The 57,040-nt window shown below is 67.5% G+C and carries 50 protein-coding genes and 1 other RNA gene (2 of these 51 cut by a window edge); 38 read left to right on the forward strand and 13 right to left on the reverse strand.

Going from position 1 to position 57,040, the window contains the following annotated elements:
• From BLT45_RS09555 to BLT45_RS09605, 11 genes are all read left to right on the forward strand, one after another.
• Positions 1-321 carry the 3' portion of a hypothetical protein gene (locus BLT45_RS09555; protein ID WP_093297943.1) on the forward strand. It extends 207 nt beyond the left edge of the window, so the window shows 321 of its 528 coding nt (coding positions 208-528); its start codon lies off the left edge, out of view; its stop codon occupies positions 319-321.
• Complete coding sequence (locus BLT45_RS09560; protein WP_093297946.1) at positions 318-623, forward strand: hypothetical protein; 306 nt, start codon at positions 318-320, stop codon at positions 621-623. The genes BLT45_RS09555 and BLT45_RS09560 overlap by 4 nt, the downstream gene beginning before the upstream one ends.
• 60 nt (positions 624-683) lie before the next feature.
• A complete protein-coding gene (locus BLT45_RS09565) occupies positions 684-1,325 on the forward strand; it encodes a hypothetical protein (protein ID WP_093297948.1) in 642 nt (213 codons plus the stop codon).
• 543 nt (positions 1,326-1,868) lie between these two features.
• A complete protein-coding gene (locus BLT45_RS09570) occupies positions 1,869-2,528 on the forward strand; it encodes a hypothetical protein (protein ID WP_093297950.1) in 660 nt (219 codons plus the stop codon).
• Positions 2,509-3,621: an XRE family transcriptional regulator gene (locus BLT45_RS09575; protein ID WP_254771852.1), complete on the forward strand. Its 1,113-nt coding sequence runs from the start codon at positions 2,509-2,511 to the stop codon at positions 3,619-3,621. Before BLT45_RS09570 ends, BLT45_RS09575 begins: the two co-directional genes overlap by 20 nt.
• A gap of 7 nt (positions 3,622-3,628) precedes the next feature.
• A complete protein-coding gene (locus BLT45_RS18120; RefSeq protein ID WP_139187976.1) occupies positions 3,629-4,123 on the forward strand; it encodes a hypothetical protein in 495 nt (164 codons plus the stop codon).
• A gap of 63 nt (positions 4,124-4,186) precedes the next feature.
• Positions 4,187-5,080, forward strand: coding sequence for a hypothetical protein (locus tag BLT45_RS18125; protein ID WP_139187977.1), 894 nt, complete (start codon positions 4,187-4,189; stop codon positions 5,078-5,080).
• 785 nt (positions 5,081-5,865) lie between these two features.
• Positions 5,866-6,294, forward strand: a complete 429-nt coding sequence (gene rpsF, locus BLT45_RS09590) for a 30S ribosomal protein S6 (protein ID WP_093297957.1) — start codon at positions 5,866-5,868, stop codon at positions 6,292-6,294.
• A gap of 11 nt (positions 6,295-6,305) precedes the next feature.
• Complete coding sequence (gene rpsR, locus BLT45_RS09595) at positions 6,306-6,536, forward strand: 30S ribosomal protein S18 (protein WP_093297965.1); 231 nt, start codon at positions 6,306-6,308, stop codon at positions 6,534-6,536.
• Positions 6,537-6,633: 97 nt separating this feature from the next.
• Positions 6,634-7,083: a 50S ribosomal protein L9 gene (rplI, locus tag BLT45_RS09600; RefSeq protein WP_093297968.1), complete on the forward strand. Its 450-nt coding sequence runs from the start codon at positions 6,634-6,636 to the stop codon at positions 7,081-7,083.
• A gap of 205 nt (positions 7,084-7,288) precedes the next feature.
• Positions 7,289-8,689 (forward strand): replicative DNA helicase, encoded by a 1,401-nt coding sequence (locus tag BLT45_RS09605; protein WP_093297971.1) that lies wholly within the window; start codon positions 7,289-7,291, stop codon positions 8,687-8,689.
• A 3-nt stretch (positions 8,690-8,692) separates the two neighbouring features.
• Here BLT45_RS09605 and BLT45_RS09610 read toward each other — a convergent pair whose 3' ends face one another.
• Positions 8,693-9,388, reverse strand: coding sequence for a hypothetical protein (locus tag BLT45_RS09610; RefSeq protein ID WP_139187978.1), 696 nt, complete (start codon positions 9,386-9,388; stop codon positions 8,693-8,695).
• A gap of 93 nt (positions 9,389-9,481) precedes the next feature.
• Between BLT45_RS09610 and alr the strand changes: the two genes are divergently transcribed.
• The 4 genes from alr (at position 9,482) to BLT45_RS09630 (ending at position 14,428) form a co-directional block, all read left to right on the forward strand.
• Positions 9,482-10,675, forward strand: coding sequence for an alanine racemase (gene alr, locus BLT45_RS09615; RefSeq protein ID WP_175455781.1), 1,194 nt, complete (start codon positions 9,482-9,484; stop codon positions 10,673-10,675).
• A gap of 29 nt (positions 10,676-10,704) precedes the next feature.
• Positions 10,705-12,123, forward strand: coding sequence for a cryptochrome/photolyase family protein (locus tag BLT45_RS09620; protein WP_093297981.1), 1,419 nt, complete (start codon positions 10,705-10,707; stop codon positions 12,121-12,123).
• A 59-nt stretch (positions 12,124-12,182) separates the two neighbouring features.
• Positions 12,183-13,643, forward strand: a complete 1,461-nt coding sequence (locus BLT45_RS09625) for a WS/DGAT/MGAT family O-acyltransferase (protein ID WP_093297984.1) — start codon at positions 12,183-12,185, stop codon at positions 13,641-13,643.
• A gap of 110 nt (positions 13,644-13,753) precedes the next feature.
• Positions 13,754-14,428, forward strand: coding sequence for a YiaD family glycine zipper/OmpA-like lipoprotein (locus BLT45_RS09630; RefSeq protein WP_175455782.1), 675 nt, complete (start codon positions 13,754-13,756; stop codon positions 14,426-14,428).
• 54 nt (positions 14,429-14,482) lie between these two features.
• Here the strand turns inward: BLT45_RS09630 and pip are convergent, their stop codons facing one another.
• Positions 14,483-15,427 (reverse strand): prolyl aminopeptidase, encoded by a 945-nt coding sequence (pip, locus tag BLT45_RS09635; protein WP_093297987.1) that lies wholly within the window; start codon positions 15,425-15,427, stop codon positions 14,483-14,485.
• 153 nt (positions 15,428-15,580) lie between these two features.
• Between pip and BLT45_RS09640 the strand changes: the two genes are divergently transcribed.
• On the forward strand, positions 15,581-17,944 hold the full coding sequence (locus BLT45_RS09640; protein ID WP_093297990.1) for a Tex family protein: 2,364 nt from the start codon (positions 15,581-15,583) through the stop codon (positions 17,942-17,944).
• 45 nt (positions 17,945-17,989) lie between these two features.
• Here the strand turns inward: BLT45_RS09640 and BLT45_RS09645 are convergent, their stop codons facing one another.
• A complete protein-coding gene (locus tag BLT45_RS09645) occupies positions 17,990-20,080 on the reverse strand; it encodes a hypothetical protein (protein WP_093297994.1) in 2,091 nt (696 codons plus the stop codon).
• Positions 20,081-20,195: 115 nt separating this feature from the next.
• On the opposite strand from BLT45_RS09645, the gene BLT45_RS09650 reads away from it, so the two are divergent.
• Complete coding sequence (locus tag BLT45_RS09650; protein WP_093297997.1) at positions 20,196-21,476, forward strand: exo-beta-N-acetylmuramidase NamZ family protein; 1,281 nt, start codon at positions 20,196-20,198, stop codon at positions 21,474-21,476.
• Between the two features lie 599 nt (positions 21,477-22,075).
• Here BLT45_RS09650 and BLT45_RS09655 read toward each other — a convergent pair.
• The 6 genes from BLT45_RS09655 to smpB form a co-directional block, all read right to left on the reverse strand.
• Positions 22,076-22,699, reverse strand: a complete 624-nt coding sequence (locus tag BLT45_RS09655) for a DUF2894 domain-containing protein (protein WP_093298000.1) — start codon at positions 22,697-22,699, stop codon at positions 22,076-22,078.
• Entirely contained in the window at positions 22,689-23,339 is a 651-nt protein-coding gene (locus tag BLT45_RS09660) for an OmpA family protein (RefSeq protein ID WP_093298003.1), read from the reverse strand. The genes BLT45_RS09655 and BLT45_RS09660 overlap by 11 nt, the downstream gene beginning before the upstream one ends.
• Positions 23,336-25,411, reverse strand: coding sequence for a DUF802 domain-containing protein (locus BLT45_RS09665; RefSeq protein ID WP_093298006.1), 2,076 nt, complete (start codon positions 25,409-25,411; stop codon positions 23,336-23,338). Before BLT45_RS09665 ends, BLT45_RS09660 begins: the two co-directional genes overlap by 4 nt.
• 16 nt (positions 25,412-25,427) lie before the next feature.
• Positions 25,428-26,090 (reverse strand): DUF3348 family protein, encoded by a 663-nt coding sequence (locus BLT45_RS09670; protein WP_093298009.1) that lies wholly within the window; start codon positions 26,088-26,090, stop codon positions 25,428-25,430.
• A gap of 98 nt (positions 26,091-26,188) precedes the next feature.
• Positions 26,189-26,542: a transfer-messenger RNA gene (gene ssrA, locus BLT45_RS09675) on the reverse strand.
• Between the two features lie 222 nt (positions 26,543-26,764).
• Positions 26,765-27,253: an SsrA-binding protein SmpB gene (smpB, locus tag BLT45_RS09680; RefSeq protein WP_093298012.1), complete on the reverse strand. Its 489-nt coding sequence runs from the start codon at positions 27,251-27,253 to the stop codon at positions 26,765-26,767.
• Positions 27,254-27,294: 41 nt separating this feature from the next.
• On the opposite strand from smpB, the gene BLT45_RS09685 reads away from it, so the two are divergent.
• Positions 27,295-27,723: a type II toxin-antitoxin system RatA family toxin gene (locus BLT45_RS09685; RefSeq protein ID WP_093298015.1), complete on the forward strand. Its 429-nt coding sequence runs from the start codon at positions 27,295-27,297 to the stop codon at positions 27,721-27,723.
• Position 27,724: 1 nt separating this feature from the next.
• A complete protein-coding gene (locus BLT45_RS09690; protein ID WP_093298018.1) occupies positions 27,725-27,976 on the forward strand; it encodes an RnfH family protein in 252 nt (83 codons plus the stop codon).
• A gap of 4 nt (positions 27,977-27,980) precedes the next feature.
• Here BLT45_RS09690 and bamE read toward each other — a convergent pair whose 3' ends face one another.
• Entirely contained in the window at positions 27,981-28,373 is a 393-nt protein-coding gene (gene bamE / locus BLT45_RS09695) for an outer membrane protein assembly factor BamE (protein ID WP_093298020.1), read from the reverse strand.
• Between the two features lie 102 nt (positions 28,374-28,475).
• Between bamE and fur the strand changes: the two genes are divergently transcribed.
• Positions 28,476-28,880, forward strand: coding sequence for a ferric iron uptake transcriptional regulator (gene fur, locus BLT45_RS09700; protein WP_093298022.1), 405 nt, complete (start codon positions 28,476-28,478; stop codon positions 28,878-28,880).
• Positions 28,881-28,905: 25 nt separating this feature from the next.
• On the opposite strand, the gene recN is transcribed toward fur, so the two are convergent.
• Positions 28,906-30,573 (reverse strand): DNA repair protein RecN, encoded by a 1,668-nt coding sequence (gene recN, locus BLT45_RS09705; RefSeq protein ID WP_093298024.1) that lies wholly within the window; start codon positions 30,571-30,573, stop codon positions 28,906-28,908.
• Between the two features lie 126 nt (positions 30,574-30,699).
• On the opposite strand from recN, the gene hrcA reads away from it, so the two are divergent.
• The 15 genes from hrcA (at position 30,700) to recJ (ending at position 51,353) form a co-directional block, all read left to right on the forward strand.
• A complete protein-coding gene (gene hrcA, locus BLT45_RS09710) occupies positions 30,700-31,749 on the forward strand; it encodes a heat-inducible transcriptional repressor HrcA (protein ID WP_093298026.1) in 1,050 nt (349 codons plus the stop codon).
• Between the two features lie 80 nt (positions 31,750-31,829).
• The gene (grpE, locus tag BLT45_RS09715) at positions 31,830-32,312 is read left to right on the forward strand and encodes a nucleotide exchange factor GrpE (RefSeq protein WP_175455812.1); all 483 of its coding nucleotides are present in this window, start codon (positions 31,830-31,832) and stop codon (positions 32,310-32,312) included.
• 110 nt (positions 32,313-32,422) lie between these two features.
• The gene (dnaK, locus tag BLT45_RS09720) at positions 32,423-34,342 is read left to right on the forward strand and encodes a molecular chaperone DnaK (RefSeq protein WP_093298031.1); all 1,920 of its coding nucleotides are present in this window, start codon (positions 32,423-32,425) and stop codon (positions 34,340-34,342) included.
• A 94-nt stretch (positions 34,343-34,436) separates the two neighbouring features.
• Positions 34,437-35,558 (forward strand): molecular chaperone DnaJ, encoded by a 1,122-nt coding sequence (gene dnaJ / locus BLT45_RS09725; protein ID WP_093298034.1) that lies wholly within the window; start codon positions 34,437-34,439, stop codon positions 35,556-35,558.
• Positions 35,559-35,667: 109 nt separating this feature from the next.
• On the forward strand, positions 35,668-37,557 hold the full coding sequence (locus BLT45_RS09730; protein ID WP_139187979.1) for a DUF3857 domain-containing transglutaminase family protein: 1,890 nt from the start codon (positions 35,668-35,670) through the stop codon (positions 37,555-37,557).
• 10 nt (positions 37,558-37,567) lie between these two features.
• Positions 37,568-38,692, forward strand: a complete 1,125-nt coding sequence (locus BLT45_RS09735) for a prephenate dehydrogenase (RefSeq protein ID WP_093298040.1) — start codon at positions 37,568-37,570, stop codon at positions 38,690-38,692.
• Positions 38,689-39,390, forward strand: a complete 702-nt coding sequence (locus BLT45_RS09740; RefSeq protein ID WP_093298043.1) for an MOSC domain-containing protein — start codon at positions 38,689-38,691, stop codon at positions 39,388-39,390. The genes BLT45_RS09735 and BLT45_RS09740 overlap by 4 nt, the downstream gene beginning before the upstream one ends.
• 128 nt (positions 39,391-39,518) lie before the next feature.
• Positions 39,519-40,841: a sensor domain-containing phosphodiesterase gene (locus tag BLT45_RS09745; protein WP_093298045.1), complete on the forward strand. Its 1,323-nt coding sequence runs from the start codon at positions 39,519-39,521 to the stop codon at positions 40,839-40,841.
• 44 nt (positions 40,842-40,885) lie between these two features.
• A complete protein-coding gene (gene dapB, locus BLT45_RS09750) occupies positions 40,886-41,605 on the forward strand; it encodes a 4-hydroxy-tetrahydrodipicolinate reductase (RefSeq protein WP_093298051.1) in 720 nt (239 codons plus the stop codon).
• Between the two features lie 224 nt (positions 41,606-41,829).
• Positions 41,830-42,963, forward strand: a complete 1,134-nt coding sequence (gene carA / locus BLT45_RS09755; protein WP_093298055.1) for a glutamine-hydrolyzing carbamoyl-phosphate synthase small subunit — start codon at positions 41,830-41,832, stop codon at positions 42,961-42,963.
• Between the two features lie 73 nt (positions 42,964-43,036).
• Positions 43,037-44,935, forward strand: a complete 1,899-nt coding sequence (locus BLT45_RS09760; protein ID WP_093298058.1) for a S9 family peptidase — start codon at positions 43,037-43,039, stop codon at positions 44,933-44,935.
• An 18-nt stretch (positions 44,936-44,953) separates the two neighbouring features.
• Positions 44,954-48,199 carry a carbamoyl-phosphate synthase large subunit gene (gene carB / locus BLT45_RS09765; RefSeq protein ID WP_093298063.1) on the forward strand — a complete coding sequence of 1,082 codons (3,246 nt, stop codon included), beginning with the start codon at positions 44,954-44,956 and terminating at the stop codon, positions 48,197-48,199.
• Positions 48,200-48,207: 8 nt separating this feature from the next.
• Positions 48,208-48,675, forward strand: coding sequence for a transcription elongation factor GreA (gene greA, locus BLT45_RS09770; RefSeq protein WP_175455814.1), 468 nt, complete (start codon positions 48,208-48,210; stop codon positions 48,673-48,675).
• Positions 48,676-48,681: 6 nt separating this feature from the next.
• Entirely contained in the window at positions 48,682-49,635 is a 954-nt protein-coding gene (locus tag BLT45_RS09775) for a phosphoglycerate mutase (RefSeq protein WP_093298069.1), read from the forward strand.
• Positions 49,632-51,353: a single-stranded-DNA-specific exonuclease RecJ gene (recJ, locus tag BLT45_RS09780; RefSeq protein WP_093298072.1), complete on the forward strand. Its 1,722-nt coding sequence runs from the start codon at positions 49,632-49,634 to the stop codon at positions 51,351-51,353. The genes BLT45_RS09775 and recJ overlap by 4 nt, the downstream gene beginning before the upstream one ends.
• Positions 51,354-51,357: 4 nt before the next feature.
• Here recJ and BLT45_RS09785 read toward each other — a convergent pair whose 3' ends face one another.
• Complete coding sequence (locus BLT45_RS09785) at positions 51,358-52,572, reverse strand: acyltransferase family protein (RefSeq protein ID WP_093298075.1); 1,215 nt, start codon at positions 52,570-52,572, stop codon at positions 51,358-51,360.
• Between the two features lie 153 nt (positions 52,573-52,725).
• Between BLT45_RS09785 and BLT45_RS09790 the strand changes: the two genes are divergently transcribed.
• Positions 52,726-53,610 carry a LytTR family DNA-binding domain-containing protein gene (locus BLT45_RS09790; protein WP_093298077.1) on the forward strand — a complete coding sequence of 295 codons (885 nt, stop codon included), beginning with the start codon at positions 52,726-52,728 and terminating at the stop codon, positions 53,608-53,610.
• A gap of 4 nt (positions 53,611-53,614) precedes the next feature.
• Here BLT45_RS09790 and BLT45_RS09795 read toward each other — a convergent pair whose 3' ends face one another.
• The gene (locus tag BLT45_RS09795; protein WP_093298080.1) at positions 53,615-55,522 is read right to left on the reverse strand and encodes a tetratricopeptide repeat-containing diguanylate cyclase; all 1,908 of its coding nucleotides are present in this window, start codon (positions 55,520-55,522) and stop codon (positions 53,615-53,617) included.
• Between the two features lie 128 nt (positions 55,523-55,650).
• Here BLT45_RS09795 and prfB point away from each other — a divergent pair.
• Positions 55,651-56,776 (forward strand): peptide chain release factor 2 gene (gene prfB / locus BLT45_RS09800; protein ID WP_139187980.1). Its coding sequence is split into 2 segments (ribosomal slippage): positions 55,651-55,725 and positions 55,727-56,776, totalling 1,125 coding nucleotides; the frame shifts between segments, so codons are not numbered across the junction.
• Positions 56,777-56,877: 101 nt separating this feature from the next.
• On the forward strand, positions 56,878-57,040 hold the start of the coding sequence (gene lysS / locus BLT45_RS09805) for a lysine--tRNA ligase (RefSeq protein ID WP_093298084.1). Its footprint extends 1,349 nt past the window's final position; only the first 163 of its 1,512 coding nucleotides appear in the window; it begins with the start codon at positions 56,878-56,880; its stop codon lies beyond the right edge, outside the window.

A 57,040-nucleotide genomic window follows, 5' to 3' on the forward strand; every position in this document is an offset into this window, starting at 1 on the left:
GGCCCCGATCCTCAGGTAGCCGCCGCTGCACTGGACGGCAGGCAGCAGCGCGCACGCCTGGCGAAGTTGCAGGCCGATCGCGTCGAGCTGGAGATCCAGCGTGAGCGCGGGCGGTTGGTGGACGCCGAGGCGATCAAGGTCGCCTACGTCACCCTCGTGACGCAGGCGCGCAACCGGTTGCTGGCAGTGCCCGGCGCCGCGAAGGGCCACATGCCGCACCTCACGGTCGATGAGGTCGAAATGCTAGAGGGGTTGATCGCCGCCGCGCTCGAGGAGGTCGCTGACGGTGACGACGAGGATGACGCGGAGGGCGAGCCATGATCGAGGGAGCCCCGGGAACGCTGCAGCACACGCGCCACGCCTTCCGAGATGCGCGCCGAGCCATGGCCGCTGCGGTGCTGGCCGGCGACCGCCGCGCCACAGTGGCTGCCGCCTGGGCAGTCCTGCGTGCCGCGGATCGACTGCGCGCGGTCAACGCCTGCCCGAGCGCCCGCGATCGCCGCACGCGAGTCCGCTGGCGCCGCTGGGCGTTGGCCGCGCTGCGGCGCGATCCGCCCGATTTCGGGCTGCTGCGGCGAGCCATGCAGTTAAGCGCTACCGGAATACCCGAGAACATTGAGTAGCGATTCAGTGACGTGGCGGCTCAATCCAATGACACGCGCCGCTGGCGCCGAGGAGATCTAATGAACATGACCGACACCGCGGGCCGGGATCGGCTCTATTTCCAGCGGCAGCGCGCGCTGCTGGCCACCGTCCACAATGCTTGGGCAGATGCGACGGCTGCATCCGACGAGCTGCGCAGCCGCCTAGAGGATCTCGACGAACTGGCGGAAGCTATCGCCTTTGAGGTGACAGACTCCGGCGTCCAGCATCGCTACAGCGGCCAGCCCGTGCCGTGGATGCAGCAGCGGATCGGAGACCATGTGAAAGCGGTGCGCATCGCAGCCGAGCGCTTACGTCTCGCTGCCGACGACTTGCACGACTCGGCCAATGACGCCGGCGGTATGCCAAGGCTCGCCCATGTTGCGATCGGCCATCGGGCGCTCGTTGCTGAGGCGGTGCGCGTGGTCGCCTCGCATCGCCCGGATCGGGAGCTCGAGCAGGTGGACTGGAAGCGCGTTGACGCCGTGGTCGCGGGCATCGAGCGCCTGGAGGAGCGCGACGCGGCCGAGCTGCGCGAGGAATTGGAAGCCGATCTGCGAGACCACGACCAGCGGCTCGCGGATCTGCGCGCGAGTGGTCTCGACAAGCTAGCGGAGCGAATCGACAGAGATCCGCGCCTGCAGCGCGCTCTCGCGACGATGCGTGAATTTGTGGGCGCCTGACTCTCTCACCAGGCGCTAGCTATCGCCACCACCGGAGCAGCGAGCGCTAGGACGAGCTTCATCGCCTGAGTGACCTCACCGCACCCCAGCGTTCTTTTACGCGCGCATTCGGTATGCGGCCGCGTAACGCGTGGCCGCTGGGGGTCACGGGCCGGGCGACTTGGAAGCGATCGAGGACGACCTACGCACCGCGTTGGCAGCCACCGTGCGCGACACTAGGCTAACGGCACGCGGAGTCCTAAGACTCCACGAGGTCACCGCCGCCAACCTGCGCGAATCAGGACAAGCGACCACCGCTGGGCGCATCGAGCACGAAGGGCGGCACCTGTTGGCGGAGCTGCAACGCCTCGTCGAGGCGGTGCAGTCGCCAAGCCATGGGTCGTCTGGTGGAGCGCGTCCAATTTGAAGGCAGGGAACAGCTAGCGTTGAGCCGGGCGGCCGCTCAGGCTGGATGCGCATCCGAGCCTAGCGGCCCCATTAGTTGACAAAGACCGAATCTAGCTCTAAAAGGGACTTTACAAATCACCTTCAGAGCACAGTCAGATGTCAGATTTGGCAACTCCCGAAGAATTCTCCCCGGAGCTCAGCTCCTATCGGCTCAGCATTGTGGGCGAGTTGATGCTCGACGTGCTTGCCAAAGCGATCCTCGCGACGAGCACCCAGTATGACTGCGCCTACTCTCGTGGGGCGCTCTCTTGGGCATGGATCAAGAATGCTCTCCTGGCGCTGGCTGGCTCCCGTGCTCACGATTGGTTGACGATCCGGCACGCAGGCAATGACTTGGTTATAGGTGTTGGTAGCTACCCGGTCCGGTTCTTCATCGACGATCACGCCAAACCGCGCAAACCTCGCGTGTTGAACCCTACGGACGGCGAAAGCTGTCAGTTGCGTTTTAATTTTGCCATCCAGCCGGATACGACGCCCGTGCTCTGGCGCTTCATCGTCGAGCGTGCGATGACCGAAGAAGATGAGAATCGGGTCTTCTTCGTTGGGTACAACGCCATCGGCGAGGTCGTGGCTAAGTGGCAGTTCACCGAGTCTGTCCGTGCGTTCCGGGCAACTGACGATGAGATCCCGGCTGCTGCCGAGTTGCCGCCGATCACTCTGGCGCCTATTTACGACGACGCTGTCGATAGTGAAGAATCGCCGACCGAATCGCCTGGACAGGAAGAAGGTTTTGACGATGGGCGTCGCGCTGGCTAACACATTCAACGGCGGTCAACTTCGGCTCGCGCGACACTACTGGGGGGCGACTCTGCAAGAGGTGGCAGATGCCATCGGTAAGACGCGTCAGTTCGCTTCCCAACTAGAGACAGGCAAAGCGAAGCCCAGTATTGACGACCCCGTCGTGTATGCGCTGGCAGAAATGCTCAAGGTCGCGCCGCAGTTCTTTTTCAAGCCAACTGGGCGCCAGATCGCCGAGGAACAGGCCCACTTCAGGAAACTCTCGACCACAAAGGCCAGCACTAAACATACGGTGCTGGCTCGGGGTTCTGTTTTCGATGAGGTCGTGGAATATATCGACAAGCGTGTTCGACTGCCGGCGGTAGACTTTCCAGACTATTCAGGCGCTGAGACGGCTGAGGAGATTGAACGCGCAGCCGAGCGCGTTCGAGCTCATTGGGGACTGGGCTTAGGGCCGATCGCTCACATGGTGCGAGTCGTGGAGCGTGCAGGTGCCGTGGTTGCGTTCTTTCGCGAGGCTTCCACTGAAGTGGATGCGCTTTCGATTACGTCGCGTCGCCCTGTTATCGTGCGAAATGACGCGAAGCGTAGTCCTTTCCGTCAGCGTTTCGATATAGCACATGAGCTCGGTCACTTGGTTCTTCACGAGGGCCATGTGACCGGAGATCGAAAGACTGAAGGTGAAGCGAATCGTTTTGCGTCCGCCTTCCTATTGCCGCGCTCGACTTTTTTGAAGGTGTTCCCGAAGCGGGGTGGGCGTCTCGATTGGGCGGGTATTCGCGATCTGAAATTGACCTTCATGGTTAGCAAGGCAGCGATCCTTTATCGAGCCAAATCTCTCGGGCTGCTCGATGATGCGCAGTACAAAAGCGCGGTCATCACTCTGAAGAATCGAGGTGAGGCAATTGAGGAGGCTGAGGATGCGCTAGTGCAGAAAGAGGAGGGCGAGATCATTGTCCAAGCCCTAGCTGTCCTCATCAATGGTCATGGCATCGGGCTGCCGAAGCTCGCCAGTGACCTGGGCGTAACACCGGAGTTTCTAGCAAAGATAATCACGATTCCTGCTCAGCATCCTAGTCCTCCTCGCCCCGGACTGCGGGTAGTGAAGTAGAAACCCTATGAACATCAGCGGCTGGGATTGGGTTGCAGCGTATGCAGCACTTGTGTCGACAGGTGCTCTAGCACTCGAAGTGCGCCGCTGGTTTGAATCAGGCGTCAGACTTCGGCTTTCACAGATGTCTCCTGCGCTGGTTGTGGGCGATCCTTTGGTGCCAAAGGACGCAAGATACCTTGCGGTGTTCGTTTCAAACTATGGCGACAGAGCAACAACGATAGAGAATCTGGGCCTACTTGAGTTCAAGGGAGCCTTCTGGTGGTGGAAGCGGCTTCGTAACAAGCCCACTAAGTCAGGAATCACTCCGAATCCCGCTCTGCCGGGGCGTCAGCCAGTCTTGCCAGCTTTGCTGGAGCCCGGTCAGCGTTGGCAAGGTCACATAGACTGGATCGCGGTAAAGCAGTGGCTGGATGAATGTGACGGGAAATTGTGGGTGGCTGTTTGGTACAGCAGCCGAACGCGCCCAGTCATGATGCGAGTAAGAAGCTCGAAAGATTAGTGGTTCGGAGGGAATGCTGAACTAGGTGTTTTCTTAGAGCGTTTGTTCTCAAGGAGCGTAAGTGTGAGCCAACAAACCGAGGCGGACGGTGACGCTCCGCAGCCGAGAAAGCTCGTTGACTTTCTTACCAGTGCAGGCGTGGGCATCTCGGAGCGCGTCATTGATGCCACTGGATTTAAGCCTATAGATCCAAGCATTGTGCGAATGCCTGGTGTTGTGCCGCGCGAGTTGGAGTTTCGCTGGCCCCGCCTGCTTATGTACTGCCCCAACTGCGACGGTGAACGCTACTTCGGAGCGATGCCCGGTCAGTGGAAGATTGTTAAGAACCAGGATCTGTTCGTTCTATATCTGTGCAAGAACTGCACTTTGACCATCAAAACATACGCGCTACGTGTCGGGTTGGACGATGTTTCGGCTCCGAACACTGCGAATTTCATCAAGATTGGTGAATTCCCTTCTTTAGACGAGAAGGTACCCAATCGGCTGTTGGTGCTTGTAGGGAAAGACCGTCAAATGTTTCTGCAGGGACGCAGAGCAGAGCGGGCCGGATTAGGGATCGGCGCGTTTGGCTACTACAGGCGAGTAGTCGAGAATCAGAAATCCGAGATTTTGGCTGCCGTCGCAGAAGCCGCAAAGGCATTAGGACACGATGATTTCGCAGCCGAAGTGATGGCAGCGAATCAAGAACGGCAGTTCGCTGCAGCGATCGACAAGATTAAGCGCGTTCTGCCGGAAAGTCTCCGTGTGGGAGGGCATGACCCGCTTCGTGTTCTGCATAGCGCTCTCAGTGAGGGGCTTCACAACAAAGATGACCAGCATTGCCTGGAGTATGCGGGGACCATTCGCGAGGTTCTGGGTGGCTTGGCGGAGCGTATTGCCCACGCCAAGCAAGATGAAGCGAAGCTACGAAGTAGCATCGGCAAGCTGCTCAAGCAAGCGGATGGCCAGGCTGAGTGACCAACGGGGCAGTGTGTGTCCCGTCGAGCTAAGGCGCATATGCGCGAGGGCATAGAAGAGACGGCCGGTATAACCCTTGGGGATTGCGGCCCGCTGACGCCCCGTGAAGCCGAGGCTGTTTTATGGGTCGCTCTCGGTAAGACGTCTTGGGAGGCTGGCCGCATCCTCGGCGTCACCGAGGGCACGATGAACGTGCACGTCGCCAGTGCCTCGTCGAAGCTTGGGGCGTCCAATCGAGCCCACTTGGTCGCGTGCGCTTTCGTTAGCGGCATACTCGTCGGAAGTTCCGCACGGGATATTCCCCAAAAACTCCCCAAAAACACTTAAGGCCGCCTCTCGGCAGCCCTAAGTGCTTGATAAAGTTGGCGTCCCCACGGGGATTCGAACCCCGGTCGCTACCGTGAAAGAGGATCTTTTTCACCGTCAATGCTGCTGAGAGGGCGCGACGAGAGCGCTTTTGGGCGCCAAGCCTGCTCAGCGTCGCATTAATGGGGGCAGGAGTGGGGGCAAAGGGCGCTTGATCTTTGGCGTTTTGCATTTATTATCAATAACTTAGTCTTCAAGTGCGGCTGCGGCGAGAGCTTCACCACCTCGGCCGACGCCGCCTGAGCCATCTCCCGGGGGCAGGACTTGCCCCTAAGTGACTGACCTGCCATACTTTCCTGCTCCCGGCCGCCAGCCTGGCAACCGGGTCCTTGCCCCACCGCGTCCGTTCCGGATGTCCGGGGGGCTGTTCCGCCCTGCAGGTGTTTCCCGCGGGGCCCACATCCGAAAGGTATAAAACGATGCGTCACTATGAAGTCGTGTTCCTGGTCCACCCGGACCAGAGCGAGCAGGTGCCGGCCATGATCGAGCGTTACAAGGCGCTGATCGAAGGCGGCAACGGTACGATCCACCGTCTGGAAGACTGGGGCCGCCGTCAGCTGGCCTACCCGATCCAGAACCTGGTGAAGGCCCACTACGTGCTGCTCAACATCGAGGCCGATCAGGCCGTGCTGAACGAGCTGGTCGAGAGCTTCCGCTTCAACGATGCCGTGCTGCGCAACCTGGTCATCAAGCGCGATGGCCCGGACACCGAGCAGTCGCTGATCATGAAGAACAAGGACGAGAAGGGCGACAAGCCCGAGCGTGGCGAGCGCCGTCGCCGTGACGATGAGGAAGGCGAGGGCGGCAATGCCGCTTCGACCGATTCCGACACCGCCGAAGCCGCCTAAGGAGCCCACCCATGTCCAAGTTCTTCCGCCGCCGCAAGTTCTGCAAGTTCACCGCCGAAGGCGTGAAAGAGATCGACTACAAGGATCTCAACACCCTGCGCCAGTACCTGACCGAGAACGGCAAGATCGTGCCGAGCCGCGTCACCGGCACCAAGTCGCGCTACCAGCGCCAGCTGTCCGCCGCGATCAAGCGCGCCCGTTTCCTGGCGCTGATCCCGTACACGGACAACCACGACGTGTAATCCAGGGCCTCCCCGCACGGGGAGGTTCTTTCTTTCACTGTCATTCGGACAGCCAACCGCTGCAGGCATGGCCTGCTAACGAATACGGAGCATTACGATGGAACTGATTCTTCTGCAGAAAGTCACCAACCTCGGCGTCCTGGGCGACAAGGTCAACGTGAAGCCGGGCTACGGCCGCAACTACCTCGTGCCGCAGGGCAAGGCCGTGCCGGCCACGGCCGCCAACGTGGCCGAGTTCGAAGCCAAGCGCGCCGAGTACGAAGCCAAGGCCAAGGGCGTCCACGACGAGGCCGAAGGCCGCGCCGCCAAGCTCGAAGGCGCCAGCGTCACGATCACCGCCAATGCCGCGACCGAAGGCAAGCTGTTCGGCTCGGTCGGCCCGCGCGACATCGCCGACGCCTTCACCGCCGCCGGCCTGCCGCTCGAGAAGAGCGAGGTCATCATGGGCGAAGGCGCGCTGCGCAACATCGGCGAGTACGAGATCGTCGTGAAGCTGCACGCCGACGTGCAGACGACCGTCAAGGTCGTGGTGCAGGCCGAAGCCTGATCCACCCGCGCATCATTCCGTGATGCCGACAGACGGGCGCCGCAAGGCGCCCGTCCTGTTTCCGGGGCCGGTCGCCTGTCGCAGGCGCTGAGATGCCCACCGGTTATCCACACACTTATCTGCAACACCCCTGGGCATGGACTGCCTACCATGTCCGGCCGTGCGGGCTTTCGCCCCGCATGCGCCGCAGGAGCTTGCACCGCACATGTCCGCACGCACCGGTTTCCGCCAGGACCCCCACGATTCGCGCATCGAGCAGCTCCGCGTGCCGCCGCACTCCATCGAGGCGGAACAGGCCGTGCTGGGCGGGCTCATGCTCGCGCCGGAAGCCTACGACCGCATCAACGACAAGCTCACGGCCAACGACTTCTACCGTCGCGACCACCAGCTGATCTACCGTGCGATCGCGGAGCTGGCCGAGCGCAACCGCCCGTTCGACGCGGTCACGCTGGGCGAGTGGTTCGAGTCCCAGGGCCAGATGGACCTGGTGGCCGGCGGTGCGTATCTGGTCGAACTGGCCAGCACCACGCCGTCCGCCGCGAACATCACCGCGTACGCCGAGATCGTCCGCGACAAGGCGGTGATGCGCCAGCTGATCGAAGTGGGCACCGAGATCGTTAACGACGCGTTCCAGCCCGAGGGCAAGGAAAGCGACGAGATGCTGGCGATCGCCGAGCAGAAGGTGTTCGCCATCGCCGAACAGGGCGCGCGCGGCCGCACCGATTTCGTGGCGATGAACGATGCGCTGAAGGACGCCTTCGAGGTGCTGCGCATCCGCTCCGAGAGCGGCGGCACCGTCACCGGCCTGCCGACGGGCTATACCGAATTCGACATGATGACGGCCGGCCTGCAGCCGACCGACCTGGTGATCCTGGCCGCCCGTCCCGCGATGGGCAAGACCACGCTGGCGCTGAACATGGCGGAATACGCCGCCATCAAGTCGAAGAAGGCGGTGGCGATCTTCTCGATGGAAATGTCGGCCGGCCAGCTGGCCATGCGCCTGATCTCCTCGGTGGGCCGCATCAACGCCACCCGCCTGCGTACCGGCCAGCTGGAGGACGAGGACTGGAGCCGCGTGACCAGCGCGATCCGCATCCTGAAGGACCAGGCCAAGGTCTTCATCGACGATACGCCGGGCCTCTCGCCGGACGTGCTGCGTTCCAAGGCGCGCCGGCTCAAGCGCGAACACGACCTGGGCCTGATCGTCATCGACTACCTGCAGCTGATGTCGGTGCCCGGCAACAGCGAGAACCGCGCCACCGAGATCTCAGAGATCTCGCGCTCGCTGAAGGGCCTGGCGAAGGAGCTCAACGTGCCCGTGATCGCGCTGTCGCAGCTCAACCGCTCGCTGGAAACCCGTACCGACAAACGCCCGGTGATGGCCGACCTGCGCGAATCGGGCGCCATCGAGCAGGATGCGGACATGATCGTCTTCATCTACCGCGACGATTACTACAACAAAGAAACCTCGCCGGACAAAGGCCTGGCCGAGATCATCATCGGCAAACAGCGTTCGGGCCCGACCGGCTCCTGCAAGCTGCGGTTCTTCGGCGAGTACACCCGCTTCGACAACCTGGCCCACGACTCGGTGGGCAGCTTCGAGTGACCGCTACTTGCGGATGAAGTAGCTCACGTAGACATCGCCCGTCGCATCGCCGGCCACGGTCGTGTTGGCATCGAAGAACGATTCGCGGAACCAGGGTTCCGGCATCATGTAGGTGTAGATGAGGCGCTGGAAGTCGGCCTGGGGCAGCTGCTGCGGATTCCGCGTGGTCGCCACCGCGGTCAGCATGCACAGGCTCTTGCTGCAGCGCGGTCGCCCGATCTCCAGTCGTTCGAACTCGTGCGCATGGCGCTCGATCGTCTGCTGGATCAGGGCTTCCAGTCGCGGCGACCAGTCGGGGTCTGCCGGTTCCGAACGTCCCAATGTTTCGTAGTCCTGCGCATCCGAGCTGCTGTTCCGCAGTCCGGTCATGAATTTGTCCAGCCGGCGCTCTCCCTCCGCCGACAACGGCCGCGCGCCCGCACGCACACCGATGGCCGGCGCAGGCAGCTGCGCGCCGCCTGGCGTTTCGGGCAAGGGCTTCCCGGAGGTGACGGGCGCGCCGGGTGAGAGGGCGGGCGTATCGGCGGCGTCCGACCCGGCGGACAGCGGCGATGAGCCGGGTGCCAGGACAGCGGACCGGCCATCGTGGGTCGATGCGGTGTCCATGTGCACGGTGCGCGTCCATCGCCATGCCCCGATCGCGGCGAGGACGATCACGCCAGCGACGATCATCGCGGTGGATCTCGAGCGTAGCGCCATCGGAGCCTATCCCTGGAACCCGTCGCCAGCCTAACGGCTCTTTTCCGCTACGGCATGAACGGGGAACGAAGGGCTGGACGCTACAATCAGCGCATGGATACTCCGGTGGATACCGCCCTGTCAGTCCCGCACACGCGTCCGGAAGCGAACGACCGCCCCACGCGCATCCGCGTGGGCCTGGATGCGCTGGCGCACAACCTGCGCGCGATCCAGGCCCATGTCGGGGTGCCGGTCATGGGCATCGTCAAGGCCAACGCCTACGGTCACGGGCTGGTGCCGGTGGCGCGTCATCTCGAGGCGCAGGGTGTCGAGCAACTGGGCGTTGCATTCGTGGAAGAGGGCATCGCGCTGCGCCGGGCCGGCATCACGGTGCCGATCCTCGTGCTGGGCGGCATCCATGCGCCGCAGGTGACGCAGTTCCTCGCCCACGACCTGGAAGTGACGGTGTCGTCGATCGCCAAGCTGCGTCAGGTCGAGGCCGCCGCCGAGGCGACCGGGCGCAAGGCCGTTGTGCACCTCAAGGTGGACACCGGCATGGAGCGCATCGGCGTGCACAGCGAGAACGCGGCGTCCTTCATCGAAGCCGCCGTCGCCTCGCGCCGCTGCATCGTGAAAGGCATCTACTCGCACCTGGCTTGCGCGGACGATCCTGCCTCGCCGATGACGCGGGAGCAGCTCGACCGCTTCCTCGCCGCCTGCGCGCACTTCGATCGCCTGGGTGCGCCGATGCCGATCCGTCACCTGGCCAACTCCGGCGGCGTGCTGCATTTCCCCGAGACGTGGTTGGACATGGTGCGCCCCGGTATCGCGCTCTACGGCGTCCTGCCCGATCCGGCGTCACGCGCGACGGTCGATCTGCGGCCCGCGTTGTCGCTGGTCTCCCAGGTGGTCTATTTCAAGATCGTCCGGGCCGGCCGCACCGTCAGCTACGGGGCCACGTGGACGGCGCCGCACGACACCCGCGTGGTCACCGTGCCGATCGGCTACGGCGACGGCTTCCCGCGGGCGCTCTCCTCGCGCGGCGAAGTGCTGGTGCGAGGGGTGCGCCGGCCCATCGTCGGCCGCATCTGCATGGACCAGTTCATGGTGGACGTGGGCGCCGACGGCACCGCGTACAACGAGGACGAGGTGGTCCTGATCGGCGATCAGGGCGGATCGGCGATCCGCTGCGAAGCGGTGGCGCAAGCGGCCGGCACGATTCCCTACGAGATCCTGACCGGCCTGAACGAGCGGATCCCGCGCGAATACACCGGCGGCGCTGCATCCGACGGACCGCGCGATACGTAAAGGCAGGGGTTCTCCACCCGGTCATGCCGATGCCCTACGCCCTGGTCTGGTTCCGGCACGATCTGCGCCTGGACGACAACCCCGCACTCCGCGCCGCGCTGGACGAAGGCTACACGCCGGTCCCGGTGTACATCCGTGCTCCGCAGGAAGAGGGCGACTGGGCGCCGGGCGGCGCATCGGATGCGTGGCTGCATCGCTCGCTGGAGGGGCTCGATGCCGACCTGCGTGCACGCGGTTCGCGCCTGGTGCTGCGCCGCGGGGCCAGCGCGGCCGTGCTGGACGCCTTGCTGGAGGAGACCGGGGCCGAGGCGGTGTTCTGGAACCGCAAGTACGAACCGGCCACGCAGCCGCGCGATGCCGCCCTGAAGAAGGCGCTGCGCGAACGCGGCCTGCGGGTGGAGAGTTTCAACGGCAGCCTGCTGTTCGAACCCTGGGACCTCGCCACGCAACAAGGTGGGCCGTACAAGGTATTCACCCCGTTCTGGCGTTCCGCCCTCGCGCAGTGGCGTGCGCCGGCGACGTGGGATGCGCCCGGCACGTTGCCCGCGTTCGACGCCGCCTGGCAGGGCGAATCACTCGATGCCTGGTGCCTGACACCGGCGCTGGGCTGGGATGCCGGGTTCTGGGAGACTTGGACACCGGGCGAGGCCGGCGCGCGCGAAGCGGTGGAGGTCTTCATCGACGGCGCGCTCAACGGCTACCGCGCCGACCGCGACCGTCCGGACCGTGTCGGCACCTCGAAGCTGTCCCCGCACCTGCACTTCGGCGAGATCGCGTCGTGGCGCATCACCGCCGAACTGGAGCGCGCACGCACCGCCGCCAACAGCGCCGACATGGACGGCTACATCCGCGAGCTGGGCTGGCGCGAATTCGCCTACCACCTGCTGCACCATTTTCCGCACACCCCCACCCAGAACCTCAACCCGCGTTTCGCGCACTTCGATTGGGCGAAGGTGGACCCCGACGTGCTCGCGGCGTGGCAACGCGGACGCACCGGCGTGCCCATCGTGGATGCCGGCCTGCGTGAGCTGTGGGCGACGGGCTACATGCACAATCGCGTGCGGATGATCGTGGCCAGCTACCTGGTCAAGCACCTGCGCTATCACTGGTCGCACGGTGCCCGCTGGTTCTGGGACACGCTGGTGGATGCGGACCTGGCGAACAACACGCTGGGCTGGCAGTGGGTCGCGGGCACCGGCGCCGATGCCGCGCCGTACTTCCGTGTGTTCAATCCGGTGACCCAGGCGGAGAAGTTCGACCCGAAGGGCCAGTACATCGCGCGATGGGTGCCGGAACTGGCCGACGTGCCGCTGCCGCTGCGCTTCGCGCCGTGGCAGAAGCCGGACGTGCTCGCGCACGTGGCCCCCGACTATCCGCGCCGTCCGCTGGTGGATCTTGCCGAGGGGCGCGAAGGCGCGCTGACCGCGTACCGCAAGACCGGCGACTGAGCCGCGTTGACGCCTTTCGTCGCCGCGTGCTTCACTCGGCGCGGGAGAGGAGGGCAAGCATGGCCACGAAGAAGGCGCCGGCAAAGCCGCGTCGCGAGCCGATGTCGCGGGTGGACACCGCCTGGTTGCGGATGTGTCGTCCGACCAATCCTATGATGATCACCGGCGTGCTGATGTTCGACGAGCCGATGACGCTCGATCGGCTGAAGCAGGTGATCAAGAAGCGCTTCCTCGCCTATCCGCGCTTCCTGCAGAAGGCGGTCGATACGCCGGCGGGTGCCTCGTGGGTGACCGACCCCGACTTCGACCTGGACTGGCACGTGCGCCTGTCCGCGCTGCCCGGTCGGCATGATCCGAAGTCCGAGAAGAAGGCGCTGGAGCGCTTCACCAGCCAGATGGCCTCCACGCCCTTGGACAAGACCAAGCCGTTGTGGCAGTTCCACCTTATCGAACGCTACGGCACCGGCTCCGCGCTGGTCGCCCGCATCCACCACAGCTATGCCGACGGCATCGCCCTGGTGCAGGTGCTGCTTTCGCTGACCGATACCAGCCGCAAGCCCGACACGGGCAAGGACCTGCGCTCGGCCTGGCTCAAGAAGGACGGCGTGGAAGTCGTGCGCCGCGTCGGCGCCATCGACCGCTACGTGCAGATCGGCGGGAAGGTGATCGGCAAGGGCATGGAGATGATGCAGGACCCGACGCTGGCCACGATGCTGGCGAAGGAAGGCGGCGAGATCGGCCGCGAACTGCTGCACGCGCTGTCGCTGTCCGACGACCCGCCCACGCTGCTGCGCGGCAAGTTGGGCGTGAGCAAGCGCGTGGCCTGGGCCGAGCCGCTGGACCTGGAAGACGTGAAGGCCGTCGGCCGTGCCTGCGACTGCACCGTCAATGACGTGCTGATGGCCGCCGCCGCCGGCGCGCTGCGCAGCTACATGCTGGAACGCGGGGAACAGCTGGACGGCGTCACCCTGCGCGCCACCGTACCGGTGAACCTGCGGCCGCTGGAGCACGCCCGCAAGCTGGGCAACCATTTCGGCCTGGTGTTCCTTGACCTGCCGGTGGGCGAGGACAACCCGATCCGTCGCCTCGAGCGCGTGGCCGAGTGCATGCGTGACCTTAAGAATTCACGGCAAGCCATTGTTGCATTTGGACTTCTTGCCGCACTCGGCATGGCACCATCGGCCCTGCAGAGCGTGGCCCTGGAGCTGTTTTCCCGCAAGGCGACGGCAGTGGCCACCAACGTGCCCGGACCCCAGCAACCGCTCTACATGGGCGGGTCGCGCCTGCGGGAGATGATGTTCTGGGTGCCGCAAACGGGGTCCATCGGCATCGGCGTCTCCATCCTCAGCTACAACGGCCGCGTGCACTTTGGCCTGATCGCCGACGCCAAGCTGATCCCGGATCCGGATGCGGTGATCCGCCGCTTCGGCCCCGAGTTCGAGAAGCTGCTGTACCTGTCGCTGATGGGGAGCTGGGAGCACACCCTGGATGCCGAAGGCGCCGCGGCGCTGGTCGGCTGAAGCCCGACGGCACCTGAATGAACAGGGCTCAAATCGCGTGTTGTAAACATTTCGCTGGGTAGGCTTGCGACCGTTCCGGGTATTCCCCCGCACGCCACCCAGGAGGATGTATGAATGCGATGCTGAAGACCGGTGCCCTCGCGGCACTCACCGTCACCCTGCTCGGCGGCTGCGCCAGCTACACCGGCCAGACGAACGACCCGAACGACCCGAACCGTACCCGTAGTGGCGCCCTGATCGGTGCAGGCATCGGCGCGGTGGCCGGCCTGCTCAGCGGCGGCGATGCCACCGAGCGTCGCCAACGCGCCCTCGTCGGCGCGGGCATCGGCGGCATCGCAGGCGGTTCCATCGGTGCCTACCAGGACCGCCAGGAGGCCGAACTGCGCCGCCAGACCGCAGGCACGGGCATCGACGTCAGCCGCGATGGCGACGTCATCAAGCTCAACCTGCCCGATGGCGTGACCTTCGATTTCGGCAAGGCCGACCTGAAGTCGCAGTTCTATCCGGCACTCAACAACGTCGCCTCGACGCTGCGCGAGTACAACCAGACCATCGTGGAAGTCAGCGGCCACACCGACAGCATTGGTACCGATGCGGTGAATCAGCGCCTGTCGGAGCAGCGTGCGTCGTCGGTCGGTAACTACCTGATCGGCCAGGGCCTGCAGCGCGAGCGCTTCGAGATCGTCGGCATGGGCAAGCGTTATCCGGTTGCCAGCAACGACACCGACGCCGGCCGTGCGCTCAACCGCCGCGTCGAAATCCGCGTGCTGCCGGTGCGTTCGTAAGCGCCTCCGCACGTCGCACCACCGACGGGCCGCCTCGCGCGGCCCGTCTTCGTTTCAGCGGTCCGCGAACGCGTCCGTCGCGCGCACCAGGGCATCGGTGATCGCAGGCTCGGTGGCGCCGTGGCCGGCCAACACCATCTCCAGGCGTGCTTCTGGCCAGGCCTGCGCCAGGTCCCAGGCGCTGCGCGGCGGGCAGATGATGTCGTAGCGACCTTGGACGATCACACCGGGCAGATGACGGATGCGGTCGATGTCGCGCAGCAACTGTCCGTGCGAGAGAAAGGCGTTGTGGCGGAAGTAGTGCGCCTCGATCCGCGCCTTGGCCAGGACCTTGGCGGGATCCTCGTCCGAAGCGGCATCCGGGTCGTGCAGCAGCGTGGCCGCACCGTCTTCCCAGCCCAGCCAGGCCTGGGCGGCTGCCATCGCGATCGCAGCATCGGGATCGTCCAGGCGACGCCAGTACGCGTCGATCATCGCGTCGCGCTCATCGGTCGGGATATGCGCCTCGTAACGTGCCCAGCGCTCCGGAAACACCCAGCGCGCACCGCCATCGGCTTCGTTGAACCAGCGGTTCTCTTCTTCGCGGCCCAGGTAGACGCCGCGCACGATCAGGCCCATGGCGCGCTCCGGATGCGCCTGTGCGTAGGCCAGCGCCAGCGTGGAGCCCCACGAGCCGCCGAACACGAGCCAGCGCTCGATGCCTACGTGCGCGCGGACGGCTTCGATGTCGGCGACCAGGTGCGCGGTGGTGTTGTCGCGCAGTTCGCCGAACGGCGTCGAGCGGCCGGTGCCGCGCTGGTCGAACAGGACGATGCGGTAGCGCGCCGGATCGAAGAAGCGCCGATGCACCGGCGACAGGCCCGCGCCTGGGCCGCCGTGCAGGAAGATCACGGGGATGCCGTCCGGATTCCCGCATTCCTCCACATGAAGGGTGTGCAGGGCATCGACGGCAAGCCGGTGCGTGCCGTACGGCGCGATCTCGGGATACAGCGTGCGCATGGGCAGGGGTCCTTGCGGGGTGTCCGAGCATAGCCAGCGGCGGTCCGTTCGTCAGCCCGCATCCGGCGCGGCTGTCAACCCGTTTCCCGCGCGGCCATCCGTTGCCACAATCCGGGTCCCACCCGGTCCATCGGGTATTCCAGTACGGACGCAATGCAAGACCGCACGCCCCAGATCGCCCAGCACATCGCCGCCACCATCGCCGCCGAGATCGGCGCCCAGACCGCACAGGCCAAGGCCGCCATCGCCCTGCTCGACGAGGGCGCCACCGTGCCCTTCATCGCCCGCTACCGCAAGGAAGTCACCGGGGGCCTGGACGATACCCAGTTGCGCAACCTCGAGGTGCGCCTGACCTACCTGCGCGAACTCGAAGACCGTCGCGCCGCCGTGCTCGCCAGCATCGAGGAGCAGGGCAAGCTCACGGACGCACTGCGCGCCGACATCGAAGGCGCCGACAGCAAGGCACGCCTGGAAGACCTCTACCTGCCGTACAAGCCCAAGCGCCGCACCCGTGCGCAGATCGCGCGCGAAGCCGGCCTGGAGCCGCTCGCCGACGGCCTGCTCGCCGATCCCACCCAGGTGCCGGAAAGCGCGGCCGCGGCCTACATCGACGCCGAGAAGGGCGTCGCCGATGCCAAGGCCGCGCTCGACGGCGCGCGCGCCATCCTGATGGAGCGCTGGGGCGAGAACGCCGCGCTGGTCGGCGAACTGCGCGCGTGGATGACCGACGTCGGCGTGATCCGCGCGAAGGTCGTGACGGGCAAGGAGAACGAGGGCGCGAAATACCGCGACTACTTCGACCACGCCGAATCGCTGGCGAAGATCCCCTCGCACCGTTTGCTCGCGCTGTTCCGCGCGCGCCGCGAAGAGATCCTGCTGCTCGACCTCGATCCCGGCATGGAGGCCGACGCCGGCCACCAGCAGGCCGAAGGCCGCGTGGCCGTGCATGCCGGCGTGGCGGCGCTGGGCCGCGCCGCCGACAAGTGGCTGCTGGACGCCTGCCGCCTGACCTGGCGCGCCAAGCTGCACATGCATCTGCTGCTGGATCTGTTCAACCAGGCCCGCGAAAAGGCCGAGGCCGAGGCGATCGCCGTGTTCGGCGACAACCTCAAGGATCTGCTGCTGGCCGCGCCGGCGGGGCCGAAGGCCGTGCTTGGCCTGGATCCGGGCCTGCGCACCGGCGTGAAGGTCGCCGTGGTCGATCGCACCGGCAAGATGGTCGACCACGCCACGATCTATCCGCACGAACCCAAGCGCCAGTGGGACCAATCGCTGCACGTGCTGCGGGCGCTGTGCGCGAAGCACCAGGTGGACCTGATCGCCATCGGCAACGGCACCGCCTCGCGTGAAACCGACAAGCTGGCCGGCGACCTGATCAAGCAGGCCACGGACCAGAGGCTGGAGAAGATCGTCGTCAGTGAAGCCGGCGCCTCGGTGTATTCCGCGTCCGAATTCGCGGCGAAGGAGTTCCCCGATCTCGACGTCAGCATCCGCGGCGCGGTCTCCATCGCGCGTCGCCTGCAGAACCCGCTGGCGGAGCTGGTGAAGATCGAGCCCAAGGCGATCGGTGTCGGCCAGTACCAGCACGACGTGGACCAGTTCCGCCTGGCGCGTGCGCTCGATGCGCGCGTGGAGGACTGCGTGAACGCGGTCGGCGTCGACGTGAATACCGCCTCGGCCGCGCTGCTGACGCGCGTGTCCGGCCTGTCCTCCAGCGTGGCCGAGAACATCGTGCGTTTCCGCGACGAACATGGCGCGTTCCGCACCCGCAAGGCGCTGCTCGGCGTGCCGCGCCTGGGCGAGAAGACCTTCGAGCAGTGCGCCGGCTTCTTGCGCATCGCCGATGGCGACGAACCGCTGGACGCATCGTCCGTGCACCCGGAAGCGTATCCGGTGGTGGAGCGCATCCTGGCCGGCAGCGGTCGGCAGGTGAAACAGATCGTCGGCGACACCGCCTTCCTGCGCGGTGTGAAGGCCGAGCAGTACACCGACGCGACGTTCGGCGTGCCGACCATCCGCGACATCCTGAAGGAACTGGAGAAGCCCGGCCGCGATCCGCGTCCCGAGTTCAAGGCCGCGCGCTTTGCCGACGGCGTGGAGGACATCAAGGACCTGCGCGAGGGCATGATCCTGGAAGGCGTGGTCAGCAACGTGGCCGCGTTCGGTGCGTTCGTCGACATCGGCGTCCACCAGGACGGCCTGATCCACATCTCCGCGCTGTCCGACCGCTACGTGAAGGATCCGCGCGAGGTCGTGAAAGCCGGCGACATCGTCAAGGTGAAGGTGCTGGAGGTCGACGTGGCCCGCAAGCGCATCGCCCTGACGCGCCGCCTCGACGACGCGCCGGCACCGCAGGCGCCACGCGAAGCCCGCGCGAACGACCCGCGACCGCCGCGCGGTCCGGACCGTGGTCATCCGCGTGATGCGCGACGCGGTCCGGCACCGGCCAAGGCGAGTGCACCGCCGGCCGACAACGCGCTGGCAGCCGCGTTCGCAAGGGCGAAAGAAAAGAACTGAGGTCGCGCCGTCGCCTCTCCCCATCGGGAGAGGCGATGACGGCTCTCAACGCGCGTCGTCGGCCGTCGTGGCGTACGGCGCCAGGTAGCGACTCAGGCCGCCGGCGCGCAGGTGCGTGGCGGCCGTGGTCCAGTCGACCGGTGCGTTCGCCTTGAGCGCGTCCAGCACCGCCACCACCGACAGCTCCACTTCCGGCAAGCCGCTCGCGCCCGGTGCGTTGCGGCGCTGTTCGATCGCCTCGAACAGCACCGCATTGGCGTCGGCATAGCCCAGCGGCGCGGTCCGGCCGTGCGCATCGCGCCACGCGGGGCTCTCCAGCACGGCGTTGACGTGGGAGAGGATCAGCCACGTCGCCCGGCCGATCAGCTTCAGGTTGCCCGGCTGCACGCTGGTCATGGTGTTGCCGACGACGCGCCCGCGCTTGGCCATCACCCCGGTGGAATGGGCGTTGAGCAGCATCTTCAGCGCGATGGTCTGGTTGAGTTCGAAGGCATCGCGCTGCGGCACCGTCACCGCGATCACCGGCACCGCGCGGGGCAGGGCGGCCACGTCGGCCAGCACGTCGCTCGCCACCGGACGCGCCGACACCGACACCAGCACCGGATCCGCCCCGGCGGCGGCAAAGGCCTGCAGCCAGTCGCGGTTGGTGTCGTCGTGCGCTTCGTCGCCGAGCAGGATCAAGGCACCGGCATCGCCCGCCTGTGGGCCACCGCGCTGCATGTTGGCGGCCGAATACGAGAGGTCGTACAGCGCCTGCTGCTCGTCGCCGGCATTGGAGAGCCCGCGCAGGGCGGCTTCCTTGAGATAGGGGTCCTGGATGCCGGTCTCGAACGGCGGCAGGTACAGCGCCTTGTCCAGGCCGTGGAAGGGACGGTGCAGCAAGGCCTGCCACGCCTGCGCGCCATCGGCCGCCGGCGTCCACACCTGGATCCACGACCGCCGTTCCGGTGCACTCACCGTGTCCAGCGGCGACAGGCGGAAGGTGGGTGCGCGTTCGGTGACGTCGACGAACACCGGCATCAGCGCGCGCGTGGCCAGGTAGGTGGCATGGCGACCGGCGGCGTAGCTGGCGGCTTCGCGGTCGGTCCACGCGGCCAGTTTCGGCGCGGCGGCGGCGGCGGTGCGCTGGATCGCCGCGAAGCCGCGCAGGCGGTCGGCTATGCCGGCGTCGTTGAAGCCCAGCGCGGCGAGCTCGTCGGCCGTCAGCACCTCGCGCAGCAGCGCGCGCGTCGCGTCTTCCAGTACCACGCCCAGCACGTACAGGCTGGTGGTGGTGGCCTGCATGCGGGTGGAACCGGTGATCGCCTGCGGCCCGGTCGGCAGCGGGATCTTGGTGATGCGCGCATCGTCCAGCACGCGGCGGCTGCGCTCGAACGGGCGCAGCACGCTGTCGGGATTGTTGTAGACGAACCAGGTGCGGCGCGCGTCCGCGCCGGCCTGGTCGGCCGCCGCCAGCGCGGTGCCGATCACCGCGGAGGTCTCGCCGCCCTCGGTGACGGCGAACACCAGGTCCTGCGGCTGGATGCCGTTGTCCTGCAGTTGCAGGCGGCCAATCTCGGGGATGTCCTCGAAGCCTTCCAGCGAGGCGATCAGTGCGCGGTCACCGCCGGTGATCTCGCCGCGCACGCGCTCGCCCAGGCCGGGGAAACGCGTGTCGATCTTCGCCATCGCCGGTGTGGTCGCCGTGCGCTGCCAGAACGGCCGCCACAGCCCGCTTTCGATCGTCTCGGCGAGCCGCCCGGTGGACCCGGTGCCGTAGAAGTACAGGCGATGGCCCTCGCGCAGCGCGCGGGTGATCTCGCCCGAAGCCGCTTCCAGCGCGGCCAGCCGCGCCGGATCGTCGGCCACGCCCTGCAGGGCGCGCGCGATGTCCTCGTCCACCGCCAGCAGGGCGGCCAGGCCGTCCGCGGTGTCGGCGGCGATGCGCGTGCTCAGGTCGAAGCTGCGCGGATGGCGCTGCTCGGTCAGCAGGCTGTGCAGCTGGAATTGCTGCTTGTTCGCCACGAAGTCCTGCGATTGCGCGGACGGCGTGACGCCGAGGCGGTTGCCCGACGGCTGCGCGCTGGCGGGCACCGCCGCCGAGGCCATCACGAGGAAAGACATGCTGCGCATGAAGCGGTTCGCCTTGCGGGACATCGGATCCCTCACCTGACAACGGAAGAATGCGTCGATACCGGCGGAATCTCCCCTTGCACGGCATCGCACGCAGGCTGCTATCGTCGCGGCCACGATAGCAAACGGTGATGACACTATGCCCCGGTCCCGTCGTCCGCTGCACGCTGCACTGCGCGCCGCCTGCCTGGGCCTGCTGCTGGCCCATGGCCCGGCTTGGTCAGGCGAGGCCACCGTGCCGCCTGCCTGCGACTGCGCCGTGGCCGCGCCCACGCTGGGCATCGAGGTGCTGCTGGAGGAGCGTCTGGACCTGCTGCGCGGCAAGCGCGTGGGCTTGGTGACGAACGCCACCGGCGTGGACCGCGAGCTGCGCAGCGACGTGGACCGCTTCGCCGAACGGAAGGAATTCACCCTGGTCGCGCTGTTCGGGCCCGAGCACGGCGTGCGCGGCGACGTGCAGGCCGGCGATCACGTCGCCTCCGCGCGCGATGCGGCCACCGGGCTGCCGGTGCACAGCCTGTACGGCGAGCACCGCGAACCGACGCCGGCGATGCTCGACGGCATCGACGTGCTGGTGTTCGACCTGCAGGATGTCGGCACGCGCTTCTACACCTATCCGTACACGCTGGCCGGTGTGATGCGTGCGGCGAAGCGGGCAGGGATTCCGGTCGTCGTCGCCGATCGTCCCGATCCGTTGGGCGGGGTGCGTATCGAAGGCCCGGTGCTGGATCCCGCATTGGCCTCGTTCGTCGGCCAGTTCCCGATCCCGGTCCGCCACGGCATGACGCTGGGCGAACTGGCCACGCTGTTCAACCGCGCCTTCGGCATCGGTGCCGACCTGCAGGTGGTGACGATGCAGGGCTGGCGACGCGGTGATGATCCGTGGCGCGGCGCACTGCCGTGGGTGCCGCCGTCGCCGAACATGCCCACGCCGGACACCGCCTTGGTCTACCCGGGCATGGGCCTGCTGGAAGGCACCAATGTGTCCGAGGGCCGTGGCACCACGCGACCGTTCGAGACCGTCGGCGCGCCGTGGGTGGATGCGCAGGCCTTGGCGGCGCGGCTCAATGCGATGGACCTGCCGGGCGTGCGCTTCCGGCCGACCTGGTTCACGCCGACGTTCTCCAAGCATGCCGGCAAGGCCTGCGCCGGCGTGCAGCTGCATGTGACCGACCCGAAGACCTTCCGCCCCGTGCGCACCGGCGTGGCCGTGCTGAAGGCGCTGCACGACCAGCACCCGAAGGACTTCGCCTTCCTGCCCGGCGAGCCGCCGTTCTTCGACCGGCTGGCGGGCGTGGGCGATCTGCGCGCCGCGATCGAGCGCGGCGACACGCTGGAGGCGATCGAAGCTCGCTGGCAACGTGAGCTGACGGCATTCGACACCCTTCGCCGGCAACACCTGCTGTATCCGATGCCCTGAGCGTGCGACATCTCACCGTAAGAGCCCCGACGATGGAGCGCTGAGTGTGAGCGATGGGGCTCCGAGCGCCGACGATGGCGCTCAGAGGGCGATCTCTCTCACATCGAGAACCATCGATGGCATTCGGAGCGCCATCGATGGCACTCCGAGTGCGATGGGATGGCATTCCGAATGTGATCTGCCGAGCTCAGCGCCTTGCGGATGGGGCTCGGAAAGCGATCTGTCTCACATTGAGAGCCATCGATGGGATCCGGAACGCCATCGATGGCCTTCCGAGGGTCATGGGATGGCATTCCGAGGGCGATCGACGGCGCTCAGTGCCTTGCGGATGGGGTTCGGAGCCCGATCTGTCTCACATCGAGCGCGATCGCTGGGGCTCGGAAGGCCATCGATCTCGCATGGAGGGCCATCGAGGGTGTCTGCGAGCGGTCTGCAGGGCATGGACGCCATGGATGACATGAACACCCAGACGCCAGAAGGCCTGTTGGTGGGAGCGACGTGAGTCGCGATGAAGCGTTACCGATAGCGCATCGCGACTGACGTCGCTCCCACACCTCGCATCACCTTGCGTCCACGAGATGCTCTCGGGTCTGCCACGGTTACGTCGCCGCCGGCTTCCGTTTGCGCGGCGCGCGTTTCGGCTTGACGGGCGCATCGCTGGCCGTCGTCAGCGGCGCCACGGCCTGCTGGAGCTGCTCCAGCGAGGACAGCGTGTCGGCATAGGCGATGAAATGCTGCAGGTAGCCCGGCGACACCGCGCGCATCAGGTGCAGGGCGCGGTGCACGAGCATGCCGGAGTTGAGCGGCCCGGCATCGCCGGGGAGGTCGTGCAGCGAGGCGCGCAGCTGGCTGTCGGTGCGCACCTGGGCCCAGGTGTCCCGTGCTTCGGTCAGCATCGCCGGTGCCATCGGCGGGGCCTCCGGGTCCGGAACGCCACCCGCGCGCGCTTGCAGCGTGGCGACCAGTGCGCGCAATCCGGCGGCGGCGTCGCTCCCGCGCTCCGTCGCAGGCACGGCCGTCGGTCGCTGCGCCAAGGCCTCCGAATACGTTCGCATCAGCCCGGCCAGACGCGCTTCCAGCAAGCGGCGGGCTTCGCCTTCCTGCGTCCGCATCCGCGCGGCCAGGGCCTGCAGGATGTCGAAGCGCGCCGGGTCCGCGCGGTCCGCGCCCTGGCTGCGCCATGCCTGCAGCTGCGCCGTCAGCGGCAGCGCGTTACCGTCCATCGTCACCGCTGCGCTTGGACGTGGGGCGCGGAATGGGGGCGATCTCCACGCGGCGGTTGCGCGCGCGGCCTTCTTCGCTGGTGTTGGCGCTGACCGGTTGCTCGGCGCCGAACGCGGCGGCGAACACCGACGAAGACGGTACGCCTTCCTCGATCAGCGTGCGGGTGACGGTCAGGGCGCGCTGCGCGGACAGATCCCAGTTGTCGGCGAACTGGCGGTTGCTGCCGCTGACCTGGCGATCGTCGGTGAAGCCGCTGACCATCAGGATCTCCTCGCGCGTACGCAGGTAACCGGCCAGCGGCGCGGCCAGGCTCTTCAGCAGGTCGCGGCCTTCCGGTTGCAGCTGGTCGGAGTTCAGCGCGAACAAGACGTTGCCGCGGATGCCGATGCGGCCGTCCACCAGCGTCACCCGGCCTTCGGCCAGCGGCGCGGCGAGCGCGTCTTCCAACGCCTTGCGCTGCTGCGCTTCCTGCTCGCGCCGACGGGTTTCCTCGTCCAGGCGCTGCGCAAGCTGCGCCTGCACGGCGATCACGCCGACCAGCACCAACACGAAGGCCCCAAGCAGCACCGACATCAGGTCGCCGAAGCTGGCCCAGACGGGCGCGCCGAGGTCGGCGTCTTCTCCGGTTTCCACGCTCATGCGGCGTCGGCCCCGGCCAGGCGCTGCAGGTCGACGGTGATCTGGCGCTGTGCGGACAGGCTCAGGTCGACCACTTCGCGCGCCTGCGCGACGTAATAGGCCAGCTGCTCGTCGCTGCGCACCAGCGAGCGTTCCAGCGCGCCTTCGATGGCCTGCAAGCGTTCCAGCAGCGCGTCGTTGGATTGGCCGAAGCGTGCGACGACCGCTTCGAGCGCATCGCCGAGGCCGGCGACTTCGGTGGCACCCGCGGCGACCTGCGCGGCGACGTGTTCGAGCTTGCCGGTTTCGGCCTGCACATGGTCGGTGAAGCGGGTGCCCACGCGTTCCAGCAGATCGGCCGAGGTGGCGACCAGCGCGTCGATGGCGGTGCGCTGTTCGGTGGAGGCGTGGTTCACCGCGTCGAGCAGCGTCTGCAGCGTTCCCATCATCTGCGTGCGTTCTTCCAGCAGGGCGGTGTCGCGGACCATGCTGTCGGAGAGCTTCTGGCGCAGTTCGGCCACCACGTCGGCGGCAGCGCGCGGTGCTTCCGAGGCGACCTGCACCAGCTGCGAAATCTCGGCGATGGTCTGTTGCGCGTGGCTCTGCGCCTGGGTGGTGATGTCGCTGGCGCTGCGTGCGAGCGCGTCGCAGATCTCCTGCTGCAGGCGCGCGGCATCGGCGGCAGTACGTTCCCAGTCGCCACGCAGCGTGGTGCTCATCGTGGCCAGCTGATCGGCCCAGGCGGCCAGGCGTGCCTCGTCCTGCGCGGCGAGCGTCTGCTGCAGCGAGGCGTGCGATGCGTCCACGGCCTGTACCAGGGCGGTGGTCTGCGCGCGGAAGTCGGCGCCGGCCGCGACCAGCGCGTCCGCGTTGCGCGCGGCGATGCCATCGGCGGCGGTGGCCTGCTGGGCGAGCGCCTGGGTCCAGCCGTCGGCCAGCGTGGTCGCGGTGCGCTCGAGCTGGCCGGAGGCCGCATTGAGCCAGGCCTGCGAGCGTTGGTCGAACTGTGTCGCCTGGCGTTCGGCATCGCTTTGCAGACGCGCGACGAGCGCGTCATGCGCCTGGTGCTGGCGCACGAGTGCGGCATCCCAGGCGCTCGCGGCCGCGGTGGTCGCGGTGCCGAAGCCGGACGTCAGGGCATCCAACTGCTGCTGCACGGCGGCGCCAACGGTCTGTTGCAGCGCGCCGGTTTCGCGCGCCAGCCCGGCGAGGGTGGCGTCCACGGCGGGTTGCAGCGCAGCGCCGACCGCATGTGCGCTGGCCTCCACGCCGGCCTGCATCGAGGTGACCAGCGTGGACGCGAGCTGCGCCTGCGCGGCTTCGGTGCGGGCATGGAAGGTTTCCTGACGCGCGGCCTGCTGGGTGGCGGCGTCGGTGGTCTGCTGTTCGATGGAGGCCACCATCGCCTGCAGGCGCTCGACGAGTTCCGGCATCAGCGCGGCCTGCTGCTGCAGCAGGCGGAAGGAGGTCTCGCGCTGGAACGACTGCGAATGCACGTGCAGCGAGGTCGCGATCTCGTCGTCGAGCCGCTGCGCGACCAGCACGCGCTCGCGGCGGCTGAGCGCGGACAGCAGGCCGAGCACGGCCGAGGCGGCGACGCCGGCGATCGAGGTGCCGAACGCGAAGCCCAAGCCCTTGACCGGCGCAGCCAGCGAACCGCGAATGGCGTCGATGTCGGTGGCGCCTTCCAGCGCCAGGCCGGTGCCGCGCAGGGTGACCATCATGCCCAGCAGCGTGCCCAGCATGCCCAGCAGCACCAGCAGGCCGACCAGGTAGGGCGTCAGCGCCGGCGCGGGCAGCGCGACGCGCTCGCCTTCGACGCGCAGGCGCACGGCCTGGCGCAGGCTGGGGTGCAGCGGAGCCAACCAGCCCTGCAGCCCGCTGCCCGCCGTCGAGGTGTCCGTGAGCGCATGCGCCAGGGTGGCGGTCGCCTGGCGGTACCGCTGCAGCTCCACCGCGCCAGCGACGTAGCACGCACCGATCACCAGGGTGACCACCACGCCCAGCGCATGGGTGCCGACATAGCCGACGCCGATCCAGCCAACGATGGCCAGGCCGATGAGGAAGAGGGCGGTGGAGAGGGGCTGTTTCATCAAGGGCATCCAGGCATTACGAGGATCGAAGCGCGGCGAGCAGCGCCTCGAGAGGGTGGAAACGGAGGTCGAGTTCGGCCAGCAACGCGTCCTGCAGGTCGCGCAGGAACAGCGCCAGCCAGGGACTTCCTGAAGCGCCATCCGTCGCCGTGCGCAGGCGTTCGAACTGCAGGCCGAGCAGGGCCGGGGTGTGGGCCAGCAGCGCCTGCTCGCGCGGGCTGAGGGTCATCTCCATCACGGCATCGACCTCGGCCAGCCGGGCCGGGTCGCCGCCACGTTGCGCCAGGGCATCACGCAGGCGCCCGCGCAGGGGCCCGGTGCCGGTCAGCATGGCGCGCTGGCGCTCGAGGCAGAAACGGCGGTAGGGCGCGAAGTCCTCCGCGCCCGCATCGGCCGGCGGGCCGCGCAGGATGGCTTCCGACAGCGACGTGCGGACCCGGGCGACGGCGTCGGCATGGGCCGCGTCAGATGCGGGAACGGCCGCCTCGGGCGCGACGGCGCCATCGAGCGCCCGCGACAGCGAGACGGCGCGGTTCCAGTCGATCCAGTGGCCCAGCCGCTCGGACAGCGCCGGGCCGGCATCGGGCAGGTCGGTCCCGCCCAGGCGGGCGAGGAGACGGACGAAGGCGGGGGCCGCCCTGGGCGTCCGGTACTGCACTGTGGTCACACGGTGGCTCAAAAGAGCGGGGATTTTACAGGAACCGCCGCTGCGATGACCCGCCGCCCGGGCCGGAAACGAAAAGGCCGGACCCTGGCGGGTCCGGCCTTTTCGCTGAATGGTGGAGGTGGGCGGAATTGAACCGCCGTCCGAAGGCACTCCATCCCCGGTACTACATGCTTATCCCACCGTTGGATCTCGTCCTGCAGCAGCACGGTGGGCAAAGCGCACCGCAGGACCAGCCTGTTTTAGGTTGACCGGGTGCTGACAGGCAGCCACTCCCGGCGATTCCGTGATAATGACCTTACGCTGCGAGCACGGACACAAGCAGTTTCAGGGCTTACGCCTTAAGCGGCGAGAGCGTAGTTGTCGTCGTTGGCAACTAGAGTTTTGCCGCTGGATTTACGAGGAAAGCTGCCCCCTCGGCATGCACCAGGCAACTTCGCAACCCCCGTCGAAGCCAGTGCACCCCCGGGAGTCAGAAACGTCCTGACGAGGAACAGTGTAGGGGCGGGCCCCAGGCTTCACAAGGCGCGTGCCCTGAAGTGTTCAGCCAGGTGAGATCCAGCATTGCTGCTGTATGCCCCCTTTGTAAGAGGGCGATTCGCGGGTCAGCGCGAAGGGGGATAGGCAGCGTGCGTCGGGCCCGAGATTTGCGAAGGAAATCTTGGGAGCTTCATCGCGTCGCGATGAAGCTACGCATCCTTGTTGTGCTGACGCATCACCCGCGATTTCTCGCGGGCCCAGTCGCGGTCCTTCTCGCTGGCGCGCTTGTCGTGCGTCTGCTTGCCCTTGGCCAGGGCGATTTCCGCCTTCACCTTGTTGCCCTTCCAGTACAGCGAAGTGGGCACCAGGGTGTAGCCGTCGCGCTCGACCTTGCCGATCAGGCTGTCGATCTCGTTCCGGTGCAGCAGCAGTTTGCGCGTGCGGCGGTCGTCGGCCACCACATGGGTGGAGGCCTGGATCAGCGGGGTGATCTGCGCGCCGAACAGGAAAATCTCGCCATTCCGGATCGTGGCGTACGCCTCGGTGATGTTGGCGCGGCCGGCACGGATGGCCTTGAGCTCCCAGCCCTGCAGGGCGAGGCCCGCTTCGTGGCGCTGCTCGAGGTGGTACTCGTGACGGGCGCGCTTGTTCAGCGCGATCGTGCCCGTTGCTTTATTCTTGTCCGGTTTCTTTGCCATCCGTCCTATTGTCGCCGAAGGCGGAATTCCACGCGAGCCACATGCATACGATCCGCCGCAGCGCCCTGGTCGAACACTCGGCCACCCGGATGTTCGACCTGGTCAACGACGTGGCGGCCTATCCGCGCCGCTTCGACTGGTGCAGCGCCGCGCAGCTGATCGAGCAGGGCGAGGAGCGCCTGGTGGCCCGGCTCGACCTGGGCCTGGGTTCGCTGCGGACCTGGTTCACCACCGAGAACACCCTGGACCGCCCGCACCGGATCGACATGAATCTGGTCGATGGTCCGTTCCGCAAGCTGCACGGTCGCTGGGATTTCCACGCCCTGGACGAGTCCGCCTGCAAGGTGACGCTGACGCTGGAATTCGAACCGAGCAGCCGCCTGCTGGCGCCTGCGATGGCGCTGGGTTTCCAGAGCCTGGCCGACCGCATGGTCGATGACTTCGTGCGGGCCGCGGACCGCGGGGCCTGAGATGCGGGTGGAGGTGATCCGGGCCTGGCCGCACCGCTTCGAGTCGGTGGACCTGGACCTGCCTGACGGATCGGTCGTGGCGGATGCCATCGCAGCCTGCGGCTTCGACGACCTCACGCCCGGACAGCCGCTGGCGGTCCATGGCCTGATGGTGGAAGGCGGAACAGCGCTGCGCGAGGGCGATCGCGTGGAAGTGCTGCGCCCGTTGTTGCTGGACCCGAAGGACGCGCGCCGCCGACGGGCGCGCAAGTGACGCCTTAGCGGCGACGGCCCTTCTTCTTTTCCTTGGCCAGGTTCGGGCCGAACTTGCGCACGTCCTTCGACAGCTGCAGGTCGGCTTCGGGGAAGTATTCGCCTTCCCAGCTGGCGAGCGTGTCGCCATTGAACGTCAGGGTGAGGTTCTTGATTTCCGTCGTGCCGCGGCGATTGATGCGGTTGCTCGCGGTGTAGTCCCAGCGCTGGGCGTGGAACGGATCGGCGATCGACGGGCTGCCCAGCAGCGACTGCACCTGCTGCTTGCTCTGGCCCACCGCCAACTGGTCCACCGCGCTCTTCTCGATCAGGTTGCCCTGGTAGATCGGCTGCTTGTAGAGGATGCCGCAGCCGGCAGTGGCGGAAGCGAGGACGGCAACCAGCAGGAATTTGCGCATGGGACACGTACAGTGGGAAACCGGGCCGATGATACACTCCCGCGGACCGCCGCAACCGAGCTTCAGGCAGCTGGCGCTAAACCGAGAGTGAACGGAGACGCCATGGAATCGCAGGATCTACGCAAAGTCGGCCTCAAGGTCACCCATCCGCGCATGCGCATCCTGGAGCTGCTGGAGCAGAAGAACTCCCAGCACCACCTGAGCGCGGAAGACATCTACCGGCAGCTGCTGGAACACGGCGACGAGATCGGCCTGGCCACGGTGTACCGGGTGCTGACCCAGTTCGAGGCGGCCGGGCTTGTGCTCAAGCACAACTTCGAAGGCGGCCAGGCCGTCTACGAGCTGGACCGCGGCGGCCACCACGACCACATGGTGGACGTGGACACCGGCAAGATCATCGAGTTCGAAAGCACCGAGATCGAGAAGCTGCAGCGCGAGATCGCCGCCAAGCACGGCTACGAACTGGAAGAGCACTCGCTGGTGCTCTACGTGCGCAAGAAGCGCTAGTTCTCTCGTCCCGTAAGGAAATGCGTCAGACCGCGTTGGCCAGCAGCCGCTTGGCGGCGGCGTGCGCTTCCTTGCTGACTTCCACGCCGCCGAGCATGCGCGCCAGCTCTTCTTCGCGCTGCTTGATGCCCAGGCGCTCGACCGCGCTCTGGGTCATGCCGTCGACGGGCGCCTTGCTGACCCGGTAATGCGCGTGGCCCTGTGCCGCGACCTGGGGCAGGTGGGTCACGCACAGCACCTGCCGCTGCGCACCCAACGCCCGCAGTTTCTGGCCGACGATCTCCGCGACGGCGCCCCCGATGCCGGTATCGACCTCGTCGAAGACCATCGTGGGCACGGCATCCAGTCCCAGCGCGGCCACTTCGATGGCCAGCGAGATGCGGGCCAGTTCGCCGCCGGACGCCACCTTGCGCAGCGGCCGCGGCGGTTGGCCCGCATTGGCCGACACCAGGAACTCGGTGCGCTCGGCGCCCGAGGGGTCGGGCCGTTCGGCGTCGTGCGGCTCCAGCGCCACGTCGAAGCGGCCGCCGCCCATGCCGAGTTCGGCGATCAGCGCGGTGGTGGTTTCGCCCAACGCCTTGGCGGCGCGCTGGCGTGTGCGGCTCAGGACCCCGGCCGCGTCCCGCCAGTGCTGGCGCGCGGCCTCGATGTCGTCGTTGAGCTTGAGCAGACGCTCGCCCGCGCCGCGCAGCGAGTCGAGTTCGGTGGTCAGCCGGTCGCGCTGCTCCTGCAGGCCATCGAGCGGCACGCGGTGCTTGCGGGCGAGGTCGTGGACGCGCGCGAGGCGGCGTTCGAGTTCCTCGAACTGGCCGGGGTCGGCTTCCAGGTCATCGCGCACCTGGCCGAGCAGGGCCAGGGCTTCCTCGATCTGGATCGCCGCGCCTTCCAGCATGCCGTCCACGTCCCTGAGGCGCGGTTCGTGCTCGACCTGGCGGGCGAGGTCGGCCCGCGTCTGCTGCAACTGGCGGGCCAGCGAGGGCGCCTCGTCGCCCGACAGGCTCACCAGCGCCGCATCGCAGGCGGCGATCAGGCTGGCGGCGTGCGCCTGCCGGCGATGGCCCACGACCAGTGCATCGAGCGCGCTGGGCGCGAGGTCTTCGCGCTGCAGCTCCGCCAGTTGGTGTTCCAGGTAATTGATGCGGTCGGAGACGTCGCCCTGGCCGGAGAGCTGGTCGCGTTCGCCGAGCAGGGCGCTCCACTGGCGTGCGGCCTCGCGCACGGCGCGGGTTTCCGCCTGATTGCCCGCATACGCATCGAGCAGTTCCAGCTGGCTGTGGCGGGCGAGCAGCGCCTGGTGCTCGTGCTGGCCGTGGATCTCGACGAGTCGGCCGGCCAGGTCGGTCAGCTGGGACAGGGTGACGCTGCGGCCGTTGATCCATGCGCGCGAACCGCCGTCGGCACGGATCACGCGGCGCAGCTGGCACTGGCCATCGTCGTCTAGCTCATGCTCGGCCAGCCAGGCGAGGGCAGGCGAGTCCGGAGCCGGCAGGAACTCGGCGGACAGCTCGGCGCGTTCGGCGCCGTGGCGGACCACGCCACTGTCGGCGCGCAGCCCGGACAGGAAGCCCAGCGCGTCCACCAGCAGCGATTTGCCCGCGCCGGTTTCGCCCGAAATGACGGTCATGCCCTCGCCGAACTCCAGTTCGGCAGCGCGGACGACGGCGAAATCCTTGATCGCGAGATGGGTCAGCATGGCGATAGTGTAGGGCCGGGCGATGGCGGTTCGAAGGCGCGCGATGCTCGCCGCCCGGCGTCGCACCGGCCGAGACGGGGTCGCCGGTGCTTGCGGGCGCCGAGGCGTTGGCGCTATCTATGCGGCATGTCGTCGACGTCACCCCCGCTGGACCCGCGCGCCCGCCACCTGCTGCGGACGCTGATTTCGCGCTACATCCGCGACGGCGAGCCGGTGGGGTCGCAGACCCTGGCCCGGCACGCGGGGTTGGAGGTCAGTTCGGCCACCATCCGCAACATCCTCGCCGAGCTGGAGGAAGTCGGCCTGCTGAGCTCGCCGCATACCTCGGCCGGACGGATTCCCACCGCGCAGGGGTATCGGGTGTTCGTCGACAGCCTGGTGCAGGTGAAATCGCTGGGCGAGGGCGAAGTGGCGCGCCTGCGCTCCGAGCTGCCCAGCGGTGCGGGCACCCAGGCCTTGCTCGGCAATGCCTCCGAGCTGCTGTCGGCGATGACCCATTTCGTCGGGGTGGTCAGCGTGCCCCGGCGTGAGCAGTTCGCCTTCCGCTACATCGACTTCGTGCCGCTGGACGGCCGCCGGGTGATGGCCATCCTGGTATTCGCCGACAACGACGTGCAGAACCGGGTCATCGAAACCCGGCGCCCGTACGAACGTTCCGAACTGGAACGGATCGCCAACTACCTGAACACCCAGTTCGCGGGCCGGCCCTTGGCCGACATCCGTGCCACCCTGCTGCGCGACCTGCGCAGCGCCCAGACCGAGATGGAAGGGTTGCTGGCCGAATCCATCGAGCTGGCGGAACAGGCGCTCACCCCGCCGAACGACGACGTGGTGCTGGCCGGCCAGACCCGCCTGATGGGCGTGCAGGAACTGTCCGATCTGGAGCGGCTGCGGGACCTGTTCGAAGCCTTCGCCCGCAAGCGCGAGATCCTGCAGCTGCTGGAGCGGACGATCCACGCGCCGGGCGTGCGCATCTTCATCGGCGAGGACACCGGCCTGGCCCCGCACGACGGCGTGTCGGTGGTGACCGCGCCGTACATGGCCGGCGGCCAGGTACTCGGCGTACTGGGCGTGATCGGGCCCACGCGGATGGCCTACGACCGGGTCATTCCGGTGGTACAGGCGGCGGCCGATGTCCTGGGCGCGGCCTTGAATCCCGAAACGCCGGCCCCATAGGTTCCCGGTTGGGCGGCTGGACCTGCCGCCAGGGAATAGAAATGAACGAACCGCACGACCACGATGCCACGCCGGGCGCCATGCCCGAATCCTCCGATGCCGACGCCGCCCTGCTGGCCGAGCTGGAAACCCTGCGCAACGAGCTGGACCAGCTGCGCGCGACCACGCTGCTGGAGCGGGCCGACCTGGAGAACCAGCGCAAGCGCGTGGCGCGCGACATCGAGCAGGCCCGCAAGTTCGCCAACGAGCGCCTGCTCGGCGACCTGCTGCCGGTGTTCGACAGCCTGGATGCCGGCCTCGCGGCCGCCGGCGGCGAGCCCAGCCCGCTCAAGGACGGGCTGGAACTGACCTTCAAGCAGTTGCTGAAGGTGGCCGGCGACAACGGCCTGACCCTGCTGGACCCCACCGGCGAAGCGTTCAACCCCGAACACCACCAGGCCATCAGCCAGGCCGAGGCGCCCGGCGCGGCCCCCGGCAGCGTGGTGCAGGTGTTCCAGAAGGGCTACGTGCTCAACGGCCGCCTGCTGCGCCCGGCCCTGGTGGTCGTGGCCAAACACGACTGAACGGCCTCGCGGCGGCGCTTGAACGGCGCCATCGCACCCCTATATCGGGACCATCCACCCGGCCGATCGCCGGGTCCAACATCAGCATTCGCTAGGGAGCGACATCCATCATGGGCAAGATCATCGGCATCGACCTGGGCACGACGAACTCGTGCGTGGCGATCATGGACGGCGGCAAGGCCCGCGTCATCGAGAATTCGGAAGGCGACCGCACCACGCCCTCCATCGTGGCCTACACGAAGGACGGGGAAGTGCTGGTCGGCGCCTCGGCCAAGCGCCAGGCCGTGACCAACCCGAAGAACACCTTCTACGCGGTGAAGCGCCTGATCGGCCGCAAGTTCACCGATGCGGAAGTGAAGAAGGACCTGGACCTGGTCCCGTACGACATCATCGCGCACGACAATGGCGACGCCTGGGTGCAGACCAACGACGGCAAGAAGTTGTCGGCGCAGGAGATCTCCGCGCGCATCCTGGAGAAGATGAAGAAGACGGCCGAGGCCTTCCTGGGCGAGACCGTCACCGAAGCGGTCATCACCGTGCCGGCGTACTTCAACGACAGCCAGCGCCAGGCGACCAAGGACGCCGGCAAGATCGCCGGCCTGGACGTCAAGCGCATCATCAACGAACCCACCGCCGCCGCGCTGGCCTACGGCCTGGACAAGGGCGAGGGTGGGGCCGACCGCAAGATCGTCGTCTATGACCTCGGCGGCGGCACGTTCGACGTGTCGATCATCGAGATCGCCAACGTCGACGGCGAAAAGCAGTTCGAAGTGCTGGCGACCAACGGCGACACCTTCCTGGGTGGCGAGGACTTCGACAAGCGCGTCATCGATTACCTCGTCGAGGAGTTCCAGAAGGACCAGGGCATCGACCTGCGCAAGGACCCGCTGGCCCTGCAGCGCCTGAAGGACGCGGCCGAGCGCGCGAAGATCGAGCTGTCCAGCTCGCAGCAGACCGAAGTGAACCTGCCGTACGTCACCGCCGACGCTTCCGGCCCGAAGCACCTCAACATCAAGCTGACCCGCGCCAAGCTGGAAGCGCTGGTCGAGGACCTGGTGAAGAAGACGATCGAGCCGTGCCGCATCGCGCTGAACGATGCCGGCCTGCGCGCCAGCGACATCGGCGAGGTCATCCTGGTCGGCGGCCAGACCCGCATGCCGAAGGTGCAGCAGGCGGTGGCCGAGTTCTTCGGCAAGGAGCCGCGCAAGGACGTCAATCCCGATGAGGCCGTGGCGCTGGGCGCCGCGATCCAGGGCGGCGTGCTGGCCGGCGACGTCAAGGACGTGCTGCTGCTGGACGTGACCCCGCTGAGCCTCGGCATCGAGACCCTGGGCGGCGTGTTCACCAAGATCATCGAGAAGAACACCACCATCCCGACCAAGGCTTCGCAGACCTTCTCCACCGCCGAGGACAACCAGTCCGCGGTGACGGTGCACGTGCTGCAGGGCGAGCGCGAGCAGGCCCGCTTCAACAAGTCGCTGGCCAAGTTCGACCTGTCCGGCATCGAGCCGGCGCCGCGCGGCATGCCGCAGGTGGAGGTGTCGTTCGACATCGACGCCAACGGCATCCTGCACGTGTCGGCCAAGGACAAGAAGACCAACAAGGAACAGAAGGTCGAGATCAAGGCCGGTTCGGGCCTGTCCGAGGACGAGATCGCGCGCATGGTCGCCGATGCCGAAGCGCACCGCGAAGAAGACAAGAAGTTCCAGGAACTGGTCCAGGCGCGCAACCACGCCGACGGCCTGATCCACGCCACCCGCAGCGCCATCACCGAGCACGGCAGCAAGGTGCCGGGCGATGTGATCGGTCGCGTCGAGTCGGCGATCGCCGAACTGGAATCTGCGATGAAGGGCGACGAGAAGACCCAGATCGAAGCCAAGGCCAAGGCGCTCGAAGAAGCCGGCCAGTCGCTGTACGCGGCGGCCGCTTCGAGCGAGCAGCCGGGTGCCGGCGGTACGGGTGGTCCTTCGGCGCCCGCGGACGACGTGGTCGACGCGGAGTTCACCGAGGTGAAGGACGACAAGAAGTAATCCACGCCACCGGGATACGGCGAACGGGAGACGTGGCCTGCCACGGGCTCCCGTTCTGCCATCCGGCGCCCCTGCCAGACCAGCCTGACCGCACATGAGCAAACGCGACTACTACGAAGTCCTGGGCGTGGCCCGCGACGCCAGCGACGAAGACCTGAAGAAGGCCTACCGCCGCTGCGCGATGAAGCACCATCCTGACCGCAATCCCGGCGATGCGGCGGCCGAGGTCGCGTTCAAGGAATGCAAGGAAGCCTACGAGGTGCTGTCCGACGGCGCCAAGCGCCGCGCCTACGACGCACACGGCCATGCCGCGTTCGAGCACGGCATGGGCGGCGGTGGCGGTCCCGGCGGCCCGGACATGGGCGACATCTTCGGCGACATCTTCGGCAACATCTTCGGCGGTGGCGGCGCACGCGCGGCGCGGCGCGGTGCCGACGTCGGCTACGTGATGGAGCTGGATCTGGAAGAGGCGGTCGCGGGCGTCGAGAAGCGCATCGAGATCCCCTCGCTGGTCGCCTGCGAACCCTGCAAGGGCTCGGGCTCGGCCGACGGCAAGGTCGAGACCTGCGGCACCTGCGGCGGTCGCGGCAACGTGCGCATGCAGCGCGGCATCTTCGCCATGCAGCAGGCGTGCCCCGCCTGCGGCGGCCGCGGCCAGACCATCAAGAATCCCTGTACCGAGTGCCATGGCGCCGGGCGCGTGGAGGAAGAGAAGGTCCTGTCGGTCAAGATCCCGGCCGGCGTGGACAACGGCGACCGCATCCGCCTGACCGGCGAAGGCGAGGCCGGCCCGCCCGGCACGCCACCGGGCGACCTGTACGTGGAAGTGCGCGTGCGCGAGCACGACATCTTCCAGCGCGACGGCGACGACCTGCATTGCGAAGTGCCGATCCGGATCTCGCAAGCCGCGTTGGGCGACACCGTGCGCGTGCCCACGCTGCACGGCGAGGCGGAGATCCGGGTCCCGGCGGAGACGCAGACCGGCAAGCTGTTCCGCCTGCGCGGCAAGGGCGTGAAGTCCGTGCGCAGCCGCAGCGAGGGCGATCTCTATTGCCGCGTGGTGGTGGAGACCCCGGTCAACCTGACCCCCGAACAACGCGAGTTGCTGGAGAAGTTCGAGGCCACCTTCATCGGCGAGGAAGCGCGCAAGCATTCGCCGAAATCGGCGACCTTCCTCGATGGCGTGAAGGGGTTCTGGGACCGCATGACGTCCTGAGCCTGCGACCTTCGGCCGCCCGCGGACGCGAGCGGCTTGTGGCATCCTGCGACGGCCCCGGAGACCCCGGGGCCGTTTTCATTCACGTCCACGATGAAGGGGAGTTCGCGTGCGTACGAACATGGGGAAGGGGTGGGGGTTGGTGGTGCTGCTGGCCGTGGCGCCTGCATGGGCGGCCGACGACCGGCCGTTGCAGGTCGAGCGCGAGTCGACGCGCTTCGTCCTCAATGCGGACGGCAGTTTCGTGCAGGAGCAGGCGACCGCGATCAAGGTGTTGAAGGACAGTGCGCTGGAGGCGGCGAAGGACGCATCGGTCAGCTACAGCACCAGCATCCAGAAAGCCGAGGTGGTCGAAGCGTATACGTTGAAGGCCGATGGCCGCCGCGTCGACGTGCCACGCGGCAACTACCAGGTCAGCAGCAGTTCGGGGCGCGAGGGCGACTCGCCCATCTACTCCGACCAGACGACGCTCACCGTCGTGTTCCCCGAACTCGCCGTCGGCGACACCACGGTGTTCGCGTACCGGGTGACGGCCACGCAACCCATGTTTCCGGGCCATTTCTCGGTGATCCGCAACTACAGTCCGGCGGCCTACTACGGCGACGTGGAGGTGAGCATCGACGCGCCGGAGTCCATGCAGGCCACATGGCGCAACTGGCAGATGACCCAGCCCGCCGTCGAGACCCGCGATGGACGCAAGATCGTCCGCTGGCGCTGGAGCAACCGGCAGCCGGTCGCGCGCGAGAGCCTGCGCGACACCGTCTTCACCGCCGATCGTTATCCGGGCTACGCGTTCTCCACGTTCGCGCGTTACGCCGACATCGCCGCGGCCTACGGTGGACCGGCCAACGCCAAGGCGGCGCTGACGCCACGCTTGCGCACGCTCGCGGCGGAGATCGCGGGCAACAGCAAGGATCCGAGGGAGACGGCGAAGAAGCTCTACGAATGGGTCTCCACGAAGATCACGTACGCGGGCAACTGCATCGGGCTGGGGGCGGTGGTGCCGCGCGACCTGGACGTGGTGCTGGACAACCGCATGGGCGACTGCAAGGACCATGCGACCCTGCTGCAGGCGCTGTTGAAGGCGCGCGGCATCGACAGCACCCAGGCCCTGATCAATGCCGGCGGCACGTATACGCTTCCGGACATCCCGGTCGCGTCGGTCGTCAACCACGTGATCAACTACATCCCCAGCCTGGACCTGTACGTGGACTCCACTGCGGCCACCGTGCCCTTCGGCAGCCTGCCGGATGGCGCGGCGGGCAAGCCCGTGTTGCTGGTGGATGGCCATCGCGACGGCACCACCACTCCGGTGACGCAGGCGGGCAAGGAGTGGCAGAAGCTGCGCACGACGCTCCGCATCCAGCCCGATGGATCGGTCAAGGGTACCCAGCGGGTGGAAGTGAGCGGACGCATGGCGGTGGCCGCCCGCGCGCAGTTCCGCAACATGGGGGCGGGTGATGCGGACAAGCTGGTGCGCGGCTATTTCCGCGGCAATGCGCTGACGGCCAACGGCAAGCTGCGCTACGACGATCCCGTCCCGATGCTGGAGACCTTCAACCTGGATGCGGACTTCGACGTCGACCGGATGATCCCGACGAGCGGAGGCTTCCAGGTGCAACCGTGGTTCCTCAGCTTCACGCCGGTTTCGATGCTGGTGGCCTCGCAGCTCGGCGATCCGGATCAGCCGCAGGGCGAAAGCAGCTGCGGCGCATACCACTCGGACGAGGAGTACACGTTCGAGTTCCCGTCGACCATGCGGATCATCGCCGTGCCGAAGGACGTCAGCCTGCGCGAGGGCACGCTCAGCTACGTCTCGACGTTCCGCCAGGAAGGCGCCCGCCTGCTCGTCCGGCGTACCCTGGATGATCGGACGCCCGGCCCCGTCTGCTCCCCGGAATACAATGAAGGCTTCGCCCGGGTCATGCGCAAGATCATGCCCGACCTGCGTGCTCAGGTCGTCTATCTGACCGAAGCCGAAGGGGCTGCGCCGCAGTGAGTGCCGTCTGATGCCGCAGGTGATGCTCCATGGCCGTCCACGGATCGGCATCGTCGGCAGCGCCGGCGCCTACGGCCGTTGGCTGCAGCGCTTCTTCCGCACCCGGATGGAGCTGGAGGTCATCGGCCACGATCCTGCCGACCCGGCATCCGTCGATGAGGCCGGGCTGGTGCGGGACGCCGATGTGCTGGTGTTCGCCGCGCCCATCCGCCATACCGTCGATGTGATCGCCCGTTATCGCGAACTCGCCGCCGGCACGGAAGCGGGCCGCTTGTGGCTGGATGTCACTTCGATCAAGGCCGCGCCCGTCGCGGCGATGCTCGCATCCCGCGCCGACGTCGTCGGCCTGCACCCGATGACGGCACCGCCGAAAGCGCCGACGTTGAAAGGCCGGGTAATGGTGGTGAGCGAGGCCCGGCTGGACCGGTGGCGTCCCTGGGTGACTTCGTTGCTCACCGCGCTGGAAGCCGAATGCGTCCGCGCCGAGCCTGAACAGCACGACCGCGTGATGGCACTGGTCCAGGCGATGGTCCATGCCACGCACCTGGCGCAGGCGGGCGTCCTGCGTGGCGAAGCCGCGCGCGTCGGCGACCTGGCGGCCCTGATGCCGTACCGCTCGGCGTCGTTCGAGATGGATGCCGCCATCCTGGCCCGCATCCTCTCGCTGAACCCGGCGATCTACGAGGACATCCAGTTCGGCAATCCCTACGCAGGCGAGGTGTTGCAGGCGCTGGGCGTGCAGATCGAGCGGATGGCGCGCCTGGTGGGCGAAGGTACCGAGGCCGCGCGTGTCGCGTTCCGACAGGAGTTCCTGGCGGACAACCGCGACGCCGTCGGCCCCGCGATGTTGGCCGATGGCAACTACAGCTACGAACGGATCGGTTATCTGTTGGCCGACCTGGCCGGCCGCCAGGCGCTCAGCGTGCACCTGCCGGAAGATCGCCCAGGCTCGTTGCGCGCGTTGCTGCATGTGTTCGAACGGCACGGCGTCAGCCTGTCGTCCATCCATTCCTCGCGCACGCCGGACGGCGAGGTGCATTTCCGGATCGGCTTCGATGCCGACGTGGATGCGCAGGCGCTCGCCAGTGCGGCGCGCGAGATCGATGCTTCGGGACTCGGGAGGGTGCTGCCATGACGACACCGTCATGCACGGTGGAGGAGGTGCTGGCGGGCAAGGCGGTGCCGTTCACGCGGCCCGGCAGTCACAGCGCGATCGCGAAGATCGCCGTCGTCGGACCGCAGCGCGTCACCACGCTGGGCATCGGCGGGGACGAGCAGGGCGATCTGCGTGTGCACGGCGGGCCGGACAAGGCGGTCCACCACTATCCGATGGACCACTACCCGGCGTGGCGGTCCGATATCGGGTCGCATGCGTTGCTCGAACGTCCTGGCGCGTTCGGCGAGAACATCAGCACGTCCGGCATGACGGAAGCGTTTGTCTGCCTGGGCGATCGCTATCGCCTGGGATCGGCGCTGGTGGAGGTGTCCCAGTCGAGGCAACCCTGCTGGAAACTGTCGGACCGGTTCGCGGTTCCCGACATGGCAAGGCGCGTCCAGGACTCCGGCCGCACGGGCTGGTACTACCGTGTCATCGAGGAAGGGCAGGTGCAGAAAGGGGACCGCATCGCGCTGGAGGCGAGGCCGCATCCCCGGTGGTCGCTCGCTCGCCTCATCGACCTGCTGTACCAGCGCGCCATCGAGCCCCACCTTTTGCATGACGTATTGGCGTTGCCGCTCGTGCCGTCGTGGAGGGTGCTGTTCGAACGACGCCTCGAACGCGGTGCGGTGGAGGATTGGCGCAAGCGGCTGACCGGTATCGTTCCCGAAGAATGAGCCGGGTGTCGTGATGCTGCGTAACCGTAAATGTGTTTACTCGACAGCCTTGTACTCATCGCTCTAGCATCACGGCCTCAATGCATGGGGGCATGCACCATGTTCATCATCCGCAAGGAGTGTCGGAGATGAGTCGGGATCGCAAAGTGACGTCCTTGTCGTCGGTACGCGTACCGACCTCCGCGCCCGGCAAGCGCGCATCGGACGAGGACGCCATCGCCTTGCTGACGCGCATCGTGGCGGCGCAGGGCGAGATCGCGGCCGCGGGGCCGGAGCCGCAGGATGTCGTCGATGCCATCACCTACCGCGCACAGGAGCTGACGGGTTCGGCCGGCGCGGTGCTCGAGATCCGCGACGGCGACCTGATGCGCTACTGGTCGGCCAGCGGTATCGCGCAGAGCCAGGTCGGCCTCACGCTGCCGGTCGAAGGCAGCCTCTCGGGGCGCTGCATCACCGAGGCGCGCGTGCTGCGGTGCGACGACAGCGAGGACGATCCGCGGGTCAACCGCGATGCCTGCCGGAACGTGGGCCTGCGATCGATGCTGGTGGCGCCGCTGCGGTTCCGTGGCCAGGTCGTCGGCGTCCTGAAGGTGTTGGCCACCACGCCGAGTGCGTACGACGACACGGATTGCAAGACGCTCGAACAGCTGAGCACGCTGGTCGCGGCCAGCATGTACAAGGCGATCGAACATGCGCAGATGCGTGCAGCGCTGGAGGCCCGGATGGGGCAGGGCGAACGCGACCGCAAGCATGTGAGCGAGGCCCGCGCGCGCCTGCTGGAGGTGTTGGAGGGTCGGCAGATCATGTCTGCGCTGCAACCGGTCATCCGGCTCGCGGATGGTGCCGTCGCCGGTTACGAGGCGCTGGCGCGCTTCCCGCTCGAATACGACCTGTCCACGGGGCGGTGGTTCGAGGATGCCGCGCGCAGCGGGCTCAGCGTCGAACTCGAGCTCGCCGCCGCGGAAGCGGCGCTGGCGCATCTGGCTTCGCTGCCGGCGGACGTCTTTCTGTCCATCAACATCTCGCCGGAAACCGCGTGCAGCGACCGGCTTCGGAATCTCATTGCCGCGCATGATCTGCGCCGGCTGGTGCTGGAGATCACCGAGCACACCGCGGTGGACGACTACGGGCGACTGAATCAGTGCCTCTCGGCCCTGCAGGAGGCCGGCGTGCGCATCGCGGTGGACGATACCGGCGCCGGCTTCGCGAGCCTTCGGCACGTGCTGAGGCTCGCCCCCGACATCATCAAGCTCGACATCACCCTGGTCCGCGAGGTCGACCAGCGGCCGCGCATGCAGGCCCTCATCGCCGCGCTGCTGACGTTCGCGCAGGGCACGCGGGCCGACCTGATCGCCGAGGGTGTGGAGAACGAGCGCCAGCTGGAGACGCTCAAGGCGCTCGGCGTGCCGTTCGCGCAGGGCTTCCACCTGGGCCATCCCCAGGTGCCTTGAACACAGGGCTACGCCGTATCGCAAGGGGCCGCTACCATGGCCCCATGAACCCGTCCCCGACACGCTTGTTGATCCACGGTGCCTCCGGCCGCATGGGCCAGGCCCTGCTCCGCCTCGCCGCCGAGCAGCCCGCCCTGTTCACGGTCGCCGCCGCCGTCACCCGCCGTGCGCCGGCGCAACGGGTGGTCGAGGGCGTGCCGCATTTCGCCGCCACCGAGGTGTCGGGCGTGCCCGCGTTCGATGTGGCGATCGACTTCAGCCTGCCTGAGGGCTTCGACCCGATCCTGGCGCTCTGCGTCGAGCGGGGTCAGCCCCTGGTGTCCGGCACGACCGGCATCGATGCCGTGCAGCAGGCCGCGCTGGCGGCCGCCGCCACGCGCATCCCGCTGGTCTGGGCCACCAATTTCAGCCTGGGTGTCGCGGTGCTCGCCGAATTGGTGGAGCGGGCGGCATCGGCGCTGCCGGGCTGGGATGTGGACGTCGTCGAGTCCCACCACGTCCACAAGAAGGATGCGCCTTCCGGCACCGCGCTGACCCTCGGCCAGGCCGCGGGCAGCGCCGGTGCGCCGGTGCAGTACGCCAGCCTGCGTGCGGGCGACATCGTGGGCGAACATACGGTGCAGTTTGCCGGGCTCGGGGAGCGAATCGAATTGATCCACCGGGCGACGCATCGCGATATCTTCGCCCGAGGCGCGCTGCACGTGGCGCGCACGCTGGTCGGTCGTGCGCCCGGTGCATACCGTGTGCGGGACCTGCTGGATTGACACGCGAGCGCGGCGCCCTCTTTCCTGCAACCTGAACGCGGTGCGTCGGCTACCCGCGAATCTGCGCCGGCGAGGTGCAAAAAACGGTGGCGCTGAACAGGGCTTCCCCGTACAATTCCCGCTCGCCTGTTACCCATCGCCACGGACCGGATGAACGCCGCGTCTGCGGTTTCTTGCAGCCGCAAGTCGGTGGGGCAGGGTTCCTTCACCCCAAGGCGAACCCCGTGACTCGACCCGCAATCCTCGTACTCGAAGACGGCACCGTATTCGAGGGCGAATCCGTAGGCGCAGATGGCCTCTCGGTCGGCGAAGTGGTGTTCAACACCGCCATGACCGGCTACCAGGAGGTCCTGACGGACCCGTCCTACGCCCGCCAGCTCGTCACCCTGACGTACCCCCATATTGGCAACACCGGTTGCACCGACCAGGACGACGAAGCGTCCAAGGTCTGGTGCGCCGGCCTGATCGTGCGCGACGTGCCGCGCCGCCCCAGCAGCTGGCGCAACCAGCAAGCCTTGCCCGAATGGCTGCAGACCCGCGGCATCGTGGCCATCGCCGGTATCGACACCCGCAAGCTGACCCGTCTGCTGCGCGAGCGCGGCGCCCAGAACGGCGCGCTGATGGCCGGCGACGGCATCGACGTCGAGAAGGCGCTGGAAGCCGCGCGCAAATTCCCCGGCCTCAAGGGCATGGATCTGGCCAAGGTCGTCACCACCGACAAGGCGTATCCGTGGCGCGACGGCCAGCTGGACCTGGACCGCAATGCGTTCGTCCAGGCGCCGGCCACGTACAAGGTCGTGGCCTACGACTTCGGCGTGAAGCACAACATCCTGCGCATGCTGGCCGAGCGCGGCTGCGACGTCACGGTGGTGCCGGCGCAGACCAGCGCGGCGGACGTGCTGGCGCTTCAGCCCGACGGCGTGTTCCTGTCCAACGGCCCCGGCGATCCTGAGCCCTGCGACTATGCGATCACCGCGATCCGCGAATTCATCGCGAAGAAGACGCCCACCTTCGGCATCTGCCTGGGCCACCAGTTGCTGGCGCTCGCCGCCGGTGCGAAGACCCTGAAGATGGGCCATGGCCACCATGGCGCCAACCATCCGGTTCAGGATCTCGACAGCGGCCGGGTGATGATCACGTCGCAGAACCACGGATTCGCCGTGGACGAGGCCTCGCTGCCGGCCAACGTGCGCGTGATCCACCGTTCGCTGTTCGACGGGACCAACCAGGGCATCGAACTGACCGACGCGCCCGCCTTTTCGTTCCAGGGCCACCCGGAGGCATCGCCGGGGCCGCATGACGTAGCACCGTTGTTCGACCGGTTCGTCGCCTGCATGGAGCAGGCACGGTCATCGTGAGGGGGATGGCCACGCGCCATCGATTGTCCGTAGCGGGCGGCGGGGGACGCCGCCCCATCTCAGGGAGTGGAAGATGAAAATGATGGTCCGTCTGCTGTTGCTGCTGGCCTTGCTGCCGTTGCAGGGCTTCGCGCGCGAGATACCGATCCAGGACTTCTTCAAGGATCCGCAATTCACGTCGGTCGCGCTGTCGCCCGACGGCAAGCACATGGCGGTCAACGTGCCGCAGGCTGATCGCACGCTGCTGGCGATCGTGCGCGTCGCCGACCAGGCGATCGTCGGCAAGTTCGACTACGGCGAGAACCGTCATTTCCGCCAGGTCTTCTGGGCCAACAACACGCGACTGCTCTTCTTCGTGACGTTCAAGACCGGGCGGTTCGATTTCGAAACGGCCCGCGGCGACCTGTACGCCGCCAACTTCGACGGCACGGGCCGGATGGACATCCCGAACGGCAACACCTACAGCGTCGTGGACCTGACGCCGGAGGATCCGGACACGATCCTGGTCGAGCGTTCCGTCGAGACGTCCTTCCTGTTCAAACTCAACGTGAACAACGGTCGCATCACCACGGTGGCGAATGCTCCGGTCGAGCAGGGCAGCTTCCTGGTGGACCACGACCGCAAGGTCCGCTTCGTCGCAGGTGCCATGAACGACGGTCGCAATGTCACGTATCGGCGCGACGGCGACAAGTGGACCCTGGTCCATGAAAGCGAACGCAACGGCGCCACCTACTTCCCGCTGGGTTTCGACGCGCAGAACCAACGCGTTTACATGGCCAAGGGCGAGAAGGGCAAGCCGGAGACGATCGTCCTGCTCGACGTGGATTCCCGCAAGGAAACGCCGGTGTCCAGCAACGGGACGGTAAGCCCCTCGGGCTACCTGTGGAGCAGCGACGAGAAGACCCTGCTCGGCGTCTGGTACGAAGATGGCGTGCCTTATTGGGACTGGATCGCGCCCGAACATCCGGAAACCAAGGTTTACGCGGGGCTGGCCAAAGCATTCCCGGGCAAGGCGGTGGTTTTCCAGCGCCCCTCGGATGACGGTCGCTACCTGATGATGCGGGTCTATTCGGACACGCAGCCCTCGGAGGCCTACCTGTTTGATCGGCAGACCGGTCAGGCGCAGTTTCTGACCGCCAGCCGGGATTGGATCAAGCCGGCGGAAATGTCGCCGATGAAGCCCATCGTGGTGAAGGCCCGCGACGGCCTGGAGCTGCACGGCTACATCACCATCCCGAAGGACAGCGACGGCAAGAAGCTGCCGCTGATCATCAATCCGCATGGCGGTCCGCACGGTCCGCGCGACGATTGGGGTTTCAACCCCGAGGTCCAGTTGTTCGCAAACCGTGGCTACGCCGTCCTGCAGATCAACTATCGCGGTTCGGGCGGTTACGGCAATGCCTTCGAAGGCATGGGTTACCGCAAGTGGGGCACCACGATGCAGGACGACCTGACCGATTCGGTCAAGTGGGCGATCGCGCAGGGCATCGCGGATCCGAACCGTGTGTGCATCTACGGTGCGTCCTACGGCGGCTACGCGGCGCTGATGAGCGTCGTGCGCGAGCCGGACCTGTACCGCTGCACCGTCGGCTACGTGGGCGTGTACGACCTCGACGCCCAACGCGATGCGGACTTCATGGGCCACGAGAGCGGCCGCAACTACCTGAAGGACGTGTATCCGCCGACGGCGGCCGAGCGCATGGCGCAGTCGCCGGCGTTCGGCGTGGAGCGCATCAAGGCCCCGATCCTGCTGGTGCACGGCGAGAAGGACGTGCGCGTGCCGATCAAGAACATGCATTTCCTGATCTCGCAGCTGGCCAAGGTCGGCAAGAAGCCGGAAGACGTGATCGTGGAGAAGAAGGAAGCGCACGGATTCCGCGACCTGCAGAACAACGTCAACCTCTACACCAAGATGCTGGCGTTCTTTGACAAGTACATCGGGCCCAAGGCGCAGACCGCCGCGGCCCAGTAACCCTGGAAGCAGTCCCCCATGCCCAAGCGCAACGACCTCAAAACCATCCTGATCATCGGTGCAGGCCCGATCGTCATCGGCCAGGCCTGCGAATTCGATTATTCCGGCGCCCAGGCGTGCAAGGCGTTGCGCGAGGAGGGGTATCGGGTGGTGCTGGTCAACAGCAACCCCGCGACCATCATGACCGACCCGGAGATGGCGGACGCGGTCTACATCGAGCCGATCAACTGGCAGACGGTCGAGAAGATCATCGCCAAGGAGAAGCCCGATGCGCTGCTGCCCACCATGGGTGGGCAGACGGCGTTGAACTGCGCCCTGGACCTGGCCGACAACGGGGTGCTCGAGAAGTACGGCGTCGAGCTGATCGGCGCCAAGCGCGACGCCATCCGCATGGCCGAAGACCGCGAGCTGTTCCGCGTGGCGATGGGCGAGATCGGCCTGGAGTGCCCGAAGGCCGCCGTCGCCCACACGCTGGAAGAGGCGCTGGAGATCCAGACCCGCGTCGGTTATCCGACCATCATCCGCCCCAGCTTCACCCTGGGCGGCAGCGGCGGCGGCATCGCCTACAACCGCGAGGAACTGGTCGACATCGTCACCCGCGGCCTGGAATTGTCGCCGACCACCGAAGTGCTGGTGGAAGAGTCGGTACTGGGCTGGAAGGAGTTCGAGATGGAAGTGGTCCGCGACACCGCGGACAACTGCATCATCGTCTGCTCCATCGAGAACCTCGACCCGATGGGCGTGCATACCGGCGACAGCATCACCGTTGCCCCGGCGCAGACGCTGACCGACAAGGAATACCAGCGCCTGCGCGATGCCTCCATCGCCGTGCTGCGCAAGATCGGTGTGGACACCGGCGGCTCGAACGTGCAGTTCGGCATCAATGCGCAGACCGGTCGCGTCGTCGTCATCGAGATGAATCCGCGCGTGTCGCGTTCGTCGGCCCTGGCCTCGAAGGCCACCGGCTTCCCGATCGCCAAGGTCGCGGCCAAGCTCGCCGTGGGTTACACGCTGGATGAACTGAAGAACGAGATCACCGGCGGCAAGACGCCGGCCTCGTTCGAGCCGGCCATCGATTACGTCGTCACCAAGATCCCGCGCTTCGCGTTCGAGAAGTTCCCGCAGGCCGACGCCCGCCTCACCACCCAGATGAAGTCGGTGGGTGAGGTGATGGCGATGGGTCGCACCTTCCAGGAATCGCTGCAGAAGGCGCTGCGCGGTCTGGAGACCGGCAAGGTCGGCCTCGACCCGACCGGCCTGAACCTGGCTGATGAGGACGACCTGGCGAAGCTGCGTCGCGAGCTGAAGGCGCCGGGTCCGGAACGCCTGTTCTACGTCGCCGATGCGTTCCGTGCCGGCATGACGGTAGAGCAGGTGCATGCGCTGTCCTTCATCGATCCCTGGTTCCTCGACCAGATGGAAGAGATCATCGCGGCCGAGCAGCAGCTCGCCACCGATGGCCTCGGCTCGCTCGACAAGGCGCGCATGCGCCGCCTGAAGCGGATGGGCTTCTCCGACGCGCGCCTGGCCCAGCTGGCCGGCACCGACGAGGCCGCCGTGCGCGTGCTGCGCAAGGCGCTGGGCGTGAAACCGGTGTACAAGCGCGTGGACTCGTGCGCCGCCGAGTTCGCCACCAGCACCGCCTACCTGTACTCGACCTACGAGGACGAGTGCGAGGCGCACCCAACCGGCCGCGAGAAGATCATGATCCTCGGCGGTGGTCCCAACCGCATCGGCCAGGGCATCGAGTTCGACTATTGCTGCGTGCACGCGGCGCTCGCGCTGCGCGAGGACGGGTTCGAGACCATCATGGTCAACTGCAACCCGGAAACCGTCTCCACCGATTACGACACCTCCGACCGCCTGTACTTCGAGCCGCTGACACTGGAAGACGTGCTGGAGATCGTGGAACTCGAGCAGCCGAAGGGCGTCATCGTGCAGTACGGCGGCCAGACCCCGCTGAAGCTCGCGCGTGCGCTGGAGGCCAACGGCGTGCCGGTCATCGGCACCAGCCCGGATTCCATCGACCTGGCCGAAGACCGCGAGCGCTTCCAGCAACTGGTCGACAAGCTCGGCCTGAAGCAGCCGCCGAACCGCATCGCCCGCAACGACCAGGAAGCCCTGCTGCTGGCCCGCGAGATCGGCTATCCGCTGGTCGTGCGCCCGTCGTACGTGCTGGGTGGCCGCGCGATGGAAATCGTTTATGGCGAATCCGACCTGGCCCGCTACGTGCGCGACGCGGTGAAAGTCTCCAACGACTCGCCGGTGCTGCTGGATCGCTTCCTCGACAACGCCGTCGAAGTGGACGTGGACATCATCGCCGACGCCGAAGGCAACGTCCTGATCGGCGGCGTGATGGAGCACATCGAGGAGGCCGGCGTGCATTCCGGCGATTCCTCGTGCTCGCTGCCGCCGTACTCGCTGTCGGCGAAGACGCAGGACGAGCTGCGTCGCCAGGTAGTCGAACTGGCCAAGGCCCTGAAGGTCGTCGGCCTGATGAACACCCAGTTCGCCATCCAGGCGAGCGAGGACGGTAGCGACGACATCGTCTACCTGCTGGAAGTGAACCCGCGCGCCTCGCGCACCGTGCCGTTCGTCTCCAAGGCCACCGGCATGCCGCTGGCGAAGATCGCAGCGCGTTGCATGGCCGGCAAGACGCTGGCCGGGCAGGGCGCGACGAAGGAGATCGTGCCGGACTACTACTCGGTGAAGGAAGCAATCTTCCCGTTCGCCAAGTTCCAGGGCGTGGACCCGATCCTCGGGCCGGAGATGCGTTCCACCGGCGAAGTGATGGGCGTGGGTCGCAGCTTCGGCGCGGCCATGGCGCGCGCGCAGGAAGCCGGCGGCATCAAGGCGCCGCCGGTGGGCAAGGTGTTCATCTCGGTGCGCGACCCGGACAAGAAGCGCGTGCTGCCGGTGGCCCAGGAGCTGGTCGGCCGCGGGTACTCCATCGTCGCCACCGCCGGCACCGCCGCGTGGCTGCGTGAGCACGGCATCGAATGCACCCAGATCAACAAGGTGCTGGAAGGCCGTCCGCACGTGGTGGACCTGATCAAGAACGGCGAAATCGTGTATATCGTCAACACCACGGAAGGACGCCAGGCCATCGCCGACTCCTTCTCGATCCGGCGCGAGGCCCTGCAGCACCGCGTTACCTATTCAACCACCGTCGCCGGCGCCAAGGCGCTGGTGCATTCGCTGGAATACCGCGGCACGGGCCCGGTGCTGGCGTTGCAGGAACTGCACAAGGAGCTTCAAGGGTGAGAGCCCCATTGACGATGCAGGGCGCCCAGCGCCTGCGCCAGGAACTGGACCTGCTGAAGACGGTCAAGCGTCCCGAAGTGATCGCGGCCATCGCGGAAGCGCGTGCGCACGGCGACCTGAAGGAGAACGCCGAGTACCACGCCGCCCGCGAACAGCAGGGCTTCATCGAAGGCCGCATCAAACAGCTGGAGGGCGAACTGTCGCACTCCGAAGTCATCGACGTCAGCAAGCTCAACGCCGGTTCGCGCATCGTGTTCGGCGCCAAGGTGGTGCTGGCCGACGTGGATACCGACGAAGAGAAGCGCTACCAGGTCGTCGGCGACCTGGAGGCGGACATCAAGCTTGGCCTGATCGCGATTTCCTCGCCGCTGGCCCGCGCCCTGATCGGCAAGCACGAAGGCGACTCGGTCACCATCGACGCGCCGGCCGGCCAGCGCGAATACGAAATCGTCGGCGTCTCGTACAGCGACGACTGAGCCACGATGGCCCAGGCCACCCTGCTGCTGCCCGCGCGCACCCGCCTTGTCGGGCAGGCGCTGCCCGACGACGTGGCGCGTGCGCTGGGCCGCAGCGACAGGAGCGACGTGGAGGCGGGCGAGCGCGCGCAGCTGCGTCGGCAGTTCCAGCTGGTGCCGGACCATTGGCCGATCGCTGCACTGACCCGCCAGCGCGATGCCGGCGACGCGGCCGGCGCCCGCTGGCTGCGCGCGGATCCCGCACGCGTGTCGCCGGACATGACCGGTGCGCGGATGCTGGCGCACGGCGAATCGCTGGGCCTGTCCGCGGAAGACACGGCGGCCCTGCTGCCCGTGCTCAAACCCCTGTTCGGCGACGCCGGCATGCTGCTCGATGCGCCGCACCCGGCGCGCTGGTACCTGCGGCTGCCGTTGGAAGCGCAGCTGCCCGAATTCACGCCGGTGGACGATGTGCTGGGCGACGACCTCTTCGCCCATCTCCCGCACGGCGATCCCGGCCGGCGCTGGCGCGCATTGCTGAGCGAAGCGCAGGTGCTGCTGCACAACCATCCGTGGAACGCCCAGCGTGTGGCGCAGGGCAAGCCGCCGGTGAATTCGCTGTGGTTCTGGGGCGCGGGCACGCTGCCGGATGTCGTGCGCACCGGGTTCCGCCAGGTGAAAGGCAACGACATCCTGCTGCAGGCGCTGGCGCAGGCCGCCGGCGTCGACGCGAGCCATGCCGATGGCGAGGGCGGCGTGGATGCACTCATCGACCTGCGCCATCTGCGCAACCTGGACCTGCTGTGCCGCGACGCGCTGCGTCCGCTGCAGGACGCGGTGCGCAAGGGCGAGCTGGACACGCTGACGCTGGATTTCGAAGACGGCGCCCTGTTCGTGCTGCGCCGCGACCAGCGCTGGCGAATCTGGCGTCGCGCGTTGACGCGCCTGGATACGGCGCGCCCCGATCACGTGCCCGCATGAGGTCCGCCGCGCGGATCCGTCGGCGCGACGCAGGCGCGGCCGGCACCTGGCCCGCGACCGTGCCGCTGTTGCTGCAGCGTGTCTACGAAGCCCGGGGCGCCTGTTCGATGGAGCAGGCCCAGCCCAGGCTGGCGCAGCTTCTTCCTCCCGACCTGCTCGGCGGCCTCGACGCTGCGACCACGCTGCTCGCCGATGCCATCGCGGAGAGCCGTCACATCGTCATCGTCGGCGACTTCGATTGCGACGGCGCCACGGCGTGCGCGGTCGGTGTCCGTGGCCTCTGCCTGTTGGGCGCGCGGCGGGTCACGCCGGCCGTGCCCAACCGCATCGTCCATGGCTACGGCCTGTCGCCGTCGTTGGTGGAGGAGCTGGACGCGCTGAAGCCCGACCTGCTCGTCACCGTCGACCACGGCATCGCCTGCCACGCGGGCATCGCCGCGGCGAAGTCGCGGGGCTGGCAGGTGCTGGTGACGGATCATCATCTGCCCGGCGACGCCTTGCCGCCGGCAGACGCCATCGTCAATCCCAATCTGCGCGGCGATCCGTTTCCCAGCAAGATGTTGGCAGGCGTGGGGGTCATGTTCTACGTGCTGCTCGCCTTGCGCCGCGTGCTGCGCGAACGCGGCGCCTTCGAAGGCTCCGAACCGGACCTGACCTCGCTGCTCGATCTCGTCGCCGTAGGCACGGTGGCCGATCTCGTGCCGCTGGATGCGAACAACCGTGCGCTCGTCGGCGCCGGCCTGCGCCGCCTGCGCGCGGGCCAGGGGTGTGCGGGCCTGCAGGCGCTGGTGCGCGTCGCCGGTCGCGAGCCGGCACGGCTGACGGCATCGGACATCGGTTTCGCCATCGCGCCGCGCCTGAATGCCGCGGGGCGGCTGGAGGACATGGCGCTGGGCATCGCCTGCCTGCTCACCGACGACGCCACCCAGGCCGACGAGATGGCGCGTGTGCTGGACGGCATCAACGCCGAACGCCGGGGCGTGCAGCAGCAGATGGTGGACGAGGCGCATGCCGCGCTCGCCCGTATCGATGCCGAGGACGAGGTGCCGCTCGCGCCGTGCCTGTTCGACCCCGACTGGCATCCCGGCGTGGTCGGGCTGGTGGCGTCGAAGATCAAGGAGCGCCTGCATCGCCCGGTGATCGCGTTCGCGCCCGCCGAACCCGGCAGCACGACGCTGCGGGGTTCCGCGCGTTCCATCCCCGGCTTCCATATCCGCGACGCGCTGGCCGCGATCGACGCCGCGCAGCCCGGGCTGATGCAGCGCTTCGGCGGTCATGCGATGGCGGCCGGGCTGTCGCTGGACGACAGCGCGCTTCCCGCATTCCGCGAGGCGTTCCATGCGCAGGCGTCGAGGCTGCTCGACGAGGCCATGCTGCAGGAAGTGCTGTTGAGCGATGGCGAGTTGCAGACGGATGAGCTGGATCGCGCCCACGCCGAAGCGTTGCGCGGCGCGGGGCCGTGGGGGCAGGGATTTCCCGAGCCGGTGTTCGATGGCTGTTTCGACGTGCTCGACTGGCGCGTGCTGGGGGAGAAGCACCTGAAGTTCTCGTTGCGCCTGCCCGGTCATGCCGCGCCGCTGAACGCGATCCACTTCAACGGGTGGCAGGACCAGGCACCGCCGACCCGCATCCATGCGGCCTACCAGCTGGACACCGACGACTGGCAGAACCGTCGTGGCATCCAGTTGCTGATCCGCCACTGGCAGGCCGCGGACTGAGTCCTCACGCCTCGCTGGAGCTCGCCATCGCCGGCGCGCCATCGGTCCGCCCGCGGACCGTGCGCTTCAGGCCGAACAGCGGTCGCAGCCAGGCGATCCGGCGTACGACTTCATAGCCCGCGAAGCAGGCGGCGAAGGTGACGAACACCAGCAGCAGGCCTTCTGCCAGCGGCGGGATCGCCAGCGGCTTCAGATGGTGGGCGACTACAACGGTGACTGTCTGGTGCAGGATGTAGACCGGGAACACGGCCGGCACAAGGTAACGGAGCACGCGGCTGTCGCCGGGATTCCAGTGGCGGGCGAAGCCGAGCACCGCGACGATCGCGCACCACTGGTCCAGTCCCCAGACCATACGCATGGCGGTCCGGAGCAGTTCGGGCGGCTGCCCATCGGCGAAGCGGACGAAATACGCGATCAGGCCCGCCCAACTGCCAAGCCAGAGCAGCAGGGCGGCCCAGCGCATCCGGGCCATTGCGGCCCACACGGCCTCGCTTCGTGCGATCAGGAAGCCCAGCAGGAACACACTGAAGTACTGCGCATGGTTGTACCAGTCGTCGACCAGTGCGTGCGTCTGTTCGAAGCGACCGACCAGCAGGATGCGCACCAGTCCGAGGAACAGCGTGGGCCATACCAGCACGCCGATACCTTCCAGCCCCTTGTCGAGGCCACGTGCGGCGGCCTCCAGGGCGCGTGGCGCCACACGCCAGAGCAGCCATAGCACCACGGTGTACACCCAGAGGTAGGCGACGAACCAGAGATGGTTCCAGGTAGGCATGTCCAGGCACCCGTCCGCATCGCAGAAACCGTCGTAGCCAGCCAGGTAGCGGGCATAGAACGCCAGGTAGCCCGCGTGGTAGCCGCCCGGCAGTTGCTCCACCACTTCGTAATACGACTGCGGCGGGACGATCACCAGCATGCCGAACACCAGCGGCAGCAGCAGCCGCCATGAGCGGCTGCCGAGGAAGCGCGTCCGGACGCCGCCCGCGGTGGCCGCGTCCCGGGCCTTCTCCAGCAGGAACGCGGTCGCCGCGCCCGACACCAGGAACAGCAGCGCCAGCCGCCACGGCGAGCTGAGCAGCATGAAGGGTTCCAGCGTGTCGCTGGCCGCCGGGCTCTTCACGTGCCAGTCCCAGGTCACGTAGTACATGCCCACGTGGTACAGCACGAGCACGCCGAAGGCGCATACGCGGACCCAGTCCAGATCGTGACGACGTTGCATCGGGGATTCCTTCTCGTGCGATGGCGTCAGCGTCGCCCGACGCCATGTCCGCGGCCATGACGAAGGGACGCGCCGCGGCGGGTTTGGGTCCAGTGGCGGGATACGGGGACGAATCGCGGAGGAGGGTGCGCAGGCCGGGGCTAGAATGCGCGCATGACGGAACCCGCCTCACTGACGTACGAGCGCTATCTGCCCTGGAGGCGGATCGCGGAGGCGGGATTCTGGATCGCGCTCACCGGCGCGAACTGCGTCGCCAACAGCATCACCACGCTCATGGAACTGCGGCGCGGCGACTCCACGGTGCAGGCCTGGGAGCCTGCGGTGTGGGAAACCAGCAGTGCGCTCATGTGGGTGCTGGTGATCATTCCGGGCATGGTCTGGTTCACCCGGCGCTACCCGTTCCAATGGGGCGACTGGCGGCGGCAGCTCCTGCGGTATGCCGGGGCCAGCCTCGTGGTCTGCCTCGTCCACGTGGTGGGGATGGTGGCATTGCGGATGTTGGCCTACCGGACGCAGGGGATGAGCTATGACTTCGGTCCCTGGCCGCGTGAACTCTTCTACGAATACCTGAAGGACATCCGCAGCTTCGCCTACATCGTGTTGACGATCGAAGCCTACCGCCTGCTGCTGCGCCGCTGGCAGGGCGAGGCCAGCCTGCTAACCGAGCCGGACGAAGGCCCCGCGCTGGAGCCGGTGGACCGGCCGGAGCGCTTCCTGATCCGCAAGCTGGGGCGCGAGTTCCTGGTCGCGGCCAACGACATCGAGTGGCTGCAGGCAGCCGGCAACTACGTCAACCTGCGCGTGCGCGGGCATGACTATCCGCTGCGCAGCACCATCGCCGGCATCGAGGCCCGGCTGGATCCCCGGCGCTTCGCCCGCATCCATCGCAGCTACGTGGTGGCGCTGGACCACGTGGCGTCCATCGAGCCGCTGGAAACCGGCGATGCGCGCGTGCACCTGCGCGATGGCACGACGCTTCCGTGCAGCCGGCGCTACCGGCAGGACCTGCGCGCGCGCACCGGCGCGGAACCGGCCTAGCCGCTTACGCGGCGCGCAGCACGGCCTTGGGCAGGCGTTCGATGGCGTAGCTCGCCATCAGGTCCACGTTGCCGCTGCGCACGGCGTTCTCCGGTTCCTCCAGCACGGCGGCGGCACTGGAGCCTTCGGGCAGCGAACGTCCCCACAGGCCGGCCCAGGCATTGCGAGGGTCCTTGGCGGCGTAGAGCGCGCGGTCGGCGAGGCGGATGGCGTATTCCCAGCCCTCGCGCCCTTCTTCGAAGAACGGGAACGGTGCGAAACCCAGCGACACGGTGAGGTCCCAGGCGCGGCCCGGGGCGAGTTCGCGGGCCCCGCCCAGGCGCTCGTGGAGGCGCGCGGCGACCGTGCATGCCTGCGCGGCAGTCAGGTCGGGGCAGGCCATCAGGAACTCCTCGCCGCCCCAGCGGGCGATGACGTCGCCCGGCCGGCAGAGCCCGCGCAAGGCGTCGGCGATGTCCACCAGCACGTCGTCGCCGGCGTGGTGGCCGAAGCTGTCGTTGACCTTCTTGAAATGGTCGATGTCGATCAGGAACAGCACGTGGCGCATGCCGGGCGATGCGCGTTGCGCGGACATCGCTTGCAGGGCGTCGCCGGCGGCGCGACGGTTGCGCAGGCCGGTGAGCGGATCGGTCGCGCTGACGGCGCGCAGCTGGCGGTTCTTGCGCCGTTGCAGCAGGCCGAAGCCGACACCTGCGACCACGAGCAGCCCGAGCAGGGCGCCGCCGGCCCGGCGCACCAGTGCGGCCTTGTCGTCGTTCAGGGCGCTGATCTGCGCGTCGTGGCGCATCTGTTCGAGTTCGCGCTGGGCATCCGCGCTCTCGCTGCGTGCCTGCAGGTCGGCCAGCAACTCGAGGCGTTGCTGCTTCAGCGAGCTCATCTCCAGCGCATGCAGGCGCGCACCGACGGCGAGCGCCTGGTCCGACTGGCCCAGCGCCGCATGTGCGGCCATCCACGCCAGCAGCACTTCACGCTGCTTCTGGGGCTGCGGCTGGCCCTCGACCAAGCTCCACGCGCGTCGCGCGGTCTCCAGCGCGCCGGGTGCGTCGCCCGACTGGCGCTGCAGGATGGAGCGCTTCGCCAGCGAGCCGGCGAGTCCCGGGAAATCCTGGCTGGCCTCCTGCGAGCGGATCGCGGCGTCGAGCAGCGGTTTGGCCTGGATACGCTTGCCCTGCTGGATCCAGAGGCCGGCGCGCTCGGCGTGCAGGCGGTCCAGCACGGCGTGCGACTGCTTGGCCTTGGCCATGGCTTCGCCTTGGGTGATGACGCCCATGGCTTCGGTATTGCGGCCCAGCGAGATCAGGTTCAGCGCGTGGTTGTGGAGGATGAGCGGATCCTTCAGATCCACCGTCTCGGCGATGGCCAGCGCCTTGCGGTAGTACTCGTCCGCCACGTCGGGCGAATCCAGGTAGTCGGCGTGGATCAGTCCGATGTTGGTCAGCGTGGCCGCCTGCACCAGTGCGGCATCGTGGGCATCCAGCCGCGACGACACTTCGTACGCACGCAGGTAGGCCGCCTCCGCACTGTGGATCTGCCCGGCGCCCTGGTAGATGGAACCGGCCTGCGAATAGGCGCGCATCTTCAGGTCGGGGGTGAGGTCGGGGCGCTCGCCCACGCGGCGCTCCATGCGCTCGGCGGCGATCAGCGCCTGTTCCGGTTCGCCGCTCAGGCCGGCGGCGATGCCGAGGCAGCTGAGCGTCTTCAGTTCGTCCTCGAGCGACAGGTCGGTCGCCTGCAGCAGGCGATGCGCGAGCGCGACTGCCTTCACGGGTTCGTCGCGCCGCAGCTTCAGGCACAGGCCCACCTGAGCGGCACGGTCGTCCGGCGGGGGTGCCGCAGACGAGGGCAGGGTGACCAGCATCGCCAGGCCAAGCAGGGCGGATAGCGGGGAACGGGACGAGGCGGGGGTGGACATGACCGGCGGCGACTCGGGGCAGGGGCATGCATCTCCATGCAATTCCTGTTCCGGAAACGCTTCCGGCCGGCGCGGCGCCGGGCTCTGGTATCCTTGCCGGCCGATTCCGTCCCCCGTTCATACGCACCATGATCGAGCTCAACCCCATCCGCCAGCGCATCGCCGACCTGCAGGACAGGCTGGCCTCGCTCCGGGGGTATCTTTGACTACGATGCCAAGCGCGAGCGCCTGGAAGAAGTAAACCGCGAGCTGGAAAGCCCGGACATCTGGAACAACCCGGACTACGCCCAGCAACTGGGCCGCGAGCGCTCGCTCCTGGACAAGACCGTCAACGGTATCCGCGATATCGAGGAAGGTCTGACCGGCGGCTCCGAGCTGCTGGAACTCGCCGAGATGGAGAACGACGAGGACACCGCGCAGGCCGTGGTGGCCGATGTCGAGCGCTATGCCGTGCACGTGGGCAAGCTGGAATTCCAGCGGATGTTCTCCGGCAAGATGGACAGCTCCAACGCCTTCGTCGACATCCAGGCGGGTGCCGGCGGCACGGAGGCCCAGGACTGGGCGGAAATCCTGCTGCGCATGTACCTGCGCTGGTGCGAGTCGCGCGGCTGGAAGACCGAACTGATGGAGGCCAGCGGTGGCGACGTGGCCGGCATCAAGTCGGCGACGCTGCGCGTGGAAGGCGACTTCGCCTACGGATGGCTGAAGACCGAGACCGGCGTGCACCGCCTGGTGCGGAAATCACCGTTCGACTCGGACAACCGGCGCCACACCAGCTTCACCTCGGTGTTCGTGTCGCCGGAAGTCGACGACAACATCGACATCGACATCAATCCGGCTGACCTCAAGACCGACGTGTACCGCTCTTCGGGCGCCGGCGGCCAGCACGTCAACAAGACCGAATCTGCGGTGCGCATCACCCACGTGCCGACCGGCATCGTGGTGGCCTGCCAGACCGGTCGCAGCCAGCACCAGAACCGCGACAATGCGATGAAGATGCTGGCCGCGAAGCTGTACGAGCTCGAGATCCAGAAGCGCAACGCCGAGCGCGACGCGGTGGAAGCGACCAAGTCCGACATCGGTTGGGGCAGCCAGATCCGCAACTACGTGCTGGACCAGAGCCGCATCAAGGACCTGCGTACCGGTATCGAGCGCTCGGATACCCAGAAGGTGCTGGATGGCGACCTGGACGAGTTCGTCGAGGCCAGCCTGAAGTCCGGCCTGGAAGCCGGCGCCAAACGCATCGACGCCTGATGCGGCCGCTCCCCCTGTGGGAGCCATGCACGTCGCGAACGGCCGTCGAAAAAAGCCCGCGACTCACGTCGCTCCCACGCTCCAGAACCCGACACAACCCGATGACAGACCAAACGGCCCCGCAGGACGAGAACAGCCTCATCGCCGAGCGTCGCGCCAAACTGACGGCCCTGCGCGGGCAGGGCATCGCGTTCCCCAACGACTTCCGCCGCAGCGATTACGCCGGCGACCTGCAGACCCAGTACGGCGACGCCGACCTGTGGA

The sequence above is a fragment of the Pseudoxanthomonas sp. CF385 genome, assembly GCF_900104255.1.
Taxonomy (GTDB): domain Bacteria; phylum Pseudomonadota; class Gammaproteobacteria; order Xanthomonadales; family Xanthomonadaceae; genus Pseudoxanthomonas_A.

What these genes read in the sequence shown, in the direction of transcription:
- BLT45_RS09560 (WP_093297946.1), top strand. Translation starts at nt 318, where the DNA reads ATGATCGAGGGAGCCCCGGGAACGCTGCAGCACACGCGCCACGCCTTC.
- BLT45_RS09565 (WP_093297948.1), top strand. Translation starts at nt 684, where the DNA reads ATGAACATGACCGACACCGCGGGCCGGGATCGGCTCTATTTCCAGCGG.
- BLT45_RS09570 (WP_093297950.1), top strand. Translation starts at nt 1,869, where the DNA reads ATGTCAGATTTGGCAACTCCCGAAGAATTCTCCCCGGAGCTCAGCTCC.
- BLT45_RS09575 (WP_254771852.1), top strand. Translation starts at nt 2,509, where the DNA reads ATGGGCGTCGCGCTGGCTAACACATTCAACGGCGGTCAACTTCGGCTC.
- BLT45_RS18120 (WP_139187976.1), top strand. Translation starts at nt 3,629, where the DNA reads ATGAACATCAGCGGCTGGGATTGGGTTGCAGCGTATGCAGCACTTGTG.
- rpsF (WP_093297957.1), top strand. Translation starts at nt 5,866, where the DNA reads ATGCGTCACTATGAAGTCGTGTTCCTGGTCCACCCGGACCAGAGCGAG.
- rpsR (WP_093297965.1), top strand. Translation starts at nt 6,306, where the DNA reads ATGTCCAAGTTCTTCCGCCGCCGCAAGTTCTGCAAGTTCACCGCCGAA.
- rplI (WP_093297968.1), top strand. Translation starts at nt 6,634, where the DNA reads ATGGAACTGATTCTTCTGCAGAAAGTCACCAACCTCGGCGTCCTGGGC.
- BLT45_RS09605 (WP_093297971.1), top strand. Translation starts at nt 7,289, where the DNA reads ATGTCCGCACGCACCGGTTTCCGCCAGGACCCCCACGATTCGCGCATC.
- BLT45_RS09610 (WP_139187978.1), bottom strand. Translation starts at nt 9,388, where the DNA reads ATGGCGCTACGCTCGAGATCCACCGCGATGATCGTCGCTGGCGTGATC.
- alr (WP_175455781.1), top strand. Translation starts at nt 9,482, where the DNA reads ATGGATACTCCGGTGGATACCGCCCTGTCAGTCCCGCACACGCGTCCG.
- BLT45_RS09620 (WP_093297981.1), top strand. Translation starts at nt 10,705, where the DNA reads ATGCCCTACGCCCTGGTCTGGTTCCGGCACGATCTGCGCCTGGACGAC.
- BLT45_RS09625 (WP_093297984.1), top strand. Translation starts at nt 12,183, where the DNA reads ATGGCCACGAAGAAGGCGCCGGCAAAGCCGCGTCGCGAGCCGATGTCG.
- BLT45_RS09630 (WP_175455782.1), top strand. Translation starts at nt 13,754, where the DNA reads ATGAATGCGATGCTGAAGACCGGTGCCCTCGCGGCACTCACCGTCACC.
- pip (WP_093297987.1), bottom strand. Translation starts at nt 15,427, where the DNA reads ATGCGCACGCTGTATCCCGAGATCGCGCCGTACGGCACGCACCGGCTT.
- BLT45_RS09640 (WP_093297990.1), top strand. Translation starts at nt 15,581, where the DNA reads ATGCAAGACCGCACGCCCCAGATCGCCCAGCACATCGCCGCCACCATC.
- BLT45_RS09645 (WP_093297994.1), bottom strand. Translation starts at nt 20,080, where the DNA reads ATGTCCCGCAAGGCGAACCGCTTCATGCGCAGCATGTCTTTCCTCGTG.
- BLT45_RS09650 (WP_093297997.1), top strand. Translation starts at nt 20,196, where the DNA reads ATGCCCCGGTCCCGTCGTCCGCTGCACGCTGCACTGCGCGCCGCCTGC.
- BLT45_RS09655 (WP_093298000.1), bottom strand. Translation starts at nt 22,699, where the DNA reads ATGGACGGTAACGCGCTGCCGCTGACGGCGCAGCTGCAGGCATGGCGC.
- BLT45_RS09660 (WP_093298003.1), bottom strand. Translation starts at nt 23,339, where the DNA reads ATGAGCGTGGAAACCGGAGAAGACGCCGACCTCGGCGCGCCCGTCTGG.
- BLT45_RS09665 (WP_093298006.1), bottom strand. Translation starts at nt 25,411, where the DNA reads ATGAAACAGCCCCTCTCCACCGCCCTCTTCCTCATCGGCCTGGCCATC.
- smpB (WP_093298012.1), bottom strand. Translation starts at nt 27,253, where the DNA reads ATGGCAAAGAAACCGGACAAGAATAAAGCAACGGGCACGATCGCGCTG.
- BLT45_RS09685 (WP_093298015.1), top strand. Translation starts at nt 27,295, where the DNA reads ATGCATACGATCCGCCGCAGCGCCCTGGTCGAACACTCGGCCACCCGG.
- BLT45_RS09690 (WP_093298018.1), top strand. Translation starts at nt 27,725, where the DNA reads ATGCGGGTGGAGGTGATCCGGGCCTGGCCGCACCGCTTCGAGTCGGTG.
- bamE (WP_093298020.1), bottom strand. Translation starts at nt 28,373, where the DNA reads ATGCGCAAATTCCTGCTGGTTGCCGTCCTCGCTTCCGCCACTGCCGGC.
- fur (WP_093298022.1), top strand. Translation starts at nt 28,476, where the DNA reads ATGGAATCGCAGGATCTACGCAAAGTCGGCCTCAAGGTCACCCATCCG.
- recN (WP_093298024.1), bottom strand. Translation starts at nt 30,573, where the DNA reads ATGCTGACCCATCTCGCGATCAAGGATTTCGCCGTCGTCCGCGCTGCC.
- hrcA (WP_093298026.1), top strand. Translation starts at nt 30,700, where the DNA reads ATGTCGTCGACGTCACCCCCGCTGGACCCGCGCGCCCGCCACCTGCTG.
- grpE (WP_175455812.1), top strand. Translation starts at nt 31,830, where the DNA reads ATGCCCGAATCCTCCGATGCCGACGCCGCCCTGCTGGCCGAGCTGGAA.
- dnaK (WP_093298031.1), top strand. Translation starts at nt 32,423, where the DNA reads ATGGGCAAGATCATCGGCATCGACCTGGGCACGACGAACTCGTGCGTG.
- dnaJ (WP_093298034.1), top strand. Translation starts at nt 34,437, where the DNA reads ATGAGCAAACGCGACTACTACGAAGTCCTGGGCGTGGCCCGCGACGCC.
- BLT45_RS09735 (WP_093298040.1), top strand. Translation starts at nt 37,568, where the DNA reads ATGCCGCAGGTGATGCTCCATGGCCGTCCACGGATCGGCATCGTCGGC.
- BLT45_RS09740 (WP_093298043.1), top strand. Translation starts at nt 38,689, where the DNA reads ATGACGACACCGTCATGCACGGTGGAGGAGGTGCTGGCGGGCAAGGCG.
- BLT45_RS09745 (WP_093298045.1), top strand. Translation starts at nt 39,519, where the DNA reads ATGAGTCGGGATCGCAAAGTGACGTCCTTGTCGTCGGTACGCGTACCG.
- dapB (WP_093298051.1), top strand. Translation starts at nt 40,886, where the DNA reads ATGAACCCGTCCCCGACACGCTTGTTGATCCACGGTGCCTCCGGCCGC.
- BLT45_RS09760 (WP_093298058.1), top strand. Translation starts at nt 43,037, where the DNA reads ATGAAAATGATGGTCCGTCTGCTGTTGCTGCTGGCCTTGCTGCCGTTG.
- carB (WP_093298063.1), top strand. Translation starts at nt 44,954, where the DNA reads ATGCCCAAGCGCAACGACCTCAAAACCATCCTGATCATCGGTGCAGGC.
- BLT45_RS09775 (WP_093298069.1), top strand. Translation starts at nt 48,682, where the DNA reads ATGGCCCAGGCCACCCTGCTGCTGCCCGCGCGCACCCGCCTTGTCGGG.
- recJ (WP_093298072.1), top strand. Translation starts at nt 49,632, where the DNA reads ATGAGGTCCGCCGCGCGGATCCGTCGGCGCGACGCAGGCGCGGCCGGC.
- BLT45_RS09785 (WP_093298075.1), bottom strand. Translation starts at nt 52,572, where the DNA reads ATGCAACGTCGTCACGATCTGGACTGGGTCCGCGTATGCGCCTTCGGC.
- BLT45_RS09790 (WP_093298077.1), top strand. Translation starts at nt 52,726, where the DNA reads ATGACGGAACCCGCCTCACTGACGTACGAGCGCTATCTGCCCTGGAGG.
- BLT45_RS09795 (WP_093298080.1), bottom strand. Translation starts at nt 55,522, where the DNA reads ATGTCCACCCCCGCCTCGTCCCGTTCCCCGCTATCCGCCCTGCTTGGC.